Source organism: Streptomyces sp. NPDC058701 (genome assembly GCF_042715295.1).
Classification (GTDB): Bacteria; Actinomycetota; Actinomycetes; order Streptomycetales; family Streptomycetaceae; genus Streptomyces.
The window spans coordinates 1-57,671 of the sequence record NZ_JBHXSY010000004.1 but is presented as its reverse complement, the minus strand read 5'-3'; the positions used below and the strand labels follow the sequence as shown (position 1 = coordinate 57,671).

The following is a 57,671-nucleotide window of genomic DNA, read 5'->3' as shown; positions in this document are numbered from 1 at the left end:
TGCCAGTCCTCCCAGAGCCAGTCCTTGTCGAGACCGGAGTCGAGGTGGTCCCAGGGCAGGACCTCCTCGTACGTGCGCTCGCGGGTCGTGTACCAGGCGACGTCCACGCCGTACGCGGGCAGCGCCTTCTCGGCCGCCTCCATCCAGCGGTCGTAGCTGAAGTGCTCGCGCCAGCCGTCGAAGCGGCCGCCCGACTCGTACACGGCGCGGATGACGTCGCCGACGCGGCGGTCGCCGCGCGAGAGCAGGCCCTCGACGACGCCCGGCTTGCCGTCGTGGTAGCGGAAGCCGATGGAACGGCCGTACTTCTTGTCTCCGCGGAGCTTGTCCCGGAGCTTGCCCAGACGGGCGTCCGTCTCCTCCGCCGACAACTGCGGAGCCCACTGGAACGGGGTGTGGGGCTTCGGCACGAACCCGCCGATCGACACCGTGCAGCGGATGTCGTTCTGGCCGGAGACCTCGCGGCCCTTGGCGATGACGTTGACCGCCATGTCGCCGATCTGGAGCACGTCCTCGTCGGTCTCGGTCGGCAGGCCGACCATGAAGTACAGCTTCACCTGGCGCCAGCCGTTGCCGTACGCCGTGGACACGGTCCGGATCAGGTCCTCTTCGGAGACCATCTTGTTGATGACCTTGCGCATGCGTTCGGAGCCCCCCTCGGGGGCGAACGTCAGGCCGGAGCGGCGCCCGTTGCGGGTGAGCTCGTTGGCCAGGTCCACGTTGAAGGCGTCCACGCGGGTCGACGGGAGGGACAGGCCCACCTTGTCGTCGGTGTAGCGGTCCGCGAGGCCCTTGGCGATGTCGGCGATCTCGGTGTGGTCCGCGGAGGACAGCGACAGCAGACCGACCTCCTCGAAGCCGGTGGCCTTCAGGCCCTTCTCCACCATCTCGCCGATGCCGGTGATGCTTCGCTCCCGCACGGGGCGCGTGATCATGCCGGCCTGGCAGAAGCGGCAGCCGCGGGTGCAGCCGCGGAAGATCTCCACGGACATCCGCTCGTGGACGGTCTCGGCGAGCGGGACCAGCGGCTGCTTCGGGTAGGGCCACTCGTCGAGGTCCATGACGGTGTGCTTGGACACGCGCCACGGCACGCCGGAGCGGTTCGGGACGACGCGGCCGATGCGGCCGTCGGGCAGGTACTCGACGTCGTAGAAGCCCGGGACGTACACGCCGCCGGTCTTCGCGAGGCGCAGCAGGACTTCCTCGCGTCCGCCCGGGCGGCCCTCGGCCTTCCAGGCGCGGATGATCTCGGTCATGTCGAGGACGGCCTGCTCGCCGTCACCGATGACCGCGCAGTCGATGAACTCCGCGATCGGCTCGGGGTTGAAGGCCGCGTGGCCGCCCGCGAGGACGATCGGGTGGTCGACGGTGCGGTTGCGGGCCTCCAGCGGGATGCCCGCGAGGTCCAGCGCCGTGAGCATGTTGGTGTAGCCGAGCTCGGTGGAGAAGGAGAGCCCGAAGACGTCGAACGCCGACACCGGGCGGTGCGAGTCGACGGTGAACTGCGGCACCCCGTGCTCGCGCATCAGTTCTTCGAGGTCCGGCCACACGCTGTAGGTGCGCTCGGCGAGGACGCCCTCGCGCTCGTTCAGCACTTCGTACAGGATCATGACGCCCTGGTTGGGCAGCCCGACCTCGTACGCGTCCGGGTACATGAGCGCCCAGCGGACGTCGCAGGTGTCCCAGTCCTTGACGGTGGAGTTCAGCTCTCCGCCGACGTACTGGATCGGCTTCTGTACGTGCGGAAGCAGGGCCTCGAGCTGTGGGAAGACCGACTCGGTCATCACGCGACTTTCGTGAAGCGGGCAGGGGACGACTGTCAAGCGTACCCCGGGGCACAGCCGCCCCTTCCCGCATGATCATTCCAGGGCGGCCCGCAGCGCCGGGTCGGCCGCCTTCGCCCACACGTCGGGGAGTTCGCGCTCGCGGTGCTCGGCCAGGGCCTCCTCGCGGCCGTACAGGACGCCCCAGGTGAAGCCCGGCTCCCCGGCTCCCTGCGCCTGGGCGGCGAGGCCGCGCAGGGCTTCGCGGGCCACCACGCCGTCCTGGTGGTCGCCGAGCAGGGACTGGACGGACTTGACGGCCTCGGCGAGCCGCTTGGCCGGTTTCCCCAGCGCGGGGACGGCCGCCTCGGCCGCGTACCGGGCGCGCTTGGCCGCCTTGCGGGCGTCGTGCAGGGCCAGGTCGCGGTCGTGGCCCGCCTCCATGGCCAGCGCGTCCCCGACGCGCCCGGCGAGGCGCTCGAAGTCGCGGAGCACGGCCGCGGGCAGCACCTCGTCCGAGGGCCGGGCGGCGGCGTCGCGCAGCGGTGGGTCGTCCAGCAGGGCGTCGAGGGAGTCGAGCAGGGCGATGTACCTCTTGCCGTCGAGCACGGCCAGGGCCCTGCGCCGGGATCCGGCGCGGCGGGTGGCGTTCCACGCGCGCAGGCGGCTGCGGACCGGGCCCGTGACCAGGGGGCGCGGGAGCTCGCCGAGGTGCGTCTGGATCCGCTCCAGGAGGACCTCCTGGTCGCGGTCGACGCCGAGTTCGGCGGCCAGCCAGCGCAGTTCCTCGCCGACCGCGTCGGTGGCGTCGCGGTCGAGCACCTTGCGGTAGGTCTTGAAGGCGCTGCGCAGCCGGCGCGTGGCGACCCGCATCTGGTGGACGGAGTCCGGCAGGTTCCGGCGGACGGCCGGGTCCTGGGCGACGAGGGTGTCGCGCTGTGCGCGCAGGTACGCGAGTACGTGGGCGCCCGCCGTGTCGTCGGGGCCGTCGCCGCCGGGCCGGGCGGGGGGCTCGGCGCCGGTCTCGGCGAGGGCGCGGGCGAGCTTCGAGGGGGCGTCCGAGATCTTGAGCCCGGCCTTGCGGAAGGTCTTCTCGACCGCGTCGAGCAGCGCGGGGTCGACTCCGTCGGCGAGTTCCACCTCGACTTCGGTCCAGGCCGCGGCGGCGTCGCCCCGCTCTGCGCGGACCGCGTCGGTGGACAGCTCCGCGAGGAGGGCGCCGTCGGCGTCGAGGAGGTGGCTGACGCGGCGCGAGGACACCAGCCTGACCTGCGGGACCAGGCCGGCGCCCCGGACGCGGGAGCGGACCAGCGCGGCGAGGGAGTCGGGGAGGGCGTCGCCGAGCGGGGCCCCGATCTCGTCGCGGACACCCGGGGAGACGGGCAGTTTGAGGTGCCAGCCGGCGTCGGCGCCGCCGGTCCTGCGGCGCAGGGTGAGTCCGTCGGCGGCGAGCCGCCAGTCGGGGGTGTCGTAGTAGTCGGCGTCGAGTTCGACGGTGCCCCGGTCGGTCACGGCCGTGATGCCGGCCGTGCCCGTCAGGTCCGGCACCTCGCGCCGGGCCGGGCCGGAGCCCTTCCCGGCCCGCGTGAACTCGAATTTCCGCTCGATCTCGCGCTTCGTGTCCGCCATGGACCGAATTTAGTCCTGAACGGGGCACGGCTCCAGGGTGAACGGGGCATTAGGCCGACAACGGCCGCTGCACCTTGATCGACTGCAACAGCCCGACCGCCACCCAGACGGCGAACATCGAGGACCCTCCGTACGAGACGAAGGGCAGCGGGAGCCCGGCCACCGGCATGATCCCGAGGGTCATGCCGATGTTCTCGAAGGACTGGAACGCGAACCAGGCGATGATGCCGGCGCACACGATGGTCCCGTACAGCTCGGTGGTCTCGCGGGCGATCATGCACGCGCGCCACAGGATGATGCCGAGCAGGACGAGGATGAGCCCGGCCCCGATGAAACCGAGTTCCTCCCCCGCCACCGTGAAGACGAAGTCGGTCTGCTGCTCCGGTACGAACTGGCCGGTGGTCTGCGATCCCTTGAAGAGCCCGGAGCCGGTCAGGCCGCCCGAGCCGATCGCGATGCGGGCCTGGTTGGTGTTGTAGCCGACGCCCGCCGGGTCCAGTTCGGGGTTGGCGAAGGCGGCGAAGCGGTTGATCTGGTACTCGTCGAGGACGCCGAGCTGCCAGACCAGGACGGCGCCGCCGACGCCGGAGCCGAGCAGGCCGAGGACCCAGCGGTTGGAGGCGCCGGAGGCCAGCAGCACGCCGAGCACGATGACGACCATGACCATGACGGAGCCGAGGTCCGGCATCAGCATGACGATGCCCATGGGGGCGGCCGCCAGGCACAGGGCCTTGACGACCGTGCGGTGGTCGGGGTGGGCGAGGTCGCCCGCGTCCACCCGGGTGGCCAGCAGCATGGCCATGACCAGGATGATCGTGATCTTCACGAACTCGGAGGGCTGGAGGGAGAATCCGCCGCCGATCACGATCCACGCGTGGGCGCCGTTGATGGTGGCGCCGAGCGGGGTGAGGACGGCGAGGATCATCACCAGCGAGAGCCCGTAGAGCACGGGCACCGCGCCGCGCAGGGTGCGGTGGCCGAGCCAGACGGTGCCGATCATCAGGACGAGGCCGATGCCGGTGTTCAGCGCGTGCCGGAAGAGGAAGTAGTACGGATCGCCCTGGTTGAGCTGCGTCCGGTTGCGGGTCGCCGACCACACCAGCAGGGCGCCGATGAGGGACAGCGCGAGGGCGGACAGGAGTATCGGCCAGTCGAGCCGGCGCACGACCGAGTCGCGGGCGGTGATTCTGGCCATCGCCCCGCGCTGTTCGGGCGCGTACCGGGAGACGGAGAACTTGTTGGCGGTCTGCATGTCCTTCAGTCCTGCCGTGCGGGGGGTGGTCCGGCGAGTGCGGGCGGCGCGACATCCTCCGGGGACGGCGGCACGTACGGCTTGATGTCGGGGGCTTCGATGGAACCGTCGGGCAGGATCCGGGGCAGTTTCGCCTCCGGCTTGGGCAGCAGGGCCTTCTTCGGGTCCTGGTTGCCCTCCATGTCGAGGCCGTAGATGGCGTTGTAGATGCTGCGGACGGCGGGGCCCGAGGCTCCGGAACCGGTACCGCCCTGGGAGATGGTCATGACGATGGCGAAGTCGTCGGTGTACGTCGCCAGCCACGAGGTGGTCTGCTTGCCGTAGACCTGGGCGGTGCCGGTCTTGGCCCGCATCGGGATCTTGTCCAGCGGCCAGCCGCCGAACCGCCAAGCGGCGGTGCCGCCGGGCGCGACGACGGAGCGCAGGCCCTTGTCGAGGTCCCTGACGGTCCGGGCGTCGATCGGCAGCCTGCCGTGGGCCTGGGGCTTGATCATCTCGACGTGCTTGCCGTCGGGGCTGATCACGGCCTTGCCGACGGTGGGGTTGTAGAGGGTGCCGCCGTTGCTGATGGCCGAGTAGGCGGTGGCCATCTGGATGGGGGTGACGAGGACGTCGCCCTGGCCGATGGCGAAGTTGATGCTGTCGAACGCCTTGAGCTGGTTGCCTTCGAGGCAGCTCTCGTAGGCGATCTGCTCGACGTAGGTGCCGCCCTTCTTGCCCTGCTTGCACCAGGCGTTCTTGTTGGCCTCCCAGAAGTTCTTCTTCCAGCGCCGGTCGGGGATGCGGCCGGTGACCTCGTTCGGCAGGTCGATCTGCGTCTCGGACCCGAGCCCGAACTCGCGGGCGGTCCGGTAGAACCAGTCGTGGGCGTCCTTCTTGGGCTGGAGACCGCCGTCGTGCTGCCACTCCTTGTGGCCGAGGGCGTAGAAGACGGTGTTGCAGGAGAACTTGAGCGCGTCGCCGAGGGTGATGGGGCCGTGCCCCTTGGACTCGAAGTTCGCGAAGCTGCGGCCGCCGAGGCTGTACGAGCTGCTGCAGTTGTACTTGTCGTCGAAGGCGTAGCCGGCCCGCACGGCCGCGCTGGCCGACACCACCTTGAAGATGGAACCCGCGGGGGCCTGGCCCTGGATGGCCCGGTTGAGCAGCGGGTAGTTGGACTTCTTGCTGGTGAGCCGGGCGTAGTCGGTGGCCGAGATCCCGCCGACCCAGGCGTTGGGGTCGTAGTCGGGCTGGGAGGCCATCGCGACGACCCGTCCGGTCTTGACCTCCATGACGACGACGGCGCCCGAGTCGGCTTCGTACTTGCGGCCCGTGATCTTGTCGGTCTCGTTGCGGACCGTCTTCATCGCCTGCTGGAGCTCGTACTCGGCGACGGCCTGGACCCGGGCGTCGATGCTGGTGACGAGGGTGGACCCGGACACGCCCGGGTCGGACTTGGTCTGGCCCATGACCCGCCCGAGGTTGTCGACCTCGTACGAGGTGACCTGCGCCTTCCCCCGCAACTCCTTGTCATAGGTGCGTTCGAGTCCGGAGCGGCCCACCTGGTCCGAGCGCAGGTGCGGCGAGTCGGTGTTCTTGGCCTTCTGGATCTCGTCGTCGGTGACCGGCGAGAGGTAGCCGAGCACCTGCGCGGTCCGGGTCCCGCCGGGCGCCGGGTAGCGGCGGACGGCGGTGGGCTCCGCCGTGATGCCGGGGAACTCCTCGGGGCGTTCGCGCAGCTGCAGCGCCTGCTGCGTGGTGGCTTCGAGCGTGACCGGAATCGGCTGGTACGGGGAGCCGTTCCAGCAGGGCGCGGGGGTCCGGGAATCGCAGAGGCGGACCTTGTCCATGACCTCTCGGGGGCTCATGTCCAGGACGCCGGCGAGGCGGGTCATGACGCCCTTGCCCTTGTCGGGCATCTTCATCAGGGCGGTACGGCTGGCGGACACGACGAGGCGGGTCTCGTTGTCGGCGAGCGCGACCCCGCGGGCGTCGAGGATCGAGCCGCGCACGGCCGGCTGGACGACTTGCTGGACGTGGTTGCTCTTGGCCTCGTCGTAGTACTCCTGCCCGTTGCGTACCTGGAGGTACCACAGGCGCCCGGCGAGGGTGAGGAACATCGAGAGGACCAGCACCTGGATCATGACAAGCCTGATGCGCACCCGGGAGGTGCGGCCGGTTTCCGGAGAGTTGGTCACCGCTGCTCCCTCGTCACAGTTTCTTGACGCTCTTCACGCTCTTCACGACCTTGACGCCCTTTATGCGGCCGGCCCGGTTGGCGCGCCCGCGGGCGGACTTCATGCGCAGGCCGCCGCGCTGGCTGCCGATGCGCAGGCCGGTGCCGCCGGCCAGCCAGCCGGAGGAGACGTCCTTGCTCTGGGCGGGGCCGCCTCCGGCCTCGACGGCCATGGGGTCGCTCTCGGCCCGCCGGGCCAGCGCCATGATGAACGGCACGGTGAAGGGCGCGAGGAGCAGGTCGTACAGCGTGGCGGTGAACAGCAGGCCGGTCAGGCCCACGTGGCGGGCGGCGGTGTCGCCCACGAGGGCGCCCACTCCCGCGTACAGCAGGGTGGAGGCGACCGCGGCGCCGACCACGGTCAGCATCGGGCCCCAGGCGGAGCGGAACCGCCCGCTGTCGGGGCGGACCAGGCCCGCCACGTAGCCGATGAGGCAGAGCACGAGCGCGTACCGCCCGGCGGCGTGGTCGGCGGGCGGGGCCAGGTCGGTGAGGAGGCCGGCGGCGAAGCCGATGAGGGCGCCGGTGACGTGCCCGTACACGAGTGCGAGGGCCACGACCGTGAGCAGGACCAGGTCGGGTACCGCGCCGGGCAGTTGGAGCCGGCCCAGGACGGTGACCTGGACGACGAGGGCCACCACCACGAGGGTGGCCGAGAGCAGGATCCGGTTGAAGCGCATGGGCGGTCTGCTCCTACTCGTCGGCCGGCTTGCCGGCCACACCGGCCGACGCGGACGGGGTGACCGTCACGGTGACGGTCGGGGTGGGCTTGGGGGCCTCGGGCTTGGGAGGCAGGACGGCGTCGCGCGGGTCCTCGCGCGGCGGCATGACGACGACGCCGACGATGTCCAGCCGCGAGAACGCGACGGCCGGCTTCACCCATACGGTGCGGGTGAGGTCGCCGCGCGAGGGGTCGACCTTGACCACCTCGCCGATCGGCACGCCGGGCACGAAGGGCTTGTTGCCGCGCGAGCCGAAGGTCACGAGGCGGTCGCCGGGGTTGATCCTGGCTTTGCCGTTGAGCATCTGGACGGACATCGCGCGGTCGCCCTGGCCGGTGGCGAAGCCGAGTTCGCCGCTCTTCTCCAGCCGGGTGCCGACGGTGAAGTCGGGGTCGTTGGCGAGGACGACGGTGGCCGTGTCGGGGCCCACGGTGGAGACCCGGCCGACGAGTCCGTCCCCGTTGAGGACGGTCATGTCGCGCTCGATGCCGTCCTTGCTGCCGGCGTCGATGGTGACGGTCCAGGAGAAGCCCTGGGCCGCTCCTATGGCGATGACCTCGGCGCCCTTGATGCCGTACTGTCCGGCGCCGGCCCGCTTGAGCATCTCGTCCAGCTCGCGGACCCTGCTGCGGTTCTGGTCCTCGCTGCCCAGCGTGGCCTTGAGGCGGGCGTTCTCACGCTCCAGGACGGCGATGCGGTTGTGGCGCTCGCCGGAGTCCCGTACCGCCCCTATGGCGTTGGCGACCGGGTCGACGGCGGTCGACACGCCCTCCTCGACCGGGCCGAAGACCGTTGCGGCGGCTTGCCGGGCACCGTCGACCGGAGACTCCTCGCCGGCCCTGATGTCCACCGTGATCAATGCGAACGCGATGGCGATCAGAAGCACCAGGAGCAGCCGGCTTTCTCGTGTGTCCCTCACGTGCGGCGGCGTGCCTTCCTCGTAGAGATGTGCGAGCGGCGCGGAGCCGCTCCCGGGGGGCCGGTGCTGTCATCGGGGCGGTGGCTCCGCTCCGTCGGAGCCGGGGCTCGCACAGGTCTTTTGCCTGTATATCAACGATCCGCCGCACGGGCTCGGCAGCACCCGTACGGCGGATTCTTGTGTTCCGCGCGGTCCCCGGCCCCGGGGGTCCGCATCAGCGGCGGGGCTGGGCGTCCAGGACCTGCTGGAGCGCCTCGAACTCCTCGACGCACTTGCCGGAGCCGAGCGCGACCGAGTCGAGAGGATCCTCGGCGATGTGGATCGGCATGCCCGTCTCGCGGCGCAGCCGCTCGTCGAGGCCGCGCAGCAGGGCGCCGCCTCCGGTGAGGACGATGCCGCGGTCCATGATGTCGCCGGAGAGCTCCGGGGGGCACTTGTCGAGCGTCGTCTTGACCGCGTCGACGATGGCGTTGACGGGCTCCTCGATGGCCTTGCGGACCTCGGCGGCCGAGATGACCACGGTCTTGGGCAGGCCCGAGACGAGGTCGCGGCCGCGGATCTCGGTGTGCTCGTCCTTGTCGAGGTCGTACGCCGAACCGATGGTGATCTTGATCTGCTCGGCCGTGCGCTCACCGAGGAGGAGCGAGTACTCCTTCTTGATGTGCTGGATGATCGCGTTGTCGAGCTCGTCGCCGGCCACCCGGATGGACTGTGCCGTGACGATTCCGCCGAGGGAGATGACGGCGACCTCGGTGGTGCCGCCGCCGATGTCCACGACCATGTTGCCGGTGGCCTCGTGGACGGGCAGGCCCGCGCCGATGGCGGCGGCCATGGGCTCTTCGATGATGTGCACCTGGCGGGCGCCGGCCTGCGTGGACGCCTCGATGACGGCGCGGCGCTCCACTCCGGTGATGCCGGAGGGCACGCAGACCACGACGCGCGGGCGGGCCAGGTAGCGGCGCTTGTGGATCTTGAGGATGAAGTACCGGAGCATACGCTCGGTGATCTCGAAGTCGGCGATCACGCCGTCCTTGAGGGGCCGCACGGCGACGATGTTGCCGGGCGTGCGCCCGATCATCTTCTTCGCCTCGGTGCCGACCGCCAGGATGCCGCCGGTGTTCGTGTTGATGGCGACCACGGACGGCTCGTTCAGGACGATCCCCCGTCCCCGCACGTACACCAGCGTGTTGGCGGTCCCGAGGTCGATCGCCATGTCACGGCCGATGAACGACATGTAGTTCCCCTTGTTCCCCATGAGGAGCGTCTGGCCTTCCAGTTGATAGCTGCTGCTGTCAGGTCGGCGAGGTGGGTGTGTGGGTGGAGGCCCCATCGTAGTGCCGGGAGTACGGACACCGCGCGACGGGACTCCGGCAATCCCGCCGGAGCGGATACCCGCCCCCTTAGTGGTGACGTCGTGTTCTGCCCAGTCGTTCCCGGTCGCCGCCGGAAATACCGGAGGGCGACCGAAATTACTTCGGTCGCCCCAGGTCATGAGCGCTATTTGGCTGATGTCACGTCAGTGGGTGCGTGCTCACAGAGCGGGGAAGAACAGCTTCAGCTCGCGTGCGGCGGACTCCTCGGAGTCGGACGCGTGGATCAGGTTCTCGCGGGTGATGGTGCCGAAGTCGCCCCGGATGGAGCCGGGCGCCGCGGCGATCGGGTCGGTGGGTCCGGCCAGCTGGCGGACACCCTCGATCACGCGTTCCCCTTCCACCACCAGGGCGACGACGGGACCGCTCGACATGAAGCCCATGAGGGGCTCGTAGAACGGCTTGCCCTTGTGCTCGCCGTAGTGCGCCTCCAGGGTTTCCTGGTCCAGCGTGCGCAGCTCCAGCGCGGGCACGGTCCAGCCGGCCTTCCGCTCGATACGGCCGATGATCTCGCCGATCAGGCCGCGCCGGACGGCGTCGGGCTTGAGCAGGACGAGGGTGCGCTGGGTCATGGTGCGGCTCCTTGCGGCATACGGGTGCGGTGGGACGAATCTACAGGGCCGAAACGGTGAACCGTCACGCAGCGTCAGGAGCCGCGGGCGACTCCTGCGCGGCCGACCAGCGGGCCTTGATCGCGTCGATCCTGCGCCCGTAGTGCACCGAGCACCACCACAGGCCGGCGAACACGGCGCCGAGGAAGAACATCGTCGGGACGACGAACCCGCTCGCGATCAGCCCGATCTGCAGGACCCAGCCCAGCTGCACCGCCCCGGGCCGCGAGAGCATCCCGCAGAGCAGCACCGACAGCAGCATCGTGACGCCGCAGACCGTCCAGACCGCCGTCTGGGTCAGGTCCGGGTTCTTCATGGCCACCAGGCCCGCGAACCCGATCACGAAGAACTCGCCGATCAGCGTGCTCGCACACAGCGTGCGCATCCTCAGCCCCTCTTCAGCAGCAGGCGGGCCTCGCCCACCGTGATCACGGACCCGGTCACCAGGACCCCGGCCCCTCCGTACTCGGCCTCTTCCTCCGCCAGGGTGATCGCCGCCTCCAGGGCGTCGTCGAGCCGCGGCTCGACCTGCACCCGGTCCGCGCCGAAGACCTCGACCGCGACGCCCGCCAGCTCGTCCGCGCCCATGGCCCGGTGACTGGAGTTCTCCGTCACCACCACCTCCGCGAAGATCGGCTCGAAGGCCTCCAGCACCCCGCGGACGTCCTTGCCCTCGCTCGCGGCCACGACGCCGACCAGCCGGCTGAAGCCGAACGACTCGGTGACCGCCTCCGCGGTGGCCGCCGCGCCCGCCGGGTTGTGCGCCGCGTCGAGGACCACCGTGGGACTGCGCCGTACGACCTCCATCCGGCCCGGCGACGTCACCGAGGCGAAGGCCTTCCGTACGGTCTCCACGTCCAGCACCCGCGCGTGCTCCTGGCCGACGCCGAAGAAGGCCTCGACCGCGGCCAGCGCCACCGCCGCGTTGCGCGCCATGTGGGCGCCGTACATCGGCAGGAAGATCCCGTCGTACTCGCCGCCCACGCCGCGCAGCGTCAGCTGCTGCCCGCCGACCGCGACCTCGCGCGCGACGACGCCGAACTCCATGCCCTCGCGGGCCACCGTCGCGTCGACCTCGACGGCCCTCTTCAGCAGCACCTGCGCCGCGTCCACCGGCTGCTGCGCCAGGATGACGGTGGCGCCCTGCTTGATGACGCCGCCCTTCTCCCGGGCGATCTCGCCGGGGGTGGAGCCGAGCCGGTCGGTGTGGTCCAGGCTGATCGGGGTGACCACCGCGACCGAACCGTCGATGACGTTGGTCGCGTCCCAGGTGCCGCCCATGCCGACCTCGACGACCGCCGCGTCGACCGGGGCGTCCGCGAAGGCCGCGTACGCCATCCCGGTGAGCACCTCGAAGAACGACAGCCGGTACTCCTGCGCAGCGTCGGTCATCTCTACGTACGGCTTGATGTCGTGGTACGTCTCCACGAACCGTTCGGCGGTGATCGGCGCCCCGTCGAGGCTGATCCGCTCGGTGACCGACTGGACGTGCGGGCTGGTGTAGCGGCCGGTGCGCAGCTCGAAGGCGTTCAGCAGGCACTCGATCATGCGGGCGGTGCTGGTCTTGCCGTTGGTGCCGGTCACGTGGATCGAGGGGTACGCGCGCTGCGGCTCGCCCAGCAGGTCCATCAGCGCCGCGATGCGCGTCACGGAGGGCTCCAGCTTGGTCTCGCCCCAGCGCGTGGCGAGCTCCTGCTCCACCTCCTGGAGCGCCTTCGCCGTCTCCGGGTCGGTGGGGTGGGCGGGTACCGGGTCCCCCTGTGGCGGTCCGGCCTGGGCCCGCAGGGTGCGGCTCCCGGCCTCGATCACCGCCAGGTCGGGATCGCGGTCGGACTCTTCCGCCACGATCCGGTCGAACTCGTCGGGGAGGTGGTCAAGATCGTCGGGGCCGTGGCTCTCGGGCTGCTGCTCACTCACGGGCCCAGTCTACGGACGGCGGCCCGCAGGACCTTCGGCCCGGTCGCTTCGTGACCTTCGGAGGGAAGGGCGACCAGATCGTTATGCAAGCCTTGCGAGCAGGAGATGGGGGAACACATGCCGCAGGCGCGCAGTGAGAAGACGGGGCCCGACAAGGCGGCTTCCAGCCGCGACATCGGAATCGACCTGGGGACCGCCAACACCCTCGTCTACGCCCGGGGCACGGAATCGTCCTCGACGAGCCGTCGGTCGTCGCCGTCAGGGCCGGTACGACCACCGCGCTGGCCGTCGGCGCGGAGGCCAAGGAGACCATCGGCCGCACTCCCGGCTCCATCACCGCGATCCGCCCCCTCAAGGACGGCGTCATCTGCGACCACGAGGCCGCCGAGGAGATGATCCGGCACTTCGTCCGCAAGGCGGTCCCCGGCCGGCGGACCCGCACCCGGATGGTGATCTGCGTGCCCTCCGGCGTCACTCCGGTCGAACGGCGGGCCATCGTCCACGCCTCCACCCGGGCCGGCGCCAAGACCGTGCACCTGATCGAGGAGCCGATGGCCGCGGCGATCGGCGCCGGGCTGCCGGTGGCCGAGGCGCGCGGCTCGATGGTGGTGGACATCGGCGGCGGCACCTGCGAGGTCGCCGTCATCTCGCTGGGCGGCATCGTCACCTCGCGCTCGCTCCGGGTCGGCGGCGACCGGCTCGACGCGGCGGTCATCGACCACGTGCGCAGGGAACACGGGCTGCTCCTGGGCGAGCGCACCGCCGAGGACGCCAAGGTGGCCATCGGATCGGCGTGGCCCGTACCCGACCGGCCCGAGCTGGAGACCCGGACCTTCACCGTGCGCGGCCGCGAGAGGGTCGGCGGCATGCCCCGGACCCTCCGGCTGACCGCCACCGACGTACGGGCGGCGCTCGACGAGCCCGTGGAGGCGATCATCGCGGCCGTCCGCGCCACCCTGGAGGAGTGCCCGCCGGAGCTGTCCGGCGACGTGATGGAGCACGGCATCGTCCTGACGGGCGGCGGCGCGCTGCTGCCGGGCCTGGACCTGCGGCTGGCCTCCGCGACCGGCATCCCCGTCTTCGTCGCGGACGACCCGCTGGACTGCGTGGCCCTGGGCTGCGGCACGTGCGTCGAGGACCTGGACACCCTGGAAGGGGCCCGGTTCGCCTCCGGGGTGCTGCGGGCCTGACCCGTACGGCCTTCAGCCCCGCGGGAGGGTCGCGACCACCAGGTACGACGCCTCCGCGCGGGTGGCGGTCAGGGTGCCGCCCAGGCTCCGGACGCGCTCCGCCATGCTCGCCGTGCCCGAGCCCGCCGAGACGGGGGCGCGGCCGGGGGTCCGGTCGGGCAGCCCATTGCTCACGGCGATCCGCACGTGCGGTCCGTCCGCGGCGACCGACACCTCGATGGTCTCCCCGCGCGCGTGCTTGGCCGCGTTGGTCAGGCACTCCTGGACCACCCGGTAGACCGCCGCCTGGCGCAGCGGCGACAGCGCGTGCGCGTCCGGGTCCAGGACGAGCCGTACGGGTGACCCGGCCCGCTCGCTCTCCTCGGCGAGGGCCGGCAGCCCGTCGACACCCGGGGTCGCGGCCCGCTCCCCGCGCTGCACGATGATGTCGTTGAGCACCAGATGGGCTCGGCGCGCGGTGTCGGCCAGCTCCTCGAAGTCCTTGGCGTACGCCGTCCGGCGCGCCCGTACCGACAGCACCTCGGAGCGTACGGTCAGCAGGGTCAGCTCCCGTCCGACGAAGTCGTGGACGTCGCGGGCCACGGAGGTGCGCTCCTGCTGGACGGCCTGGAGCACGGCGGACTCGGCCCGCCGGGCGGTGAGCTCGGCCACCAGGTCGTGGCGGTAGGCGGCGATCCCGACGGCCGAGGCGAGCACCCCGATGGGCACGACCAGGCTGAGGAAGGCGCTGAGGGTCTCGACCCGCGGCTCGGGCCAGCCCGGCAGCAGGAACATCACCAGCGCGAAGGCCACGTAGGCCAGGGTGGCCAGGATCCCGGCCCGGCGCCCGCGGTAGCGGCCCACCGAGTACAGCGCGAACTGGATCAGGGTCAGCTCGTGCAGCCAGCCGAGGAACAGGAGCGCGGCGAGGAAGGACAGCCAGGGCATCCGGCGCCGCAGCAGCAGGGTCGAGCAGCCCGCGGCGAGGACACAGGCGGCGAGCGGGCCGCTGAGGGAGTTGTCCGCGGCGGCCAGGCCCGGCAGGTCCAGCGACATCAGGCCCAGGCAGCCGAGCGCGATGAGCACGTCCAGCGCCTTCGGAGAACCCGCCCAGCACGCGGCGAGCCGACGGCCGGTGGCCACGGCCCAGGGGAGCGCCGAGGCGACGGGCTTGACGTGCATGCCCTCCATCATCCGTGGTCGGCCGGGCGGATCGGATCCGGCCGGACCGGATAAAAAGTGATATGAGGCACTCCGGACGGGCCGGCTTCGCCGCCCTCGCGGGCCCGGGCCCGGCCCTGGTCGCCGGGGCGGTCCTCCCGCGCCGGTTCTGGCTGGGCCTGTGGGCCGCGATCGCCGCGGGCTTCGCCTTCACGGTGTGGCTGATCGGGCAGTGCCGGTACGTCATCGGAGCGCTGTGCCCGTGGTGCACGGCCGTCTGGGCGGTGATGATCCCGCTGTCCTGGTACGTCACCCGGCGCCTGGCGAAGCCCGGCTCCGTGCTGGGGGCGGTTCCGCACTGGCCGGTACCTCCGGCCCGGTATGGGGTGCTGTCCGTGCTGATCGCGGCGGAGTTCGGCGGCCGCCTCCTGTAACGCCCGCTCCACACGGGGCGGCACGCGGCGAAGGCCCCCGCACCGACCGACGGTGCGGGGGCCTTCGCCGTACCACCTGGGCCTACGCGGGCGGCAGCGCGTCCAGCTGGGCCTGGATCCGGACGATGTCCGCCCCGGCCTTGGCCAGCCGGCCCTTGATCTTGTCCACGACGTTGTCGGGGGCCTTGGCCAGGAAGGCCTCGTTCCCGAGCTTCGCCTCGGCCTGCTGCTTCTCCTTCTCGGCGGCGCCGAGGTCCTTGGAGAGCCGCTTGCGCTCGGCCGCGACGTCGATGGTGCCGGACAGGTCGAGCGCGACGGTGGCGCCGCCGACCGGGAGGGTCGCCGTGGCGCTGAACTCCTCACCCTCGGGCTGGAGGCGCAGCAGCTGGCGGATCGCCGGCTCGTGCGCGGCCAGCGCCGTACCGGCCAGGTCCAGGCGGGCCGGGACCTTCTGGCCGGGCTGGAGGCCCTGGTCGGCGCGGAAGCGGCGGACCTCGGTGACGACGGCCTGGAGGTTCTCGATCTCGGCCTCGGCGGCCTCGTCGCGGAAGCCGCTGTCCTCGGGCCAGTCCGCGATGACGAGGGACTCCCCGCCGGTCAGGGTGGTCCACAGGGTCTCGGTGACGAACGGGACCACCGGGTGCAGCAGGCGCAGGGTGGTGTCCAGAACCTCGCCGAGGACGCGGCCGGAGACCTCGGCGCCCTCGCCGCCCGCGAAGAAGGTCGTCTTCGACAGCTCGACGTACCAGTCGAAGACCTCGTCCCACGCGAAGTGGTAGAGGGCCTCGCTGAGCTTGGAGAACTGGTAGTCGTCGTAGTACGCGTCCACCTGGGCGACCGTCTTGTTCAGACGGGACAGGATCCAGCGGTCGGTCGCCGACATCTTCTCGACCGGCGGCAGCTCGCCCTCGATCGTCGCGCCGTTCATCAGCGCGAAGCGCGTGGCGTTCCAGATCTTGTTGGCGAAGTTGCGGGAGGCCTGGACCCAGTCCTCGCCGATCGGGACGTCGGTGCCGGGGTTGGCGCCCTTGGCCAGGGTGAAGCGGACGGCGTCGGAGCCGTACTTGTCCATCCAGTCCAGCGGGTCGACGACGTTGCCGAAGGACTTCGACATCTTCTTGCCGCGCTCGTCGCGGACCAGGCCGGTCAGCGCGATCGTCTTGAAGGGGACCTCGCCGTCCATGGCGTACAGGCCGAACATCATCATCCGGGCGACCCAGAAGAAGATGATGTCGTGGCCGGTGACCAGGACGTCGGTGGAGTAGAACTTCTCCAGGTCCGGGGTCTTCTCCGGCCAGCCCAGCGTGGAGAACGGCCACAGGCCGGAGGAGAACCAGGTGTCGAGGACGTCGGTGTCCTGCGTCCAGCCCTCACCGGTCGGGATCGCGTCGTCCGGTCCGACGCAGACGATCTGACCCTCCGGGCCGTACCAGATCGGGATCCGGTGGCCCCACCACAGCTGGCGCGAGATGCACCAGTCGTTGAGGTTGTCGACCCAGTCGAAGTACCGCTTCTCCATCTCCTGCGGGTGGATCGTGACACGGCCGTCGCGGACGGCGTCGCCCGCCGCCTTGGCGAGCGGCTTGACGCCGACCCACCACTGGAGGGACAGCCGCGGCTCGACCGTGGTGCGGCAGCGCGAGCAGTGCCCGACGGAGTGCTGGTACGGGCGCTTCTCCGCGACGATGCGGCCCTGCTCGCGCAGGGCGCCGACGATCGCGGACCGCGCCTCGAAGCGGTCCAGGCCGAGGAAGGGGCCGTGGACGGTGATGACGCCGTGCTCGTCCATGACCGTCATGTTGGCCAGGCCGTGCCGCTGCCCGATCGCGAAGTCGTTCGGGTCGTGCGCCGGGGTCACCTTGACCGCGCCGGTGCCGAACTCCGGGTCGACGTGCGTGTCGGCGACGACGGGGATGGTCCGGTCGGTCAGCGGCAGCTTGATCTGCTTGCCGACCAGGTGCGCGTAGCGCTCGTCGTCCGGGTGGACGGCGACGGCCGTGTCACCGAGCATCGTCTCGGCACGGGTCGTGGCGACGACCAGGGACTCCTCGCCCTCGCCGTACCGGATCGAGACGAGCTCGCCCGCGTCGTCCTGGTACTCCACCTCGATGTCGGAGATGGCGGTCAGACAGCGGGGACACCAGTTGATGATGCGCTCGGCCCGGTAGATCAGGCCGTCGTCGTAGAGCTTCTTGAAGATCGTCTGGACGGCCTTGGAGAGCCCCTCGTCCATGGTGAAGCGCTCGCGCGACCAGTCGACGCCGTCACCGAGGCGCCGCATCTGGCCGAGGATCTTGCCGCCGTACTCTTCCTTCCACTGCCAGACGCGGTCGACGAACTCCTCGCGGCCCAGGTCGTGGCGGGACTTGCCCTCCTCGGCGAGCTGCTGCTCGACCTTGTTCTGAGTGGCGATGCCGGCGTGGTCCATGCCCGGCAGCCACAGCGCCTCGTACCCCTGCATCCGCTTGCGGCGGGTCAGGGCGTCCATGAGCGTGTGCTGGAAGGCGTGCCCCAGGTGCAGGGAGCCGGTGACGTTCGGGGGCGGGATGACGATGGTGTACGGCGGCTTCTCGCTCGCGGGGTCGGCCGTGAAGTACCCACGCTCCACCCAGCGCTCGTAGAGCTTCCCCTCTACCTCGGCCGGCGCGTACTGGGTCGGCAGTTCGGAGTCGGGGGCGCTGGGTGTCTGCGTGTTCTCGGTCACGGGGCACAGTTTAGAGCGGTAACAGTCCAGTCATGAAACCGGTAATCCAGGGGCCCGCCGCCCTGCCCGCTCCCGGCTTCCGTCAGGATGTGAGGGACGTATAAACAACCTCAGTGGGGGACGCCGGATGAGCTACAACCAGCCAGGACCGTACGGACAGCAGCCGCAGCAGCCGCAGCAGCCCGGTCCGTACGGGCAACAGCCCCCGGCCCCCGGCCCGTACGGCCAGGGCGCGCCCCAGCCCGGGTACGGCTACCCGCAGCAGCCGGGCGTCCCCCCGCAGGGCTACCCCCAGCAGCCGGGGCACCCGCAGCAGGCCCCGCAGCCGGGCTACGGCTACCCGCAGCAGCCGGGCGTACCGCCGCAGGCCCCGTACGGCGGGATGCCTCCGCAGCAGGCCCCGAAGAAGTCCAAGACCCTGGTCATCGTCGCCGCGGTCGTCGCGGTCGCGGTGATCGCGGGCGGTGGCTGGTACTTCCTGAAGGGCGGCGGCTCGGACGGCGCCGTCGCGGCCGACACCAAGGGCTACAAGCTGGTCGCCCCGGCCGCGGTCGACGACTTCAAGCAGGACCCGAACTACGGGAAGAGCAAGAACGAGTTCACCGAGACGGAGAAGAAGGAAGCCGAAGCGGCGGGCATCAAGAACCCGGTCCAGGTGGGCATGAACTACCAGGCCGGCGACCCGAAGAACCCGCTGTCGGCCAAGATCCTCAACTTCCAGGGCCTCTACGGTGAGCTCGCCGACCCGGAGAAGAGCGTCGACGGCTACTTCGCCATGGCCAAGATGAACATCGCCAAGGAGGACAAGGACACCGAGATCGAACTCATCGGCAGTCCCCAGGCGATGACCCCGGCCGGCTTCAAGGGCGCCGTGATGAAGTGCCAGAACTTCAAGTTCAAGGCGAAGAAGGCCAGCACGAAGGGCCCTCAGGAAGCCACGCTCCCGATCTGCATCTGGGGTGACTTCAGCACCCTGAGCGTGGTCACCGCCACGGACGCCGCGTCCGTGCTCGCCGGCAAGGCGGGCTACACCCTGGAGCAGACCGCGGAACTCACCGCGAAGCTCTACAACACCTCACGCGTCAAGGTCTGACCCGGCGCAACGCGAGAGGGGCGCCCCCGGCCGGGGGCGCCCCTCTCGCGTACTTCCGTGCGGCTAGGCCGACTTCTCGTGCGGGCCTTGGTCCTTCGGGACGATCCGCGGGACCAGCGTCGGGTTGACGTTGGAGCGGACGACGTCCGAGGTGATGACCACGCGGGCCACGTCCTTGCGGGACGGGACCTCGTACATCACCGACATCAGGACCTCTTCCATGATGGCGCGCAGGCCGCGCGCGCCGGTCTGGCGCAGGATCGCCTGGTCCGCGATGGCCTCCAGCGCCTCGCGCTCGAAGTCCAGCTCCACCCCGTCGAGTTCGAACAGGCGCTGGTACTGCTTCACCAGTGCGTTGCGCGGCTCGATCAGGATCTGGAGCAGGGCCTCGCGGTCCAGGTTGTGCACGGAGGTCAGGACGGGAAGGCGGCCGATGAACTCGGGGATCATCCCGAACTTCACCAGGTCCTCCGGCATGACCTCGTGGAACTGGTCGCTGGCCTCGATCTCGCGCTTCGAGCGGATCGTCGCCCCGAACCCGATGCCCTTGGCTCCCGCACGCGACTCGATGATCTTCTCCAGGCCGGAGAACGCGCCGCCCACGATGAAGAGCACGTTCGTGGTGTCGATCTGGATGAACTCCTGGTGCGGGTGCTTCCGGCCGCCCTGCGGCGGGACGGAGGCGGTCGTGCCCTCCAGGATCTTCAGCAGGGCCTGCTGGACGCCCTCGCCGCTCACGTCGCGGGTGATCGACGGGTTCTCGCTCTTGCGGGCGACCTTGTCGATCTCGTCGATGTAGATGATCCCGGTCTCGGCCTTCTTGACGTCGTAGTCGGCCGCCTGGATCAGCTTGAGCAGGATGTTCTCGACGTCCTCGCCGACGTACCCGGCCTCCGTCAGCGCCGTCGCGTCCGCGATGGCGAACGGGACGTTCAGCATGCGCGCGAGGGTCTGGGCCAGCAGGGTCTTGCCCGAACCGGTCGGACCCAGCAGCAGGATATTGGACTTCGCGAGCTCGATCGCGTCGTCCCGGCCCTGCGCGCCGCCGTTCTCGCCGGCCTGGACCCGCTTGTAGTGGTTGTAGACCGCCACGGAGAGCGCCTTCTTCGCCGGCTCCTGGCCGACGACGTAGCTCTCCAGGAACTCGTAGATCTCACGGGGCTTGGGGAGTTCCTCCCACCGGACCTCCGAGGTCTCCGCGAGTTCCTCTTCGATGATCTCGTTGCAGAGGTCGATGCACTCGTCGCAGATGTACACACCGGGTCCTGCGATGAGCTTCTTCACCTGCTTCTGGCTCTTTCCGCAGAACGAGCACTTGAGCAGGTCGCCGCCGTCACCGATGCGTGCCACGAGGTGCTTCCCCTTCGCCTGGGAGACGCCTGGTTCAGCGCTCCTGGTGCCTCATATCCGACGGTACCTTGCCGGGGGCCCCGTGCGGGGCCCCCTTGACGTGGTTCACATCGCCGAATGCGGCAACGCGCCCACGCCAACTGACGGCAAGGATCAGGCCGAGCTCTTGCGGGTGGAGATGATCTGGTCGATCAGGCCGTACTCCAGCGCGCCCTCGGCCGTGAGGATCTTGTCGCGCTCGATGTCGTCGCGGATCTTCTCGATCGGCGTCGTCGAGTGCTTGGCCAGCATGGTCTCCAGCTGGTCGCGCATGCGCAGGATCTCGTTGGCCGCGATCTCCAGGTCGGAGAGCTGCTCGCGACCGGTGCCGCCGGAGGGCTGGTGGATCAGCACGCGGGCGTTCGGCAGGGCCATGCGCTTGCCGGGGGTGCCGGCGGCGAGCAGGACCGCGGCGGCGGAGGCCGCCTGGCCCATGCAGACCGTCTGGATGTCCGGCTTCACGAACTGCATCGTGTCGTAGATCGCCGTCAGCGCGGTGAAGGAGCCGCCGGGGCTGTTGATGTAGATCGAGATGTCGCGGTCCGGGTCCATCGACTCCAGGCACAGCAGCTGCGCCATGACGTCGTTGGCGGAGGCGTCGTCGATCTGCACGCCGAGGAAGATCACGCGCTCCTCGAAGAGCTTCGCGTACGGGTCGTACTCGCGCACGCCCTGCGAGGTGCGCTCGACGAAGCGCGGGATGACGTAGCGGTTGTCCACCTGCGGACCGGTGTGGAGGCCGCTCGCGGGAGAGAGGTTGTTCATGTACATCGAGGTGTTCACCATCCTGGTGGCGTTCTGCGGGCTGTCGGCTGCCGGGTACTGACGGGTGGTGCCGGGGATCAGGCCCCGGTGCCGCCGCCGCCCGGAACGTTGGACGCGGCAGAGATGATCTCGTCGATGAGGCCGTACTCCTTGGCCTCCTCGGAGGTGAACCAACGGTCGCGGTCACCGTCGCGGATGATCGCCTCGACAGTCTGGCCCGAGTGGAACGCGGTGATCTCGGCCATGCGCTGCTTGGTGCGCAGCAGGTACTGGGCCTGGATCTTGATGTCCGACGCGGTGCCCCCGATGCCGGCGGAGCCCTGGTGCATCAGGATGTCGGTGTTCGGCAGGGCGAAGCGCTTGCCCTTGGCGCCGCCGGTGAGCAGGAACTGGCCCATGGAGGCCGCCATGCCCATACCGATGGTGACGACGTCGTTCGGGATGTACTGCATGGTGTCGTAGACCGCCATGCCGGCCGTCACGGAGCCACCGGGGCTGTTGATGTACAGGAAGATGTCCTTCTCCGGCTCGGCGGCCAGGAGGAGGAGCTGCGCCGTGATCTTGTTCGCGATGTCGTCGTCGACCTGCTGGCCGAGGAAGATGATGCGCTCGCCGAGCAGCCGGTTGTAGACATGGTCGCCGAGGCCGCCGCCGATGGACGGCTCACCCGCGGCGTAAGGCTTCAGATTCGTCACGTATCCACCTGCTCGTCTCCGACGGCCATGTGCCGTCTCAGCGTCTCGTTCTGGGGCGCGGCCCGACCGGTGCGGACAAGTCCGCCGGCTCCGGGTACTCCCGTGCCCTCGTATTCATGGACCCTAACGCGCAGGTAGGACAACGCCATCCCGCTTCCCGAACTGTTCGCTCGGAGCGCAAGGTGCGCGGGCCTTTCGGAGGCCGTGCAGAAGGGCCCGGACGCGTCGGCGTCCGGGCCCTTGGAGGCACTGCTCAGCGGGCTGCGCCCGGGGTGTTACTTGGCCTCGTCGGCCTTGTCCTCGTCGGCCTTGGCCTCGTCGGAGTCGGCGGCGGCCGTCTCGACCTCGGCGACCGCCTCGGCACCGTCCTCGTCGTCTTCGTCGGAGAGGTCGACGACCTCACCCTTCGTGTCGACGACCTTGGCGGACTCGACGACGACCGCGAGGGCCTTGCCGCGGGCGACCTCGCCGACCAGCATCGGAACCTGGCCGCCTTCGACGACGGCCTGGGCGAACTGGTCGGGGGACATGCCGGAGGACTGCGCACGCCGCATGAGGTGCTCGGTGAGCTCCTCCTGGTTGACGCCCAGCTTCTCCTTGTTGACCAGCGCGTCGAGGACGAACTGGGTCTTGATGCCCTTGACGGCCTGCTCGGAGGTCTCGGCGTCGAACTCCTCGACCGTCTTGCCCTGGAACTCCAGGTACTTCTCGATGGTCAGACCCATCTGGCCGAGCTGGTGGTGCTCGAGGTTGTGCTTGCGGGTCTGGACCTCGTCCGCGAGGAGCTTCTCGGGGATCGGGACCTCGACGAGCTCCAGCAGCTTCTCCAGGACGCGCTCCTGGGCCTGCGTGGCCTGGTCGAACTGCTTCTGGTTCTCGAGGCGCTTGCGGCTGTCGGCCTTGAGGTCCTCGAGGGTGTCGAACTCGCTCGCCATCTGCGCGAACTCGTCGTCCAGCTCCGGCAGCTCACGGGCGGAGACCTTGGTGACCTTGACGGTGACCTCGGCGTCCTTGCCCTCGGCGGAGCCGCCCTTCAGCTGGGAGGTGAAGGTGGCCTCGCCACCGGCCTCCAGACCCTTGACGGCCTCGTCGATGCCCTCGAGGAGCTCGCCCGAGCCGATGGTGTAGGACACGTCGGACGCGACGCCGTCCTCCAGCACCTCGCCGTCGACCTTGGCCTCGAGGTCGAGCGTGACGACGTCGCCGTCCTCAGCCGCGCGCTCGACGTCCTTGGTGGACGCGAAGCGGCCGCGGAGCTGCTCCACGGCCTTCTCGATGTCCTCGTCGGAGACCTCGACGGCGTCGACCTCGACCTCGATGCCGGAGTAGTCCGGGATCTCGATCTCGGGCCGGACGTCGACCTCGGCGGTGAAGGCCAGCAGTTCGCCGTCCTTCAGCTCCGTGATGTCCACCTCGGGCTGGCCCAGCGGGTTCAGGTCGGCCTCGTTGACCGCCTCGGTGTAGAACTTCGGGAGGGCGTCGTTGACGGCCTCCTCCAGCACCGCACCGCGGCCGAAGCGCTGGTCGATGACGCGGGCGGGGATCTTGCCCTTGCGGAAGCCCTTCACCGTGACCTGCTGGTTGATCTTCTTGTAGGCCGCGTCGAGGCTGTCCTTGAGCTCCTCGAAGGGCACCTCAACAGTGAGCCGAACCCGAGTCGGGTTCAGGGTCTCCACGGCGCTCTTCACGGTTCGGTCTCCTTGTGGCTGACTGCTGGGGGTTCTGCCTTCGCGCTGCGATTCAGCGGTTCCGGCGGACTTCGGCCCGGTACATCAGACACACGGGCACGCAGCTTGCATAGTAACCGCAAGCGGCAATCAGCCCACAACGTGATCTTGTGGCGGCCCTCTGTGGATCTGAGGAGACGCTGCCGGTGGTCGGGGTGGCCGGATTCGAACCGACGACCTTCCGCTCCCAAAGCGGACGCGCTACCAAGCTGCGCCACACCCCGTCGGTGCGACACGTAGGGTACATGCCCGGAGACCCTCCGATGCACGGTATTGCGGACGCCCTCACGGCACGTGCCGCCACGACCGCGCAATCCGGTGTGCGTTTGCCCGGCGCGACCCGCTAGGATGCTGTCCGTGCCACGGTCTCAAGACCTGTGTGCGCGCGTTGCGGGTGTAGCTCAATGGTAGAGCACTAGTCTTCCAAACTAGCTACGCGGGTTCGATTCCCGTCACCCGCTCTGAAGCGAAAAGGGCCAGGTCAGAGGACGTTTCCTCGACCTGGCCCTTCGCCGTTCCCGGGGGCGGCCACGCGGTGCGATCGACGCGCATCGGGTGGGGGGATGGCATGAGCGCGGGCATGGCGCGCTCCCCGGCAGTGGCGACAGGGAATGGATCATCCGCGACGCCGAGGGGCGGAAGTAAGAGGTTGCAGCCGGTGGCGATCCGGAGGCGGAAGGGCCGGGCCGAGGGGTTCGGCCCCGGCCCGGCCCGCCTCGCGCCCGGGGCGGGCGGTCAGAGCTTGATGTTCGCGATCATCGACGCGAGCGAGTTCAGGAAGCGGTTCACGTCGTCCGCGATCGAGCTGGACGCCAGGAAGAAGCCGAAGAGGGCCGCGACGATGGCGGGGCCCGCCTTGATGTGGTTGCCGCGGATCAGCACCACCAGGATGACCGCCAACAGAACCACCACTGACAGCGAAATGGCCACTACTGATCACACCTTCGGTCGTCCCCTGGTCGGCCCGGGGCGCACGGCCGCGCACGCCCCCACGCACCATCCTCCCACCAACAGGCCCCGGCTATCCGCCCCGTGGGGAATCACCACTGTTCCGTTTCCGTCAACCGCGTGCGCGTTACGTACATTTCGGGCAGGCAGTGGTCGTTAAGGGGCGGTGAGGCCGAGCAGGGCGCGGACGTGGGCGTACTTCGCGGTCAGTCGCTCGCGGGTGGGGGCGTCCAGTACGGAGAGCCGCACGGGGTCGGCGTTGTGCGCGAGGTCGGACTCCTTCACCAGGAGGGCGCCCGGGGTCGCCAGGATGCGGGCCGCGTACGTCTCCAGCGGTTCGCCGGGGCGCTTGGTGACCGCGAGGACCATCTCCTTGACCGGCTGCGGCAGGGCGGCCGCGTCCAGCCAGGTGAGGCTGAGGGCCTCGTCCTCGATCGCGTCGTGGAGCCAGGCCGCCGCCTGCTGTTCCGGGGTGCCGCCGCGCAGCCGGACGCCTTCGGCCACGGCTGCGAGGTGCTCGGCGTAGGGGCGGCCCGACTTGTCGGTCTGGCCCTCGTGCGCGGCGCGGGCCAGGGCCTCGACCTCGATGAGGGTGAGGGTCTGCTGCGTCATGCGGTCTCCCTTGCTGCCGTACGGAGCGCCTCGGCGGCCCGGTGCGCATCCGCCTGCGTGGTACGCCAGTTGGAGAACGCCGCGCGCAGGGCCGGGGTTCCCGCGTAGTGGGTGGGCGTGACGAAGACCTCCGCCGAGGCGGCCTCCCGGAGCGCGGCGAGCCGGGCGGGGGTGGGGTCTTCGGCGAGGGTGAAGCAGACCACGTTCAGGCGGACGGGGGCCAGGAGGCGGAAGGCCGGGTCGGCGGTCAGGCGCTCGCCGAGGACGCGGGCGCAGGCGATGTCGCGCTCGACGATCTCCCGGTGGCCTTCGCGGCCGTACGCGCGGAGCGTGAACCAGGCGGCGAGGGCGCGCAGCCGGTGGGAGTTCTCCGGGGTGAGGTGGACCAGGTCGGGATGGTCGCCGAGGGGGCCGAGGTAGGCGGCGGAGTTCTGGAAGACGCGGGCTTGGAGGTCCTGTCTGCGGGTGAACTGGACGGCGCTGTCGTAGGGGACGTTCAGCCACTTGTGGAGGTCGACGCACAGGGAGTCGGAGGCGTCGAGGCCGGCGGCGAGGTGGGCGTGGGCCGGGGAGAGGGCGGCGAAGGCGCCGAAGGCCGCGTCGGTGTGCAGCCAGAAGTCGTGCCGGGCCTTGAGGGCGGCGACGGCCGGGAGGTCGTCGAAGTCGACCGTGTTGACGGTGCCCGCGTTGGCGACGACCACGGCCGGGCCGGGCGTGTCGGCGAGGGCCCGGTCGAGGGCGGCCGGGTCGACGGCCTCGCGGCCGGGCAGGGTGGGGACGCGTACGAGGGAGTTGCGGCCGAGGCCGAGGACCGAGAGGGCCTTGGCGATCGAGGAGTGCGGGGCGGCGGAGAGGATGCGGACGGGGCCGAGGGCGGCCACCCCGTCCTCGGCCGGGGAGACGCCGGCCCGTTCGCCCAGCCATTCGCGGGCGATCGCGAGGCCGGTGGTGTTGGACATCGTGGCGCCGCTGACGAACGTGCCGGTGTGGGCGGCCGAGAGGCCGAACAGGTCACGGAGCCAGCCGACGGTCTCACGTTCGAGGTCCTGGCCCCCGCCGTCGAGGGCGGAGTTGGAGTTCTGGTCGTGGGCGGCGGTGAGCCAGTCCCCGGCGAGGGCGGCGGGGGTGGCCCCTCCAGTGACGAAGCCGAGGTAGCGGGGGCCGGCCGAGGCCGACAGGCGCGGCGTCCAGCGTTCCTGGAAGGCGGCGAGGGCGGCGGCCGCGCCGGTGCCGTGCTCCGGGAGGGGCTCGGGGTCGTGCGGGGCCGCGGGGGCGGTGGCCGCCGGTACGACGGGGCGCGCGTCCAGCGTCTCCAGCGCGGCGGTGGCGGCGCGGCGGGTGGCGTCGAGGAGGTCGGGGAGCCGGGCGAGGTCGGCGGCGAGCGTACGGTCCATGGGGGCACGGTAGGGCCCCGCCGGGCGGCGGGGGCGGGCCAATCCGGGCCGAGTGGCCCACGGCGGCCCCCGGGGGCGTTCGCGGCCCCGGCCCGGAGTGCGCCGATCGCCTCCGGCGGCGGGGTGCGCACACCCCGCTGCGGGGTACCCGCCCCGGCCGGCCGCGCGACGTGCCGCGCCGGGCTGCCCGACGGCCCGGGAACCGGCCCGACCGGCGACGCCCCGTCGCCCGAGGTCAGGCGGCCGGGCAGCTCGGTGGGCGGGCGAACGGTGAGGCGGAGTGGTAGCGCGACCGCGGGCGAGCCGGGCCGGCAGCCAGGTGACGGTGCGACACGGGTGAGGCAGCCAGGGAAGGGACGGCTCGGGCCGCGCGCGTACGCAGACCTATAGGCAACCGGACGGACTGACGCGGAGGGCAGGGTAAGCGGGCTGGGTGACAGGGCAGCCGCCCAGCGGCCGGGACCAGGCTGCCCGGCCCGCCGCGGCAACCGGGGCGGGCGGGGCAAAGGTCAGGCAAGTAGGCGGAGTGCCGGCCAGGCGGCCGCGTCCGGATCAGGGCTGGGCAGCCGGGCAGAGCCACGCATGACGGGCGGCCGCCGGGCGGGCGCAGCAGTGGTCCGGCACAGCCGCAGGGCAGGTCGGCAACCTGAGCAGCGGCGGAGCGGGTGGGCGTACGACCGGGAAGCCGCATGGCGGGCGCAGCCGCAGGGCAGGTCGGCAACCTGAGCAGCGGCGGAGCGGGTGGGCGTGCGACCGGGAAGCCGCATGGCGGGCGAAGCGGCGCGGCCCCAGAAGCCGCAGGGCGGGCGGCGGCGCGCGTCCGGAGCAACCGCAGAACGAGCGGAACAGCGCGGCCCCAGCGGCCGCAGCATCCCCAGTACGAGCGGAGCAGCGCGGCCCCAGCGGCCGCGGCATCCCCAACACCCGCAGAACGGGCGCAGCAGCACGCCCCCAGCAGCCGCAGGGCGGAGGGGTGGTGGGTGGGGTGGGTCAGGCGGAGCGGCGGATGAGGAGGAGGGCTCGGTCGTCGTTGACGTCCTTGGCGACCTTCTCGATCAGGTGCCAGGCCGCGCCGTCCCAGCCGGCGGCGACGTACCGGTCGGCCTCGCCGGTGAGGCGGTCGATGCCCTCGCTGATGTCGCGGTCGGAGGTCTCTACGAGCCCGTCGGTGAAGAGCATCAGGACGTCGCCGCGCCGCAGGTTGCCGCGGGCCGGGGTGAACTCGGCCCCGTCGTAGACGCCGAGCAGGGGGCCCTCGCCGGTCTTCTCCTGCCAGCGGCCGGTTCCGGCGGAGAGCTGGAGGGCGGGGAGGTGGCCGGCGGAGAGGAGTTCGTAGTCGCCGGTCTCCAGGTCCAGGACCAGGTGGATGGAGGTGGCGAAGCCCTCGTCCCAGTCCTGGCGGAGCAGGTAGCCGTTGGCGGCGGGCAGGAAGCCGTGCGGCGGCAGGGCGCCCAGGAGTCCGCCGAAGGCGCCGGAGAGGAGCAGGGCGCGGGAGCCCGCTTCCATGCCCTTGCCGGAGACGTCGGTCAGGACGATCTCCAGGGTCCGGCCGCCGTTGGTGCGGGCGGCGACGACGAAGTCGCCGGAGAAGGACTGCCCGCCGGCCGGGCGCAGGGCCATCTCGCGGTGCCAGCCGCGCGGCAGGGCGGGCAGCTTGCTCTGGACCCTGATGCGTTCGCGCAGGTCGAAGAGCATGGTGCCGCCGCGTCTCCAGGGCACGCCGACGCGGCTGCGGAACTGGGCGATGACGAGACCGAAGAACCCGCAGGCGGCGACGACCAGCACGGTGCCGGGGGTGACCCGCGCCGGGCCCTGGGCGTAGGGGCCGAGGACGAGGGCCTCGACGATCAGCGCGGCCGCGGAGGCGGCGTACAGGGCGAGCAGGCTGGCGGGCCGCAGCAGCAGGCCGCCCGCGACGATCGGCAGGACGAGCGCGGAGGGCGAGAACCAGATCGGCAGCATGAGCGTGCCGCACGCGATCGCGGGAATGGTGAGGAGGAGACCGACGAACGCCAGCCAGTCGGAGGCGTCGCCGCGGAAGTAGTCGACGGCGGATTTGCGCAGTGCGGTGCGTGCCCGGTGCCACAGCATGCGCATCCGGGCCGTGAGGGTCTCGACATGTGCTCCGGCCATTGCTTCGGGACCCTATCCATCCTGGCTGTGGATGCGCAGGGGTACCCCCGGACCTGAGGCCCTGCCGGCGGTTGCCAGGCGCCCGAAAAGCCGTCGACTGCGGCGGAATGCCCTGATAGGGATGGGCACATGACCCTTGAGATGCGCGTATTGCAGTCCGATGAGTGGGATGTCTGGTACGACCAGCTGGAACTGGCGTTCGGTGGTGTGCCGGAGTCCCCGCAGGAGCGGAAGCTCTACGCGGCGCTGACGGAGGCGGAACGTTCGCTCGGCGTCTGGGACGGCGGGACGTGCGTGGGTTCGGCGGGCGCCTTCTCCTTCCGCCTCTCGGTTCCGGGCGGCACGCTGGTCCCGGCGGCCGGGGTCACGATGGTGGGCGTCTCCCCCACCCACCGCCGGCGCGGGGTGCTCACCTCCCTGATGCGGCGCCAGCTGGACGACGTCCGGGCGGCCGGCGAGCCGCTCGCCGTGCTGACGGCGTCGGATCCGGCGATCTACGGACGCTTCGGCTACGGCACCGCGGCGTACTCCCTCTCCGTGGACATCGACACGAGCCGGGTCGACATAGTCGTGCCGCCGGGCACGGACGCGGTGCGGCTGCGCCTGGTCGACCCCGAGGAGGCGCTGGCCGCCTGCGAGCGGGTGTACGCGGCGCTGGTCCCGGGGCGGCCCGGGATGACCGCCCGGCAGCCGGGCTGGGAGCGGCAGGCGCTGCTGGACGCCCCCGCGATGCGCGGCGGCGGGTCTCCGCTGAAGTGCGTGGTCGCCGAGGGGCCGGACGGAGCGGTGGCCGGGTACGCCCGCTACCGGGTCACTCCCGAATGGGACCTGGCCGGGTCCCGGGGGCGGGTGGACGTCAACGACCTGGACGCGCTGGACCCGGCGGCGTACGCGGCGCTGTGGCGCTACCTCTTCGGGATCGACCTGACCTGGTCGGTACGGGCGAACCGGCGGCCGGTGGACGATCCGCTGCTCCACCTGGTCAGCGATGTCCGCCGGTCGCAGCCGCGTTTCCGCGACTCCCTGCACCTGCGGCCGGTGGACCTGGCTGCGGCGCTGGAGGCCCGGACGTACGAGTCTCCGCTGGACGTGGTGCTGGAGGTGGAGGACGCCTTCTGCCCCTGGAACGCGGGGCGGTGGCGTCTGACCGCCGACGCGAAGGGCGGTGCGCGGTGCGCCCGGTCCGAGGATCCGGCGGAGCTGGCGCTGTCGGTGCGGGAGCTGGGTTCGGCGTACCTGGGCGGCATCACGCTCGCCTCGCTCGGGGCGGCGGGCCGGGTGCGCGAACTGCGTCCGGGCGCCCTGGCGGAGGCGTCCCGCGCGTTCGCGGGGAACGTGGCCCCCTGGCTCCCGCACGGGTTCTGACCCGCGGGGCGGGCGCCCGCCCCGGTCCCGCCCAGGCCGTCCCTCTCGGATGGTGCCGGGTCCGTGTCGTCCGGCAGAGACGGCCTAGCGGGACTGGCAGGCGGGGCACCAGAAGAGGTTGCGGGCGGCGAGGTCGGCGGTGCGGATCTCGCCGCCGCAGATGTGGCAGGGCAGGTTCGCCCTGCGGTAGACGTACACCTCGCCGCCGTGGTCGTCGACCCTCGGTGGGCGCCCCATGGCCTCGGGCAGGTGCTCGTCGCGGACGGTGTCGATCCGGTTGTTCCGCACGCCTTCGCGCATCAGCACGACGAGGTCGGCCCACAGCGCGTCCCACTCGGCCCGGCGCAGGTCGCGGCCCTGGCGGTACGGGTCGATGCCGTGCCGGAAGAGGACCTCGGCGCGGTAGACGTTGCCGACGCCCGCGACGACCTTCTGGTCCATCAGCAGGCCGGCGATGGTGCTGCGGGAGCGCGAGATCCGGGCCCAGGCCCGGTCCGGGTCGTCGGCCGGCCGCAGCGGGTCGGGGCCGAGCCGGTCGTGTATGTCCTTCTTCTCGCCCTCGCCGATCAGCGCGCAGGCCGTCGGGCCGCGCAGGTCGGCGTAGTGCTCGTCGCCCAGCAGCCGCAGCCGGACCGTGTCGGTCGCGGGCGGCGCCGGGGCGGGGCCGAAGCCGAGCTTGCCGAAGAGGCCGAGGTGGATGTGGACCCAGGCGTCGCCCAGTTCCAGGAAGAGGTGCTTGCCGTGCGCCTCGGCGCCGTCCAGCACCCGCCCGTCGAGCAGGGCAGCGCTCTGTGCGAACCGCCCCTGGGGGCTGCTGACCCGGACCGGGCGGGCGGCGAACCGCTCGATGTGGTCCTGGGCGAGGCGGTGGATCGTATGCCCCTCGGGCACGGCTGGGCTCCTCGGACGCGGGACGGCGCGTGGACGCGGGACGGCATGACAACGGCCGTGCCGCCCCGGGGGCGGCACGGCCGGAGAGCGGGATCAGCCCTGCGGGTGGTGGGCCGGGATCGGGGGGAGCTCGCCGGTCTGCTCGTAGGCGGTGAGCATCTCGATGCGCCGGGTGTGGCGCTCCTCGTCCGAGTACGGGGTCGCCAGGAAGGCCTCGATGAAGCTGACGGCCTCGTCCTGGGTGTGCATCCGGCCGCCGACGGAGATCACGTTGGCGTTGTTGTGCTCGCGGCCGAGCTTGGCGGTCTCGACGCTCCACGCCAGGACGGCGCGGACACCCTTGACCTTGTTCGCGGCGATCTGCTCGCCGTTGCCGGAGCCGCCGATCACGATGCCGAGGCCGTCCGCGTCGGCGGCGGTCTTCTCCGCGGCGCGCAGGCAGAACGGCGGGTAGTCGTCCACCGCGTCGTAGATGTGGGGCCCGCAGTCGACGGGCTCGTGGCCGTTGTTCTTGAGCCAGTCCACCAGGTGGTTCTTGAGCTCAAAGCCGGCATGGTCGGATCCGAGGTACACGCGCATGGGACGAGTGTGGCACGAGCGGGCCCGACGGCAGGCAGCGGGTGTCGCGTAAATCACTTCTAAAGCTCAAGTAAACCCAAAGAACGCAGATGGGACACGGCAGGACGGAGATCCCGGACGTTCGCCCCCGCGCAACGATCCGGATTGAGGTCTTCCGTCCCGCGTTCATCTCAGGTTTGAATGCCGGGGCTCGCAACCCGAGAACCTAAGGAACCGTCCATGAGCTCCACGACGACCCTTCAGAAGGCAGGCGACTCCCCCGGTGACCCCGGTGCCGCCCAGCCGTCAGACGGTCTGAAGGCCGGTCTCAAGAACCGCCACCTGTCCATGATCGCCATCGGCGGTGTCATCGGCGCCGGACTCTTCGTCGGCTCCAGCGGCGGCATCGCCAAGGCCGGCCCCGCCATCCTGATCTCCTACGCGCTGGTCGGCGCGATGGTGGTCTTCGTGATGCGGATGCTGGGCGAGATGGCCGCCGCCAGCCCGAACTCGGGCTCCTTCTCCGCGTACGCAGACCGGGCGCTCGGCCGCTGGGCCGGCTTCTCCATCGGCTGGCTGTACTGGTTCTTCTGGGTCGTGGTGCTGGCCGTCGAGGCCACCGCCGGAGCGGTGATCCTCGAAAGCTGGATCCCGGCCGTCCCGCAGTGGGCCTGGGCCCTGATCGTGATGGCGGTGCTGACCGTCACCAACCTGGGCTCGGTCGCCTCGTACGGCGAGTTCGAGTTCTGGTTCGCGGGCATCAAGGTCGTCGCCATCGGCGGCTTCGTGATCGTCGGCCTGCTGGCCGTCTTCGGCGTCCTGCCGGGCTCGGACAACCCGGGCGCGGGCTTCGCCCACCTCACCGACGCCGGCGGGTTCATGCCCAACGGCTGGGGCGCGATCCTCACCGGTGTGCTGATGGTCGTCTTCTCCTTCATGGGCAGCGAGATCGTCACCCTCGCCGCCGGCGAGTCCGAGGACCCGCGCCGCGCGGTCACCAAGGCCACCAACTCGGTGATCTGGCGCATCGGCGTCTTCTACCTGGGTTCGATCTTCGTCGTCATCACCCTGCTGCCGTGGAACGACAAGTCGATCCTGGAGAAGGGCTCGTACGTCGCCGCCCTCGACTCCATCGGCATCGCGCACGCGGGGCAGATCATGAACGTGATCGTCCTGACGGCCGTGCTGTCCTGCCTGAACTCGGGCCTCTACACCGCCTCCCGCATGGCGTTCTCGCTGGGCGAGCGCGGTGACGCCCCGAAGGCGTTCGCGAAGGTCAACAAGCGGGGCGTGCCCGTCGCCGCGATCCTGGGCTCCGTCGTGTTCGGCTTCGTCGCCGTCTACTTCAACTACGCCTTCAAGGACACGGTCTTCAACTTCCTGCTGAACTCCTCGGGCGCGGTCGCCCTCTTCGTGTGGCTGGTGATCTGTCTGACGCAGCTGCGGATGCGCAAGATCCTGGTCCGCGAGGCGCCGGAGAAGCTGACCGTCAAGATGTGGCTCTTCCCGTACCTCACCTACGCCACCGCCGCGATGATCGTCTTCGTCCTGGGCTACATGCTCTTCGACGACGCCAACCGCCAGGTCGTCCTGCTGTCGCTGCTGGTCGCGGCTGTGGTGCTGGCCATCGGCGTGGCCCGCGACATGCGCCGCAAGGCCGCCGAGCGCGCCTCGGTCTGATCGGACCGGGCGGCCCCCGCGCCGCCTCCCCGGACACACGGCAGCCCCGGACCGCGCTCGCGGTCCGGGGCTGTCGCACAGGGGGACGGGCGGCTCAGCCGCGGCGGCCCACCAGCTTCCAGGCGGCGGGCAGGGCGCCCATCGCCAGCGCCGCCTTGAGCGCGTCGCCGATCAGGAACGGGGTCAGGCCCGCCGCGACGGCCGCGGTCAGGGACATCCCGGCCGAGGCCATCAGGTAGGGCACGCCGACCGCGTAGATCACAGCGGAACCGAGCACCATCGTGCCCGCGGTACGCAGGACCGAGCGGTCCGCGCCGTGCCGCGCGAGGGCGCCGACGACGGTGGCGGCCAGCAGCATGCCGAGCACGTAGCCGAAGGAGGCCCCGCCGGCCCCGGAGGTGCCGTTCGCGAACCACGGCACCCCGGCCGCGCCGACGAGGGCGTACAGGGCGAGTGCGAGGAAGCCGCGGCGGGCGCCGAAGGCGGCGCCGACGAGCAGCGCGGCGAAGGTCTGCCCGGTGACGGGGACCGGGGAACCGGGAACCGGCACGGCGATCTGCGCGGCGATCCCGGTGAGCGCGGCTCCGCCGACGACGAGCGCGATGTCGCGGACGCGGCTCGCGGGCAGCAGGTCGGCGAGGACGGCGCCGGGCCGGAAGACGGCGGGCGAGGCGGAAGCGGTGCTCATCGTGGCTCCGAGGGTGAGGGTTTCGACCGGGACACCGTGACGCTAACCCCGGCCCCCGTGCGGCCCCACCGTCGCCCGGCACAAAGCGATGATCCCCGCAGTGGTGGGGTGTTCACAAAAAACCTCTACCCACAGGTAACCCGAGCGTCCGAAGTGATGCGGATCACCCCTGCGATAAGCGCGTGAGGTCCGTTTTGCGTCGCCGCTCCTGACTCGGAGACACTGTCGGAATGTCACAAGCACCTTTGGTGGACCTCCCAGCGGAGCCCTTGAGCCACGGCCTCAAGCAGCGCCACCTGACCATGCTGGGCCTCGGCGGCGTGATCGGCGCCGGGCTCTTCGTCGGCTCCGGCGCGGGCATCGGGATCGCCGGTCCGGCGATCATCTGCTCCTACCTGCTCGCGGGCGTCCTGGCGATGCTGGTGATGCGTGCGCTCGGCGAGATGTCCGCCGCCATGCCCGCCTCGGGCTCCTTCTCCGTGTACGCGGAGAAGGCACTGGGCCGCTGGGCCGGCTTCTCGGCGGGCTGGCTCTACTGGTTCCTGCTGGTCGTGGTGCTGGCCGTGGAGGCGACCGGCGCCGCGAAGATCGCGAACGGCTGGCTGCCGTCGGTGGACCAGTGGGTCTGGGTGCTGATCTTCATGGTGGTCTTCACCGTGAGCAATCTGGCCGCCGTGAAGAACTTCGGCGAGTTCGAGTTCTGGTTCGCCGCCCTCAAGGTCGGCGCGATCGTGCTCTTCCTGATCCTCGGCACCCTGGCGATCTTCGGCCTGCTCCCCGACACCGACCCGGTCGGCATGGCGAACCTGACCGGCCAGGGCGGGTTCTTCCCCGCCGGCATGGGCGGGGTGGTCGCCGGCATGCTCGCCGTCGTGTTCGCCTTCGGCGGCCTGGAGGTCGTCACGATCGCCGCCGCCGAATCGCAGGACCCCGCCCGCTCCGTGGCCCGCGCGGTGCGCAGCGCGGTGTGGCGCATCCTCTTCTTCTACGTCGGCTCGATGCTGGTCATCGTGACCCTGCTGCCGTGGGACTCGCTGCGGCCCGGCGAGAGCCCGTACGTCGCCGCGCTGGACTCCATCGGCATCCCGGCGGCCGGCCAGATCATGAACATCGTGGTGTTCGTGGCCCTGCTGTCGGCGCTGAACGCGAACCTGTACGGGTCCTCTCGCATGGTGTTCTCGCTGGCCGAGCGGGGCGAGGCGCCGACGTCGCTGCTGAAGGTCTCGGGCGGCGGGGTGCCGCGCCGGGCGGTCTTCGCCTCGGTGGCCTTCGGTTTCGTGTCGGTCGTGCTGAACCTGCTGTGGCCGGAGACGATCTTCCTCTACATGCTCAACGCGGTCGGCGCGGTGCTGCTGTTCGTGTGGGCGCTGATCGCGGTCTCGCAGCTGAAGCTGCGCCGCGTCATCGAGCGGGACATGCCGGAGCGGCTCACGCTGCCGATGTGGCTGTTCCCGTACCTGACGTGGGCCGCGCTGGCCGGCATGGCGGCGGTGCTGGTGCTGATGCTGTTCGACGACTCGGCCCGGCCGCAGCTGCTGTGGTCGACCGGGGCCGCCGGCCTCGTCCTGCTGGTGGCGTGGGTGCGGGAGATCCGCGAGCGCCGGGCCGGCTGACGCACCGCCAGGCGCCGCGGGTGCCCGGGGCCTCCTGGTCCCGGGCACCCGCGCGTCGTACGGGGAGGATCACGGCCGGTGAACCAGGTGTCCGGATGATGGACGCGAGACGTCCGATTATCGGACGATCGGCACACTGGGCGCATGAGTCAGCGCACGATCACGCAACCCGAGCAGCCGGCGCCGCCACAGGCCGACGCCGGCTCCCCCCTCGGCAACGGACTGAAGCAGCGCCACCTTTCGATGATCGCCCTCGGCGGTGTCATCGGCGCCGGCCTCTTCGTCGGCTCCGGCGCCGGCATCGCGGCCGCCGGTCCCTCGATCGTGCTGGCGTACGCCGCGTCCGGCGTGCTGGTGATGTTCGTGATGCGGATGCTCGGCGAGATGTCCGCCGCCGATCCCGCCTCCGGCTCCTTCTCGGTGCACGCGGAGCGGGCGGTCGGCCCCTGGGCCGGGTTCACCGCGGGGTGGATGTTCTGGACGCTGCTGTGCGTGGGCGTGGCCATCGAGGCCATCGGCGCGGCGCACATCATGACCGGCTGGTTCCCGGGGACCCCCTCGTGGATGTGGGTGCTGGTCTTCATGGCCGTCTTCTGCGGGTCCAACCTGGCCGCCGTCTCGAACTTCGGCGAGTTCGAGTTCTGGTTCGCCGCCCTGAAGATCGGGGCGATCGCCCTCTTCCTGGGCCTGGGCGTGCTCGCCGTCCTGGACCTCCTGCCCGGCTCGGACGCCCCCGGCACCGCCAACCTCCTGCACGACGGCGGCTTCCTGCCCAACGGCGTGGACGGCCTGCTGGTCGGCCTGCTCGCCTCGGTCGTCGCGTACGGCGGCCTGGAAACCGTGACCATCGCGGCCGCCGAGTCCGAGAACCCGGTCAAGGGCGTCGCCCGGGCCGTGCGGACCACGATGTGGCGGATCGGACTCGTCTACGTCGGCTCGATGCTGGTCATCGTGACCCTGCTGCCGTGGAACGACCCGGCGGTGACGCAGGACGGACCGTACGCGGCCACCCTGGACCGCCTGGGCATCCCCGCGGCCGGCGAGATCATGAACGTGGTCATCCTGATCGCGCTGCTGTCCGCGATGAACGCCAACATCTACGGCTCCTCCCGCATGGCCTACTCCCTCGTCTCCCGCGGCCAGGGCCCGAAGGCGCTGGGCAAGGTCACCCGCCGGGTGCCGCGCCGCGCGGTGCTCGCCTCCTCCGGCTTCGGATTCGTCACCGTGCTCCTCTCCTACTGGTACCCGGACACCCTGTTCGCCTGGCTGCTGAACATGGTCGGCGGGGTCATCCTCGTCGTCTGGGGGTTCATCGCCGTCTCCCAGCTCGTGCTGCGCCGCCGGCTCGAGCGCGAGGCCCCCGAGAAGCTGGTCGTGCGGATGTGGGGCTTCCCGTACCTGACGTGGGTGGCGCTCGCCGGAGTGGCCGGAGTCCTGGTGCTGATGGCCCTGGACGCGGACACCCGGGTGCAGGTCGTCTTCACCGGCGGGCTGACCGTCGCCCTCGCGGCGACCGGCTGGATCCTGCAGCGCCGGTCGGCCGCCCGCACCGCGGGATGAGGCTCCCGTCCGGCGCGACACCCCCGCCGGACGGCAGGTCGGAGGCCGGGCCCGTGCGATCGCACGGGCCCGGCCTCCGGCGTTCCGGAGGACGCGGGAGAGAGGTAAGCCTTACGTGTCGTACGGAATAGATACTGCTAGCGTGCAGTTGCGCATTGATTGCAATAAGCAGTTGGCACGCCGAGGGGACCGGATACACGCATGGCCATTTACACGCTTCCTGAGCTTCCTTACGACTACGCGGCGCTGGAGCCGGTGATCAACCCGCAGATCATCGAACTGCACCACGACAAGCACCACGCGGCCTACGTCGCGGGCGCCAACACCACGCTGGAACAGCTGGAGGAGGCGCGCGACAAGGAGAACTGGGCCGCGCTGAACGGCCTGGAGAAGAACCTCGCGTTCCACCTCTCCGGCCACATCCTGCACAGCATCTACTGGCACAACATGGCCAGCCCCAAGACGGGTGACGGCGGCGGCGTCCCGGACGAGAAGGACGGCCTCGGCGACCTGCCGGCCGCCATCACGGAGTCCTTCGGCTCCTTCGCCGCCTTCCGCAAGCAGCTGACCTTCGCGTCCTCCGCGACGCAGGGCTCCGGCTGGGGCGTGCTCGCGTACGAGCCCATCAGCGGCCGCCTGATCGTCGAGCAGATCTACGACCACCAGGGCAACGTGGGCCAGGCCTCCGTGCCGATCCTGGTGTTCGACGCCTGGGAGCACGCCTTCTACCTTCAGTACAAGAACCAGAAGGTGGACTTCATCGAGGCCATGTGGAACGTCGTCAACTGGCAGGACGTGGCCAAGCGCTACGCCGACGCCAAGGCGAACACCCCGCTGCTGATCCCGGCCGGAAAGGCCTGATCGGCACCACCCGCCCGTCCGCCTCGTGATCGTCTTCTCACCCTTCACCGGCGGGCGTGTCCACAGGAAGGCCCCCGCGAGGACATGACTCGCGGGGGCCTTCTGCGTGCTCGGCGGAAGCCGCCGTCGTGCCGTCGGACGTCCGGGCGAACGGACGCCCGGGTGGGCTACTCGAAGGAGGGGGCCTGGGTGCGGGTGCGCTTGATCTCGTAGAAGCCCGGCGTGGACGCGACGAGCAGGGTGCCGTCCCACAGGCGGGCGGCGGCCTCGCCGCGCGGGATCGGGGTGACGACCGGGCCGAAGAAGGCGACGTCGTCGCCGTCGGCGCCGGGGACGGAGATCACCGGGGTGCCGACCTCCTGGCCGACGCGGTCGATGCCGTTGTTGTGGGAGTCCCGCAGCACCTCGTCGTACTCGTCGGAGTCGGCGTAGGCGAGCAGTTCGGCCGGCAGGCCGACCTCGTCGAGCGCCGCGGCGATGACCTCGCGGGTCGGACCCTGGCCCTCGTTGTGGATCTTGGTGCCGAGGGCGGTGTAGAGCTTGCCCGTGACCTCGGCGCCGTGCTTCTGCTGTGCCGCTATGACCACGCGCACCGGAGCCCAGCCCTTGGGGCCGAGCAGCTCGCGGTAGGTCTCGGGGAGCTCGTCGAGCTTGTTCTCGTTCAGGACGGCCAGGCTCATCACGTGCCAGCGGACCTCGACGTCGCGGACCTTCTCGACCTCGACCATCCAGCGCGACGTCATCCAGGCCCAAGGGCAGAGCGGGTCGAACCAGAAGTCGACCGGGGTCTTCTCGCGCACCTGGGTGTCGGTCATGTCTCTCCTCGAGTCAGACAAAGGCATCACTGGGGACCACGTCCTCCGTCGCCAACCAGGCCGGGGCCCCGCGCATTCCCCCGTGCGAGGATTCGAGGGAAGAACGCGATCACGCACGAAGGAGTGCAGGTGCCCGGAGAGAATCTGTCCCGCGACGAGGCCCGTGGGCGGGCCGAGCTGCTGTCCGTCGACGCCTACGAGGTGGTCCTCGACGTCCGGTCCGCCGTCGGGGAGGCCGAGCCGGCCGAGGGTCCCCGGACCTTCCGCTCCGTGACGACGGTCCGCTTCCGGGCCGCGGCCCCGGGCACCGCCACCTTCGCGGACCTGATCGCCCCCTCGGTGAACTCCGTGACCCTCAACGGGCGCGCCCTGGACCCCTCGGCCGTCTTCGACGGGTCGCGGATCGCCCTCGACGGCCTGGAAGCCGAGAACGTCCTGGTGGTGGACGCGAACTGCGCGTACAGCCGGACCGGGGAGGGCCTCCACCGGTTCGTGGACCCGGAGGACGGCGAGGTCTACCTCTACACCCAGTACGAGCCGGCGGACGCCCGGCGGGTGTACGCCAACTTCGAGCAGCCCGACCTGAAGGCGCCGTACCGCTTCGAGGTGACCGCCCCGGCGCAGTGGCAGGTGTGGAGCAACGGCGCCGAGGAATCCCGGGAGGGCGGGGTCTGGCGGTTCGCCGAGACCGCGCCGATCTCCACGTACATCACGTGCGTGGTCGCGGGCCCGTACCACTACGTCACGGACTCCTACACGCGCGGGGACCTGACGATCCCGCTGGGCGCGATGTGCCGCAAGGGGCTGGCGAAGCACTTCGACGCGGACGACGTCTTCCTCGTGACGAAGCAGGGCTTCGACCTCTTCCACGAGATCTTCGACTACCCGTACCCCTTCGGGAAGTACGACCAGGCCTTCGTGCCCGAGTACAACCTGGGCGCGATGGAGAATCCGGGGATGGTGACCTTCCGCGAGGAGTACATCTTCCGCGGGAAGGTCACGCAGGCCGCGTACGAGCGCCGTGCGAACACGATCCTGCACGAGATGGCGCACATGTGGTTCGGCGACCTGGTCACCATGAAGTGGTGGGACGACCTGTGGCTGAAGGAGTCCTTCGCGGACTTCATGGGCTCCTTCGGGCTGGTCGAGGCCACCCGCTTCGACCAGGCGTGGGTGACGTTCGCCAACAGCCGCAAGGCGTGGGCCTACCGGGCCGACCAGCTGCCCTCCACGCACCCGGTCACGGCCGACATCCGTGACCTGGAGGACGCGAAGCTGAACTTCGACGGGATCACGTACGCCAAGGGCGCCGCGGTGCTCAAGCAGCTGGTCGCGTACGTGGGTCGGGACGCCTTCCTGGAGGGCGCGCGCCGCTACTTCCGGGCCCACGCGTACGGGAACACCACCCTGGACGACCTGCTGTCGGTACTGGCGGAGGTGTCCGGGCGGGACATGGCCGAGTGGTCCAGGGCCTGGCTGCAGACCGCGGGCGTGAACGCGCTGACCCCGGTGGTGACGTGCGACGCGGGCGGGCGCGTGACCGAGCTGGCGGTGCTCCAGGAGGGCGCGGAGCTCCGGCCGCACCGGGTCGCGGTCGGTCTGTACCGGCTGGAGCCGGACGGCACCCTGGTGCGGTACGCGCGGGCCGGGGTGGACGTGGTCGGCGTGCGGACCGCGGTGGCGGAGCTGGCCGGGAGCCGGCGGCCCGACCTGGTCCTGGTCAACGACGAGGACCTCACCTACTGCAAGATCCGCTTCGACGAGCGCTCGCTCGCCACGCTGCGCGCGCACCTGGGCGACCTCACGGACCCGCTCGCGCGGGCGCTGTGCTGGTCCGCGCTGTGGAACCTGACGCGCGACGGGCTGATGCCGGCCCGGGACTTCATCGCGCTGGTGCTGGCGCACGCGGGCCGCGAGAGCGATGTCGGCGTCCTGCAGATGGTGCACGCGCAGGCACTGACCGCGGTCACGCACTACGCGGCGCCGCGGTGGCGCGAGCAGGGCGGCCGGGAGGTGGCGGCCGGCGCGCTGCACGAACTGCGGCTGGCCGAGCCCGGGTCGGAGCACCAGCTCACCTGGGCCCGGTTCTTCGCGGCGGGCGCCACGACCGAGGGCGACTTCCAGCTGCTCCTGGGGCTGCTCGACGGTTCGGCGCGGATCGACGGTCTGGACGTGGACCAGGAGCTGCGGTGGGACTTCCTGCTGCCGCTGGCCGCGCACGGGGCGGTGGACGAGGGCGTGCTCACCGCCGAACTGGCCCGGGACGACACCGCTTCGGGCAAGCGGCACCAGGTGCGCTGCCTGGCCGCGCGGCCGTCGCAGGCGGTCAAGGACCAGGCGTGGGCGGCGGTCGTCGAGTCGGACGGCCTGTCGAACGCGCTGGCGGAGGCGACGATCGCGGGCATGCAGCAGCCCTCCCAGCGCGGTCTGCTGGCCGCCTGCACCGGGCGGTACTTCGAGGTCCTGGAACGGGTGTGGGCCGAGCGCTCGATCCAGATCGCGATGGACGTGGTGAAGGGGCTCTACCCGTCGCTCCAGGACTCCGCGGAGACGGTCGGCGCCACGGACGCCTGGCTGGCCTCCCACCCGTCGGCCCCGCCGGCCCTGCGGCGCCTCGTCCTGGAGTCCCGCGACGACCTGGCCCGCGCCCTGCGCGCCCAGAGCTGCGACGCGGCCGCCTCGGCCTGACGTGCGACGAGGGGGGGCCCGGGGGGGGGGAACCCCCGGGCCCCGGCCCCGGGACCTGCTCGTTCGCGGCGGGGAGCGGGCACCCCATCGGCAGTCGAACGCCCGTACTTTAGCCCCGCCTTGTCCCGGTTTGTCGACGGACGTGTAACAGGGGTTAGCAAGGCCATGGCCTGAGGGAACCTCAGCGTCATGAACCACAACGCGCCCCTCCCCCTCGCCCACCTCACCGGCACCCGCCCCCGCGTGCTGACCCTCGCCCAGCTGCGCGAGCACGGCGTCTCCGCCTCCGACGCCGCCGGGCGGCCCTGGCGGCAGATCCTGCCGGGGGTCTTCCTGCTCCACCCCGGGCCGGCCACGAGCGAGGAGCGGCTGCACGCCGCCCTGCTGTACGCCGAGCGCCGGGGCAACGGCGAGGCCATGATCACCGGACTGGCCGCGCTCGCGCTGTACCGGTTCTCCTCGGTGCCCGGGCTGCTGGGGCTCTCCCACATCGACGTGCTCGTCCCCGGCACCCGCCGGCTCCGCTCCACGGGCGACGTCCGGATCGTGCGCGCGCACGTCCCGCCCCGGTCGCAGGAGGTGACCGGGCTGCCGGTGGCCCCGGTCGCGCGGGCCGTGGCCGATGCCGTCGCGCAGCTCGCGGACGCCGGCACCGTACGCCGCCTGCTGAGCGAGGCCGTGCGCGGCGGGCACTGCGAACCGGCGGCCGTCGTACGGGAGCTGACGGTGGCCCGGCTGCTGAACCGGCCGCACGTGGTCGACGCGGTCGAGTCCCTCCTCGCCGAGGGGCGCGCCCTCGCCGAGGACCGGCTGTACCGGATCGTACGGGGCTTCGAGCTCCCCGAGCCGGTCTGGAACGTGGACCTGCGGCTGCCGGGGGGTCCGCACCTCGGCGGGGTGGACGCGTTCTGGCCCGAGCAGGGCGTGGCGCTGGAGATCGACACCCGGGCCCCGCGCCAGGGCGAGGACGACCAGTGGTCGGAGTCCGTCCGCAAGCGCGAGACCCTGGAGCGGCTCGGGATCACCGTCCTGCACGTCACCCCGCGCAAGCTACGCGACTGGCCCGAACAGCAGGCCGCGGTCATCCGTACCGCCCTGACGGCGGCCGCCGACGACGAGCCCGCCGCGTACCTGGTGGTGCTCCCCCGGTGAGCCGCCGGAGGCGGACGGGCCGGGGCCCGCTCGGAGCACCCCGCCGTGACCGCCCGCACAGGCCGGCCCCGTACCCTTGGAGGGTTGACCGGACGGGACGAAGGGGCAGGACATGACGGCGGCGGACCCGCGACCCCTGACCGGGGAACCGGTCGCCCTCGACCTGCTGAACACCCGCTGGACCGTGGACGGCACCCCGCTGGACCTCTTCGCGGGAGCCGCCGGACTGACCCGCGTCGAGGGAGTCGCCGTCTGGCTGGAGAGCGCCGGCCTGGCCGACCGCTTCCGCGCCGGCGCCCCGGCCCTGGTGCACCTGCTGACCGCCCGCGAGGCCCTGTCCCGGGCGGTGGCCGACCCGGCCGACGCGAGCGCGCGCGCCCTGCTCGACGCGGTCCTGGACCACGGCCGCGTACGCCTCACCCTGACCCCCGAAGGCCCGGGTGAGCGGGCCGAGTTCGCCGATCCGGCCTGGGGACCCGCCTGGACGGCGGTGCGCGCCTACCTGGAACTGCTGGGCTCCGCACCCGGCCGCGTCCGCACCTGCGCGTCCGGGGACTGCGGGCTGCGCTTCCACGACACCTCGCCCGACGGCACCCGGCTCCGGTGCGGGTCGGCCGCCTGCCACGACCGGGCCTAGGGCGCCTCTTTCGGAGCGTGCCGGGCCGCGCCGGCCCCCGTTCCCGTTTTCCCGCGCGCGCGTGCGCTGGACGGACGGAATGTGTCACACCCGAGCGGGAAGTCGACCGTGCACCGATACCGGGGCGCGGTCGTAAAGTCTACAAATCCACTCCACACGGCCGTCGTTTCCCCCTGATGCGCCCCGGTACGGGGTCACTGGCGCATACCGCTCCGTGGCGGGAAGCCGCCATGACAGGTCTCGGTCAATGACATCCCTCCCCAAAGAGCGGTCACGTGCGCAAGGCTGACCGGTCATCCGGCACCGAAATCCGGACCGTAACTTTCACAAACCAGGGATGCTGATGACCCTCGAATCCCCCAGCTCCATATCCGGGCCCAGACGAGCGGCCCGAATAGCCGCCGCCGCGGGCCTCGTGGCCGCGCTCTGCGCGACCGGAGCCATGCCCGCCTTCGCGGCGGGAACCGTCGACGGGCCGCGCGCCACACCGCCGGTGAAGTCCGCGGACCAGAAGCTCGGCTCCGCCGATGCCGAGCTCCTGCAGGAGGCCAAGTCCAAGGGTGACAAGACCGTCACCGTCATGGTCGCGACCGCCCCCGGCCAGACGAAGCAGGTCGCCCAGCAGCTCGGCGCCGTCGAGGGTGCCTCGGTGGGCCGTACGTACGACGACCTCGGCTACGTGCGCGCCACGCTGCCCACCGGGAAGGCGGACGCCGCCCTGAAGGCGGCCGTCAAGCTGAACTCGGTGCACGGCATCGACCTGCGCCACGAGATCCAGCTGCCGGACCCGCGCCCCGACGCGGACCGCGAGGGCGGCACGGCCAAGAAGACCGCGGCCGAGGCCTATCCCGCGCCGGACGCCAACACCCCGGCGAAGAACCCGTACAACCCGTCCTTCGAGACCGGTGCGGTGGACTTCGTCGCGAAGAACCCCCAGGCCGACGGCCGCGGCGTGACCATCGGCATCATGGACTCGGGCGTCGACCTCGGCCACCCCGCGCTGCAGACGACCACGACCGGCGAGCGCAAGATCGTCGACTGGGTCACGGCGACCGACCCGATCACGGACAACGACGGCACCTGGCGGGCGCAGATCACCCCGGTCACCGGCGCCTCGTTCGCCGCGGGCGGTTCGACCTGGAAGGCGCCCGAGGGCGCGTTCCAGTGGAGCCGCTTCACCGAGTCGATCACCGCGAACGGCGACATGGCCGGTGACGTCAACCGCGACGGCGACACCACCGACCGGTTCGGCATGCTGTACGACCCGGCGACCGGCACCGTGCGCGTGGACACCGACCAGGACCTCGACTTCACGAACAACGAGCCGATGAAGCCGTACAAGGACGGCTACCAGGTCGGCTACTTCGGGACGGACAACCCGGCGACCCCCGTCGTCGAGCGCATCCCGTTCGTGATCGAGATCCGCAAGGACGTCCCGATGGACCCGCTCGGCGGGGACTGGGTCGGCAAGAAGGCCGACTTCGTCAACATCGGCATCATCGAGGGCACGCACGGCACGCACGTCGCCGGCATCACCGCCGCCAACAGCCTCTTCGGCGGCAAGATGAACGGCGCCGCCCCCGGCGCCAAGCTCGTCTCCTCGCGCGCCTGCACCTGGTCGGGCGGCTGCACCAACATCGCGCTGACCGAGGGCATGATCGACCTCGTCGTCAACCGCGGCGTGGACATCGTCAACATGTCCATCGGCGGCCTGCCGGCGCTCAACGACGGCAACAACGCCCGCTCGGAGCTCTACTCCAACCTGATCGACAAGTACGGCGTCCAGCTCGTCATCTCGGCGGGCAACGAGGGCCCCGGCGTCAACACGATCGGCGACCCCGCCCTGGCGGACAAGGTCCTCTCCGTGGGCGCGGCGGTCTCCAAGGAGACGTGGGCCGCCAACTACGGCTCGGGCGTGGCCAAGAAGTACAACATGTTCAACTTCTCCTCGCGCGGCCCGCGTGAGGACGGCGGCTTCACGCCGACCATCAGCGCCCCCGGCGCCGCCATCAACACCGCGCAGACCTGGATCCCGGGCTCGCCGGTGAAGGAGGCGGGCTACGCGCTGCCGCCCGGCTACGCGATGCTCCAGGGCACCTCGATGTCGTCGCCGCAGGCGGCGGGCGCGAGCGCGCTGCTGATCTCGGCCGCCAAGCAGGCCGGCATCGCGCTGAAGCCGGCCGGTCTGCGCGTCGCGCTCACCAGCACGGCGAAGAAGATCGCCGACGTTCCGGCGCACGCCCAGGGCGCGGGACTGATCGACGTCGTCGGTGCGTGGGAGTCCATCCAGGGTGACGCCAAGGCCAACGACTTCACCGTCAAGGCGCCGGTCGACACCGCGATCGACCAGTTCCTGAAGACCCCGGGCTTCGGCACCGGCGTCTACGACCGCGAGGGCGGCCTCAAGGTCGGCCAGAAGAAGGTCTACAACGTCGTCGTCACCCGCACCACGGGTGTCAAGTACGGCACCCGCCACGACCTGACCTGGCGCAACAACGACGGGACCTTCAAGGTCATCGGCGGCTACGACTACGTCACGCTGCCGCTGAACAAGCCCGTCACCATCAAGGTCGAGGCCAAGGCCACGTCGGCCGGCGTGCACAGCGGCATCCTGCAGCTGGACGACGCGACGACCGAGGGCATCGACAAGCAGATCCTGACGACGGTCGTCGCCTCGACCCCGCTGGCGAAGCCGTCGTTCAAGCTGTCGGACACCTCGTCCGTGCAGCGCAACAGCCACAAGTCGTACTTCGTCACCGTCCCGCCGGGCGCCAAGACCCTGGAGGTCGCCCTCGGCGGTCTGCAGCCGGGCAGCCAGACGCGCTTCATCTCGATCCACCCGTACGGTCTGGGCGTCGAGGACAGCGCGACCACCCAGTGCTACCCGAACTACGACAACCCGGCGAACACCTGCCGCCCCGACCTGCGTTCCTACACCGACCCGCAGCCGGGCGTCTGGGAGATCGAGGTCGAGTCGCGCCGTACGTCGCCGCTGCTGGACAACCCGTACAAGCTGGACGTCTCCGTGCTCGGCGCGGCCTTCGACCCGGCGGTCAAGGTCCTGCCCGAGGTCAAGCTGGGTACCCCGGCGCCGGTCCAGTGGACCGTCAAGAACGAGGCCGCGGCCATCGCCGGCGGCAAGCTCAAGGGCGGCCCGCTCGGCTCCGCGAAGGTCGCCAAGCCGACCATCGCCACCGGTGAGACGCAGACCACCGAGGTGACGATCGGCGCGGGCGTGTCCCGCCTCGACATCGCGATCGGCAAGACGTCCGACACGGGCGCCGACCTCGACCTCGACGTGTACAAGGACGGCGTCAAGGTCGGCAGCTCCGCCGACGGAGACTCCGAGGAGGCCGTGAGCCTGGTCAACCCGGCCGCGGGCACCTACACCATCGAGGTGCTGGGCTACGCGATCCCGTCCGGCTCCACCACGTACGACTACCGCGACGTGTTCTTCTCGGCCGGTCTGGGCTCCGTCCAGGTCGACGAGGGCGCCGCGGTGAACCTCGCCACCGGCGCCACCGCGCAGGTCTCGGCGAACGTCCTGGTCAGCAGCGCGGCACCCGAGGGCCGTCAGTTCTTCGGCCAGGTCCAGCTGCTCAACGCCGGGGGCACCGCCGCCGGCACCGGCAGCGTGCAGATCGAGAAGGTCCTCCCGTAACCCGGTAGGCACCCGACAGGCCCGAGGGGGCGGCGCTCCGACGAGCGCCGCCCCCTCGTGTTTCCGCTCCGACCAGGCAGAACGGCCGATCGGAGGGCGCGCGACAGGGCCGCCGCAAAGACGTCACACGGGTTCACATTCCGGACACCGTCCGTTCCTCGGACAATGGATTGGACAAGGCTCGTGGGGTCGAACGCATGATGGCTCCACGCGCGCCCGCGTCGTACGTACCAGAGGAGTCACCGTGAGGGTCGGAATCGTCGGAGCCACCGGACAGGTCGGCGGAGTCATGCGCGGCATCCTCGCCGAGCGGAAGTTCCCGGTGGACGAGCTGCGGCTGTTCGCGTCGGCCCGCTCCGCGGGCTCCGTCCTGGAGTGGGAGGGCCGGGAGATCACCATCGAGGACGCGTCCACCGCCGACTACTCCGGCCTGGACATCGTGCTGTTCTCCGCCGGCGGCGCCACCTCCAAGGCCCTCGCCGAGAAGGTCGCCTCGCAGGGCGCCGTCGTGATCGACAACTCCTCGGCCTGGCGCAAGGACCCCGAGGTCCCCCTCGTCGTCTCCGAGGTCAACCCGCACGCGATCAAGAACCGCCCCAAGGGCATCATCGCGAACCCGAACTGCACCACCATGGCCGCGATGCCGGTGCTGCGCCCGCTGCACGACGAGGCCGGCCTGACCGCGCTGATCGCCACCACCTACCAGGCCGTGTCCGGCTCGGGCGTGGCCGGCGTCGCCGAGCTCGACGGCCAGGTCAAGGCCGTGGCGGGCGAGGCCACCGCGCTGGTGCACGACGGTGAGGCCGTGGTCTTCCCCGAGCCGGGCGTCTACAAGCGGCCCATCGCCTTCAACGTGCTCCCGCTCGCGGGCTCGATCGTGGACGACGGCTCCTTCGAGACCGACGAGGAGCAGAAGCTCCGCAACGAGTCCCGCAAGATCCTGGAGATCCCGGAGCTCAAGGTCTCCGGCACCTGCGTGCGCGTGCCGGTCTTCTCCGGCCACTCGCTCCAGGTCAACGTCCGCTTCGAGCGCCCGCTCGGCGTCGAGCGCGCCTACGAGCTGCTGAAGGACGCCCCGGGCGTCGAGCTCTCGGAGATCCCGACCCCGCTCCAGGCGGCCGGCAAGGACGCCTCGTACGTGGGCCGCATCCGGCTGGACGAGACGGCGGAGAACGGCCTCGCGCTGTTCCTCTCGAACGACAACCTGCGCAAGGGCGCGGCCCTGAACGCGGTGCAGATCGCCGAGCTGGTGGCCGAGGAGCTGCGCGGCTGATCCCGCGGCGGACACGGAGGGGGCGGGTGCCGGACGGCGCCCGCCCCCTCCCCCGTCTCACGGGCGGCGGGGCTCGTGGCGGTCCCCGCGGCGCACCTCGTAGAGGAAGCAGCCGTACTCCGCCGCCCGGACGTGCACGAGGGCGACCTCCGGGTCGGCGAACGCCTCGGCCAGCGCCCGCGCCACGACCCCGTCGGGCTCCTCCCCGAGGGCCAGTACCCGGCCGCCGAGGATCCGCCCGCCCGCGTCGTAGCGCCGGGCGACCCGCAGCGCGCCCGGCGTCCCGAACGGCAGCTCGCCGTCCCGCCCGGGGCCCGCGCACACGTCGGCGTGTACGAACACGGGCCCCTGCTCGTCGTACGCCCCCGGGTCCGCACCGGACCGCGCCGCCCAGCGGCGCAGCGGCGCGTACGCGACCAGGGCGACGCGCTCGCCGGCGCGGCTGCGGCGCAGGCAGCAGCGGAGCGGGGCGCCGCCCTCGGGGTCCTCGTACGGCAGGCACGGGCGGCCGGCGTCGTCGCCGCGGCGCAGTTCGGCCAGGGCGGACGGGGCGATGGGGAGCGCGGCGGGGCGGTTCGTCGGGGTCACGGGGTCGATCCTCCCGGTCCGGACCGGCCGGAGCTGGCGGAAATCGGACGTCGCGTTCGCCCGTGGATTACTCGGGAGCTCCGGGCGGGGCTCCCGTGGAAGGATGGCCGCGACGTCACCATCGAAGGAGATGAACGCGTGCCAGGCACGAACCTCACCCGTGAAGAAGCCCAGCGGCGGGCCCAGCTGCTCACCGTCGACTCCTACGAGATCGAGCTCGATCTCGGCGGTGCGCAGGAGGGCGGCACCTTCCGGTCCGTGACCACGGTGCGCTTCGACGCCGCCGAGGCCGGCGCCGAGACCTTCATCGACCTGGTCGCCCCGGCCGTCCACGAGGCCGTCCTCAACGGCGAGTCCCTCGACGTCGCCGCCGTCTTCCGGGATTCCCGGATCGCCCTGAAGCACCTGGCGGCGGGGACCAACGAGCTCCGTGTCGTCGCGGACTGCGCGTACACGAACACCGGCGAGGGCCTGCACCGCTTCGTCGACCCGGTCGACCAGCAGGCCTACCTGTACACCCAGTTCGAGGTGCCGGACGCTCGGCGGGTCTTCGCCAGCTTCGAGCAGCCCGACCTGAAGGCGACGTTCCGGTTCACCGTGACGGCTCCCGAGGGCTGGACGGTCATCTCGAACTCCCCACGGGACACCTCCCGGGGGACGGGGCCGGGGGACCGGGTGTGGGCCTTCGAGCCGACCCCGCGGATCTCCTCGTACATCACCGCGCTGATCGTGGGCCCGTACCACGCGGTGCACAGCTCGTACGAGGGCAAGGACGGCCAGTCCGTACCGCTCGGCATCTACTGCCGGCCCTCGCTCGCCGAGTTCCTCGACGCGGACGCGATCTTCGACGTGACCCGGCAGGGCTTCGACTGGTTCCAGGAGAAGTTCGCCTACGACTACCCGTTCGCCAAGTACGACCAGCTCTTCGTCCCGGAGTTCAACGCGGGCGCCATGGAGAACGCGGGCGCGGTCACCATCCGCGACCAGTACGTCTTCCGCTCGAAGGTGACGGACGCGGCGTACGAGGTGCGCGCCGAGACGATCCTGCACGAGCTCGCCCACATGTGGTTCGGCGACCTCGTCACCATGGAGTGGTGGAACGACCTCTGGCTGAACGAGTCGTTCGCCACGTACACCTCCATCGCCTGCCAGGCCTACGCCGAGGGCTCGAAGTGGCCGCACGCGTGGACGACGTTCGCCAACTCGATGAAGACCTGGGCGTACCGGCAGGACCAGCTGCCGTCGACGCACCCGATCATGGCGGACATCCGCGACCTGGACGACGTCCTGGTCAACTTCGACGGCATCACGTACGCCAAGGGCGCCTCGGTGCTCAAGCAGCTCGTGGCCTACGTCGGCATGGACGCCTTCTTCAAGGGCGTGCAGGGCTACTTCAAGGCGCACGCGTTCGGCAACACGCGCCTGTCCGACCTGCTGGGCTTCCTGGAGGAGACCTCGGGCCGCGACCTGACCGCCTGGTCGAAGGCGTGGCTGGAGACGGCCGGCATCAACGTCCTGCGCCCCGAGGTGGAGACGGACGAGCAGGGCGTCATCACCGCGTTCGCCGTGCGCCAGGAGGCCCCCGCACTGCCCGCGGGCGCGAAGGGCGAGCCGGTCCTGCGTCCGCACCGGATCGCGGTCGGCCTGTACGAGCTCCTGGACGGCCGCCTCGTGCGCACCGACCGGATCGAGCTGGACATCGACGGTCCGCTGACGGTGGTGCCGGAGCTGGTCGGCCGCGCCCGCCCGACGGTCGTGCTCCTGAACGACGACGACCTGTCGTACGCCAAGGTCCGTCTGGACGAGATCTCCCTCGCCAACGTCACCGCGCACCTCGGCGACTTCACCGAGTCGCTGCCGCGCGCGCTGTGCTGGGCCTCGGCCTGGGACATGACGCGCGACGGCGAGCTCGCCACCCGCGACTACCTCGCGCTGGTCCTCTCGGGCATCGGCAAGGAGTCGGACATCGGCGTCGTCCAGTCCCTGCACCGGCAGGTGAAGCTGGCCGTCGACCTGTACGCCGACCCGGCGTGGCGCGCGGAGGGCCTGGCGACCTGGACCGAGGCCACCCTGGAGCACCTGCGGGCGGCCGAGCCGGGCAGCGACCACCAGCTGGCGTGGGCCAGGGCCTTCGCGGCCACGGCCCGGACCGAGGGGCAGCTGACGTACCTGTCGGCCCTGCTGGACGGCGCGGCGGAGATCGAAGGCCTGGCCGTCGACACCGAGCTGCGCTGGGCTTTCCTGGAGCGCCTGGTCGCCACCGGTGTCGCGGACGAGCACGCCATCGCGGCGGAGCTGGAGCGGGACGCGACGGCGGCCGGCGAGCGCCATGCGGCGACCGCCCGGGCCGCGCGCCCGACGGCGGAGGCCAAGGCCGCGGCGTGGGCCTCGGTGGTGGAGTCCGGTGACCTGCCGAACGCGGTGCAGGAGGCCGTGATCGGCGGCTTCGTCCAGACCGACCAGCGCGAGCTGCTGGCCCCGTACGCGGAGAAGTTCTTCGCCGCGGTGAAGGAGGTATGGGACACCCGCAGCCACGAGATCGCGCAGCAGATCGCGGTGGGGCTGTACCCGTCCCTCCAGGTCACGCAGGAGACCCTGGACGCGACGGACGCCTGGCTGGCCGCCGCCGAGCCGAACGCGGCCCTGCGCCGCCTGGTGTCGGAGTCGCGCGCGGGCGTCGAGCGGGCCCTGCGGGCCCAGGCGGCCGACGCCGCCGCTGCCGCCCGGCTGTAACGCCTGACGCCGGCGGGCCGGGAGCCCCCCGCCCGCCGGCGCAGCGGCCGGCCCCCGGCTACGGCTGCTCGGCGGCGGCCCGCCGCAGGGCGGCCAGGACGTGGGCGACGGCGGGGGCCGCTTCGGAGCCCCGCCGGACGGCGGCGATCACGTGCCGGGCCGGCCGCTCGCGCGTCAGCACCCGCACCACGGGCCCCGACGCGCGGCCCGACACCATGCGGGGGACCAGGGCCACCCCCATGCCGGCGCCGACCATCGCCAGGATCGCCGTCCAGCCCGACGCGGAGTGCGCCTGCTCCGGGACGAAGCCGGCCGCCTCGCACGCGTTGCGGGTGATCTCCGACCAGGGGCCGCTGCCCCCGTAGATCCACGGGTCGCCGGACAGGTCCGCCAGCCGCAGGTCGGCCGCGTCCGCCAGCGGGTGGTCCGGCGGGAGCGCCACGTCGAGCGGGTCCTCCAGCAGGGTCAGCCGGGTGAAGCGGCCGTCGCGCGCGGTCGGCGCGTGGGCCGCCAGGGACAGGGCGAGGTCCACCGCTCCGGCGGACAGCAGCGCGTAGGACTCGGCGGCCTCCGCCTCCCGCACCCGGAGCTCGATCGCGGGGTGGGTGCGCCGCAGCGCCGCCACGGCCGGGACCACCAGCGCCGGCACGGCGGTGGAGAAGGCTCCGATCCGCACCTCGCCCGCGTCCCCGGCGAGGTACCCCGACAGCTCCGCCTCGGCCCGCTCCAGCTGGGCGAACACCGCCTCCGTGTGCCGCAGTACGAGGTGCGCCGCGTCGGTGAGCCGGACCCGCCGGCCCTGGGCCTCCAGCAGGGTCACCCCCAGCTGCCGGGCGAGGTTCGTCAGCTGCTGCGAAACGGCCGAGGGCGTCATGTGCAGCGCCTCGGCCGTCGCGGTCACGGTCCCCTGTTCGGCCAGGGTCCGCAGGATCCGCAGCTTCTTGATGTCCCACTCGGTCATGGGGCCGAACCTACCGCCGGGCACCCGCGGCGCTCCCCAGTCCCACACCGCCGAGGATCAGCGCCATGCACAGCAGTTGCGCCGGGCCGGTCCGCTCGCCCAGCAGCAGCAGGCCGAGCCCCGCCACGCACACGGGCTGGAGGTAGTACACGATTCCGGCGCGGGCGGCGCCGATGGCCGCGACCGCCCGGTTCCAGGCGAAGAAGGCGACGGCGGAGGAGAACACCCCGACGTACAGCAGGGGCCCGACCGATCCGGGGGTGAGCGCGAAGCCACCCTGGAGGGTGAGCGAGACGGCGTAGGCGGGGGCCAGCATCAGCGCGCCGAGCGCGAAGGTGGTGATCAGGAAGGCGAGTCCGCCGAGTTCGGCGGGCCTCCGCTTGAGCAGGGCGCTGTACGTGGAGAAGGAGAGGGCGGCGCCGAACATCCACAGGTCGCCGGCGCCGACGTCGAAGCCGAGGGAGCCGTCCCCCACCAGCAGCAGCACCCCGAGGGCGGCCACCAGCATCCCGACGGTGCGCCGGGGGCCGAGCCGTTCGCCGCCGAGGCGGGCGTAGCAGGCCATGATGACGGGTGAGGCCGCCATGATCATGCCCATGTTGGAGGCGGAGGTGGTCAGCCCGGCCTGGTGCACGAGGGTGTTGTAGAGGGCGACGCCGAACAGGGTGGCGAGGGCAATGTAGCCGAAGTGCTGCCGGATCAGGGCCCGTTGTCGCCAGGCCTGCCGGGCGGCGAAGGGTGCGACGGCGATCAGCGCGATGATCCAGCGCCAGAAGACGGCCTGGACGGGCGGGACGGTGTCGGCCATCCCCCGGGTGGCGACGAAGCTGCCGGACCAGACGACCGTCGCGAGCAGGGCCAGCGCCACGCCGGCGCCGAGTCCGGCGGTGGCGCCGTTCCTCCCCGTGCTGTGGGGCTGCTGCTCGGTGTGCGGGACGGTGCGGGCGCGGTCCGTGACGGCCACTGGTTGTCTCCCCCTCGGGGTTCGGTGTCGTAGGGCGTGGGACTACCGTCGCACCGGCCCATCGATCAGGTCCATCGAAATGTTTCGATCGGTCTTTTCAGGAGAACTGAACGATCGGGCGGGGGGTGCGACGGCGAGCTGGCCGGCGACGGTGGCGCCGAAGGCGATCGCCATGCCCGCGAGCTGTACGGGCGACAGCGACTGCCCGAGAGCCGCCCAGCCGATCACCGCGGCGGTGAGCGGGGAGAGCGGGCCCAGCAGGGTGACCGAGGTGACGGAGAGCCGCCCGATGCCGCGGAACCAGATCCAGTACGCGATGCCGGTGTTGATCAGCATCATGTAGCCGTAGCCGAGGAGGGCGCCGCCGTCGAGGGCGGGCGGGGCGCCTTCGACGAGGACGGCGACGGGGATGATGACGAGTCCGCCGGCGGTGAGCTGCCAGCCGGTCACCGCCAGGGGGCCGACACCCTCGGGGCGGCCCCAGCGCTTGGTCATGACGGTGCCCGCGGCCATGGAGACGGAGGAGACCACCCCGGCGATCACGCCGACCGGGTCGAGCCCGGCCTCGGCGGTGAGCACCACCATGCTCACGCCGAAGGCGCCCACGACGGCGGCGATCACGGTGCGCACCCGGGCCCGTTCCCCCAGCAGCAGCGCCGCGAGCCCGACGACGAACAGCGGTCCGGCGGCGCCGAGCACGGCCGCGACCCCGCCGGGGAGCCGGTAGGCGGAGAGGAACAGCAGCGGGAAGAAGGCGCCGATGTTGAGCGTGCCGAGCACGGCCGACTTCCACCACCACGCGCCCTTGGGCAGGGTGCGGGCCAGCGCCGTGAGCAGCAGTCCGGCGGGCAGGGCCCGCATCACCCCGGTGAACAGGGGCCGGTCGGGCGGCAGCAGCTCGGTGGCGACGGCGTACGTGGAACCCCAGGACACGGGGGCGAGGGCGGTCAGGGCGACGGTGGCGAAGCGCTTCACGGGGACGACTCCTCGAACGAGTAGGTCACTTGAAAGTAGCTTACTCCTAAGCTACTTTCCGTCAAGCAACTTTCTTGCGGACGAGCGAGGGAACGTCGGATACTGCGCTCATGACCGAGGCCAAGAAGGACGCCGTCGACGCGATCGCCGCCCAGTGGTACGCGGTGCGACCCGACCTGGACACCGCACCCATGGCCGTCTTCGGCCGCATCTACCGGATCGCCAGGGCCATGGGCGACGCGACGGAGCGGACCTACAACCGCTACGGCATCTCCCGCGGCGAGTTCGACGTCGTCGCCACCCTGCGCCGGTCCGGGAGCCCCTACACGCTCTCGCCGCGCCAGCTGTCGGCAACGCTGATGCTCACCACCGGCGGCATGACCGGGCGCCTGGACAAGCTGGAGAAGGCCGGGCTGCTCTGCCGCACGCCCGACCCGCACGACCGCCGCGGCCTCCAGGTGACGATCACCGACCGCGGTCTCGCCCTCATCGACGAGGCCGTGTCCGCCGGGCTGGAGGTGCAGGCCGCCGCCCTGACCGGGCTGGAGCCCGAGGAGGTCGAGCTGCTCACGGGCCTGCTCCGCAAGCTGCTGGCCGGGGTCGCGTGAGCACGACGGGGCGCCGGGGGTCCGCACCGGCGGCTTGACGCACCGGCTCCGCGGACCCCCGGCGCCCCGGAGGTCTTCTGTGCGCCGCCCCCGCGGGGGCGGCCTGGGTTCAGCTCTGGTTCTGCGGCTTGCGCGACTTGTCGCCGACCATCACGAGGCCCGCGATCACCAGGAACAGGATGATCGGCGTGGCCACGAACAGGCCCAGCGTCTGGGCAATGCTCAGGCCCGGGGCCGGGTCGTCACCGTCGTCGCGGGTCAGCGCGAGGGCGGGAGACGTCATCAGCAGCATCATCAGCGTCGTTCCGGCCGTGACGGCGCCGGCGCGCAGAGCGTTCTTCTTGTCCACGGTGCAAACGTAGCGAACACCTAAACGGCCCGCGCGCCCGGGGGTGCCGTACGGGGCGCACCGCCCTCCCGCACCGCGCTCAGCAGGGCGTTCGCCCGGGGCGACGCGGCCAGGTCCTCCAGGGTCAGCGGCCGCCCGGCGGCATCGGCGACCGGCAGCCGCCAATTGGGGTACTGGTCCCAGGTCCCCGGCAGGTTCTGCGGCCGCCGGTCCCCCACCGCGTCCGGCAGCCAGACCCCGACCATCCGGGCCGGGGTGCGCAGCAGGAAGGCGTACAGGGCCTGCACGGCGGCCTCCTCGTCCTTCGTCTCCAGGCCGAGGCCGTCCAGCAGCTCCAGCCACTCGGCGGTGTCGGCGGCGTCCTCGGCCCGCTCCAGCGCCACCGGGCGGGTGAGCAGGCCCAGCCGGTCGCGCAGTTCCACGTGGGCCCCGGCCAGCTTCGCGGCGGAGGGCGGCAGGTCGTGCGTGGTGGCGGTGGCCAGGCAGTCGGCCCGCCAGGCCCCGGGGGCCAGCGGTTCGCCCGTGCCCGCCCAGTCCCGCTCGAACCAGAGCACCGAGGTGCCCAGCACCCCGCGCCGGGCCAACGCGCGGCGGACCCCCGGCTCCACCGTCCCGAGGTCCTCGCCGATGACCAGCGCCCCGGCCCGGTGGGCCTCCAAAACGAGGACGGCGAGCATGGCTTCGCCGTCGTACGTGACGTACGTGCCCTCGGCGGCCGGGCTGCCCTCCGGGATCCACCAGAGCCGGAACAGCCCCATCACGTGGTCGATGCGCAGGGCGCCCGCGTACCGGAAGACCCCGCGCAGCAGCTGCCGCAGCGGCGCGAACCCGGCCTCGGCCAGCCGGTCGGGGCGCCACGGCGGCAGCCCCCAGTCCTGGCCGCGCGCGTTGAAGGCGTCCGGCGGGGCCCCCACCGAGACGTGCCGGGCGTGGAAGGGCCCCGTGAGCGCGTCCGAGCCGTCGGGGTGGACCCCCACCGCGAGGTCGTGCACGATGCCGACGGACATGCCGGCCGCGCGGGCGGCCTCTTGGGCGGCGGCGAGCTGGGTGTCCGTCAGCCACACCAGCCAGCGGTGGAAGTCCCCGCGCACGCGGGGCTCCTCACCGGCCACGGAGGCGCACCAGGCGGCGTGCCGGTCCAGCGCGGGCCCCTGCTCGGCACGGAACCGGGCATAGGCGGCGGCGCGTTCCGGGGTGCGCGGGACGGCGTACAGCAGCTCCAGGGCCCGGCGCTTGAGCGCCCAGACGGCGTCCCGGTCGATCAGCGCGCCCTTCTCCAGCACCTGGCGGCGCAGCTCCCCGCCCCGGGCGGCGAGTTCGGCGAGTTCGTCGAGGGCTTCGCGGCCGGTGCAGTCGGCGTACTCGGGGACGTCCTCGATCCGCAGGTGGACCGGGTCGGGGAAGCGGCGCGACGACGGGCGGTACGGGGAGGGGTCGGTCGGGGTGCCGGGGACGGCCGCGTGCAGCGGGTTGACCTGGATGAATCCGGCGCCGTGCGTCTCGGCGGCCCAGCGGGCCAGCGCGGCGAGGTCGCCGAGGTCGCCCATGCCCCAGGACCGTTCGGAGAGCAGCGAGTAGAGCTGGACGAGGAGCCCGTGGGTCCGCTCGGGCGGCGCCGGGGCCCGGGCGGGCGCCAGGATCAGGGTGGCTTCGGCGGTGCGGCCGTCCGGCAGGGTGGCGGTGATGCGGTGGACGCCCAGCGGCAGCCCGCCGGGCAGTGCCCGGCCGGACCCGGTCTCCCAGACGACGGGCGCGGGGCCCTCCCCGGCCCCCTCCGCCGCCCCCTCGGCGGCACCTTCCGCGGCGCCCTCCCCGCGGCCCGCCCCGGTGGTGTCCGCCGTGCCCTCCGCGTCCGCGTCCGCGTCCAGCCTGATGCGGGTGCCCGGCGGCAGGGCGGCCAGCGCGGGCGGCGGGGGATCCCCCGCCCAGCCGACCAGGACGGGCGGCAACAGCCGCGCCGCGCGCAGCCCTTCGGCCCGCGCCAGCTCCGCCCGGACCTCGTCCGGGGTGTCGGTGCGCACCCCGGTCAGTCCGAGCACCGCGGCCACCGTGGCCGGCGGGACCACGACCGTGGTGTCCGCGGCGGGCTGGTAGGTGGTGGCGATGCCGTGCAGGTCCGCGAGCCGGGACAGGTCGTCCATCTACGGGCACTCCTTCGTGCGTGAGGGCGGGTCAGAAGGGTGGGGCAGAAGGCGCCGAAAAGGTGGGGGCATCGCCGGGGAACACCGCAGCCATACCCATTCGAAGGCGTCGCATTCGTGGCGTATCCCGGTCAGACCGCCCCCGTGCATTGACACTCCGCCCGCACGGGTGGTGGGCTCGGGCGCGTTCGTACGAGCGGGGGACGTCTGGGCCGTGTCTTTCGGATCGGGGTGGATCGGCCCGGGGTGTCCGGTGCCGTGCGTCGCAAGGCCGAGGAGGGAGCCGAC

Annotated in this window: 44 protein-coding genes, 2 tRNA genes and 1 pseudogene (1 of these 47 running past the window's edge); 16 read left to right on the top strand and 31 right to left on the bottom strand. The window is 71.6% G+C overall.

All coding sequences use genetic code 11. From position 1 onward, the window contains the following. The 10 genes from ACFWW8_RS05175 to ACFWW8_RS05130 all read right to left on the bottom strand — a co-directional run. Positions 1–1,787, bottom strand: partial view of a TIGR03960 family B12-binding radical SAM protein gene (locus ACFWW8_RS05175; RefSeq protein WP_386523855.1) — the 5' portion only. Its footprint begins 139 nt before the window's first position; 1,787 of the gene's 1,926 nt are visible here — the first part of the coding sequence; it begins with the start codon at positions 1,785–1,787; the stop codon falls past the left edge of the window. Between the two features lie 72 nt (positions 1,788–1,859). Next, a complete protein-coding gene (locus ACFWW8_RS05170; RefSeq protein ID WP_386523854.1) occupies positions 1,860–3,392 on the bottom strand; it encodes a CHAD domain-containing protein in 1,533 nt (510 codons plus the stop codon). Between the two features lie 49 nt (positions 3,393–3,441). Continuing rightward, positions 3,442–4,644 (bottom strand): rod shape-determining protein RodA, encoded by a 1,203-nt coding sequence (gene rodA / locus ACFWW8_RS05165; protein ID WP_386523851.1) that lies wholly within the window; start codon positions 4,642–4,644, stop codon positions 3,442–3,444. Positions 4,645–4,649: 5 nt separating this feature from the next. Further along, on the bottom strand, positions 4,650–6,821 hold the full coding sequence (gene mrdA, locus ACFWW8_RS05160) for a penicillin-binding protein 2 (RefSeq protein ID WP_386523848.1): 2,172 nt from the start codon (positions 6,819–6,821) through the stop codon (positions 4,650–4,652). A 13-nt stretch (positions 6,822–6,834) separates the two neighbouring features. Continuing rightward, positions 6,835–7,539 (bottom strand): rod shape-determining protein MreD, encoded by a 705-nt coding sequence (gene mreD, locus ACFWW8_RS05155; RefSeq protein WP_386523846.1) that lies wholly within the window; start codon positions 7,537–7,539, stop codon positions 6,835–6,837. A gap of 13 nt (positions 7,540–7,552) precedes the next feature. Beyond that, positions 7,553–8,500, bottom strand: a complete 948-nt coding sequence (gene mreC / locus ACFWW8_RS05150; protein ID WP_386523841.1) for a rod shape-determining protein MreC — start codon at positions 8,498–8,500, stop codon at positions 7,553–7,555. Positions 8,501–8,714: 214 nt separating this feature from the next. Continuing rightward, complete coding sequence (locus ACFWW8_RS05145) at positions 8,715–9,734, bottom strand: rod shape-determining protein (RefSeq protein WP_112453164.1); 1,020 nt, start codon at positions 9,732–9,734, stop codon at positions 8,715–8,717. A 297-nt stretch (positions 9,735–10,031) separates the two neighbouring features. After that, complete coding sequence (gene ndk, locus ACFWW8_RS05140) at positions 10,032–10,442, bottom strand: nucleoside-diphosphate kinase (RefSeq protein WP_351280554.1); 411 nt, start codon at positions 10,440–10,442, stop codon at positions 10,032–10,034. A gap of 64 nt (positions 10,443–10,506) precedes the next feature. After that, the gene (locus tag ACFWW8_RS05135) at positions 10,507–10,866 is read right to left on the bottom strand and encodes a DUF4233 domain-containing protein (RefSeq protein ID WP_386523838.1); all 360 of its coding nucleotides are present in this window, start codon (positions 10,864–10,866) and stop codon (positions 10,507–10,509) included. 2 nt (positions 10,867–10,868) lie between these two features. After that, a complete protein-coding gene (locus ACFWW8_RS05130) occupies positions 10,869–12,398 on the bottom strand; it encodes a bifunctional folylpolyglutamate synthase/dihydrofolate synthase (protein WP_386523835.1) in 1,530 nt (509 codons plus the stop codon). 117 nt (positions 12,399–12,515) lie between these two features. On the opposite strand from ACFWW8_RS05130, the pseudogene ACFWW8_RS05125 reads away from it, so the two are divergent. Continuing rightward, positions 12,516–13,588: pseudogene (locus tag ACFWW8_RS05125) on the top strand (rod shape-determining protein). 12 nt (positions 13,589–13,600) lie between these two features. On the opposite strand, the gene ACFWW8_RS05120 reads toward ACFWW8_RS05125, so the two are convergent. Beyond that, a complete protein-coding gene (locus ACFWW8_RS05120) occupies positions 13,601–14,749 on the bottom strand; it encodes a sensor histidine kinase (RefSeq protein ID WP_386523832.1) in 1,149 nt (382 codons plus the stop codon). A gap of 62 nt (positions 14,750–14,811) precedes the next feature. Here ACFWW8_RS05120 and ACFWW8_RS05115 point away from each other — a divergent pair, with 62 nt between their 5' ends. Continuing rightward, positions 14,812–15,162 carry a vitamin K epoxide reductase family protein gene (locus ACFWW8_RS05115; RefSeq protein WP_386523829.1) on the top strand — a complete coding sequence of 117 codons (351 nt, stop codon included), beginning with the start codon at positions 14,812–14,814 and terminating at the stop codon, positions 15,160–15,162. Between the two features lie 82 nt (positions 15,163–15,244). Here ACFWW8_RS05115 and ACFWW8_RS05110 read toward each other — a convergent pair whose 3' ends face one another. Next, a complete protein-coding gene (locus tag ACFWW8_RS05110; RefSeq protein WP_386523826.1) occupies positions 15,245–17,866 on the bottom strand; it encodes a valine--tRNA ligase in 2,622 nt (873 codons plus the stop codon). Positions 17,867–17,993: 127 nt separating this feature from the next. On the opposite strand from ACFWW8_RS05110, the gene ACFWW8_RS05105 reads away from it, so the two are divergent. Beyond that, positions 17,994–18,959 (top strand): hypothetical protein, encoded by a 966-nt coding sequence (locus ACFWW8_RS05105; protein ID WP_386523824.1) that lies wholly within the window; start codon positions 17,994–17,996, stop codon positions 18,957–18,959. A 63-nt stretch (positions 18,960–19,022) separates the two neighbouring features. On the opposite strand, the gene clpX is transcribed toward ACFWW8_RS05105, so the two are convergent. From clpX to ACFWW8_RS05080, 5 genes are all read right to left on the bottom strand, one after another. Next, positions 19,023–20,309: an ATP-dependent Clp protease ATP-binding subunit ClpX gene (gene clpX, locus ACFWW8_RS05100; RefSeq protein WP_351597473.1), complete on the bottom strand. Its 1,287-nt coding sequence runs from the start codon at positions 20,307–20,309 to the stop codon at positions 19,023–19,025. Between the two features lie 153 nt (positions 20,310–20,462). After that, entirely contained in the window at positions 20,463–21,134 is a 672-nt protein-coding gene (locus tag ACFWW8_RS05095) for an ATP-dependent Clp protease proteolytic subunit (protein ID WP_269287547.1), read from the bottom strand. A 56-nt stretch (positions 21,135–21,190) separates the two neighbouring features. Then, positions 21,191–21,808 (bottom strand): ATP-dependent Clp protease proteolytic subunit, encoded by a 618-nt coding sequence (locus tag ACFWW8_RS05090; protein ID WP_053674923.1) that lies wholly within the window; start codon positions 21,806–21,808, stop codon positions 21,191–21,193. 275 nt (positions 21,809–22,083) lie between these two features. Next, entirely contained in the window at positions 22,084–23,496 is a 1,413-nt protein-coding gene (tig, locus tag ACFWW8_RS05085; RefSeq protein WP_386523818.1) for a trigger factor, read from the bottom strand. Between the two features lie 186 nt (positions 23,497–23,682). Then, positions 23,683–23,759, bottom strand: a tRNA-Pro gene (locus ACFWW8_RS05080). A 166-nt stretch (positions 23,760–23,925) separates the two neighbouring features. Here ACFWW8_RS05080 and ACFWW8_RS05075 point away from each other — a divergent pair. Then, a tRNA-Gly gene (locus tag ACFWW8_RS05075) sits at positions 23,926–23,996 on the top strand. A gap of 274 nt (positions 23,997–24,270) precedes the next feature. On the opposite strand, the gene ACFWW8_RS05070 is transcribed toward ACFWW8_RS05075, so the two are convergent. The 4 genes from ACFWW8_RS05070 to ACFWW8_RS05055 form a co-directional block, all read right to left on the bottom strand. Beyond that, positions 24,271–24,465 carry a hypothetical protein gene (locus tag ACFWW8_RS05070; RefSeq protein WP_351280718.1) on the bottom strand — a complete coding sequence of 65 codons (195 nt, stop codon included), beginning with the start codon at positions 24,463–24,465 and terminating at the stop codon, positions 24,271–24,273. A gap of 174 nt (positions 24,466–24,639) precedes the next feature. Beyond that, entirely contained in the window at positions 24,640–25,095 is a 456-nt protein-coding gene (locus ACFWW8_RS05065) for an HD domain-containing protein (RefSeq protein WP_386523814.1), read from the bottom strand. Continuing rightward, on the bottom strand, positions 25,092–26,489 hold the full coding sequence (locus ACFWW8_RS05060; protein WP_386523811.1) for a pyridoxal phosphate-dependent decarboxylase family protein: 1,398 nt from the start codon (positions 26,487–26,489) through the stop codon (positions 25,092–25,094). The genes ACFWW8_RS05065 and ACFWW8_RS05060 overlap by 4 nt, the downstream gene beginning before the upstream one ends. A 990-nt stretch (positions 26,490–27,479) precedes the next feature. Beyond that, positions 27,480–28,622 carry a PP2C family protein-serine/threonine phosphatase gene (locus ACFWW8_RS05055; RefSeq protein WP_386523808.1) on the bottom strand — a complete coding sequence of 381 codons (1,143 nt, stop codon included), beginning with the start codon at positions 28,620–28,622 and terminating at the stop codon, positions 27,480–27,482. Positions 28,623–28,751: 129 nt separating this feature from the next. Here ACFWW8_RS05055 and ACFWW8_RS05050 point away from each other — a divergent pair, with 129 nt between their 5' ends. Beyond that, the gene (locus tag ACFWW8_RS05050) at positions 28,752–29,987 is read left to right on the top strand and encodes a GNAT family N-acetyltransferase (protein WP_386523805.1); all 1,236 of its coding nucleotides are present in this window, start codon (positions 28,752–28,754) and stop codon (positions 29,985–29,987) included. Between the two features lie 84 nt (positions 29,988–30,071). Here ACFWW8_RS05050 and ACFWW8_RS05045 read toward each other — a convergent pair whose 3' ends face one another. Together ACFWW8_RS05045 and ACFWW8_RS05040 are read right to left on the bottom strand one after the other, a co-directional pair. Further along, positions 30,072–30,878, bottom strand: a complete 807-nt coding sequence (locus ACFWW8_RS05045; RefSeq protein ID WP_386523802.1) for an Fpg/Nei family DNA glycosylase — start codon at positions 30,876–30,878, stop codon at positions 30,072–30,074. Positions 30,879–30,971: 93 nt separating this feature from the next. Continuing rightward, on the bottom strand, positions 30,972–31,457 hold the full coding sequence (locus ACFWW8_RS05040; RefSeq protein ID WP_386523799.1) for a ribose-5-phosphate isomerase: 486 nt from the start codon (positions 31,455–31,457) through the stop codon (positions 30,972–30,974). A 219-nt stretch (positions 31,458–31,676) separates the two neighbouring features. Between ACFWW8_RS05040 and ACFWW8_RS05035 the strand changes: the two genes are divergently transcribed. Beyond that, entirely contained in the window at positions 31,677–33,116 is a 1,440-nt protein-coding gene (locus ACFWW8_RS05035; RefSeq protein WP_386523796.1) for an amino acid permease, read from the top strand. Between the two features lie 94 nt (positions 33,117–33,210). On the opposite strand, the gene ACFWW8_RS05030 is transcribed toward ACFWW8_RS05035, so the two are convergent. Continuing rightward, positions 33,211–33,804 carry a biotin transporter BioY gene (locus ACFWW8_RS05030; protein WP_386523793.1) on the bottom strand — a complete coding sequence of 198 codons (594 nt, stop codon included), beginning with the start codon at positions 33,802–33,804 and terminating at the stop codon, positions 33,211–33,213. Between the two features lie 230 nt (positions 33,805–34,034). Between ACFWW8_RS05030 and ACFWW8_RS05025 the strand changes: the two genes are divergently transcribed. The 3 genes from ACFWW8_RS05025 to ACFWW8_RS05015 all read left to right on the top strand — a co-directional run bounded on the left by ACFWW8_RS05025 (position 34,035) and on the right by ACFWW8_RS05015 (position 37,838). Next, complete coding sequence (locus ACFWW8_RS05025; protein WP_386523790.1) at positions 34,035–35,417, top strand: amino acid permease; 1,383 nt, start codon at positions 34,035–34,037, stop codon at positions 35,415–35,417. Between the two features lie 144 nt (positions 35,418–35,561). Continuing rightward, complete coding sequence (locus ACFWW8_RS05020) at positions 35,562–36,977, top strand: amino acid permease (RefSeq protein WP_386523787.1); 1,416 nt, start codon at positions 35,562–35,564, stop codon at positions 36,975–36,977. Between the two features lie 201 nt (positions 36,978–37,178). Beyond that, complete coding sequence (locus ACFWW8_RS05015) at positions 37,179–37,838, top strand: superoxide dismutase (RefSeq protein WP_386523784.1); 660 nt, start codon at positions 37,179–37,181, stop codon at positions 37,836–37,838. Between the two features lie 167 nt (positions 37,839–38,005). Here the strand turns inward: ACFWW8_RS05015 and ACFWW8_RS05010 are convergent, their stop codons facing one another. Continuing rightward, complete coding sequence (locus tag ACFWW8_RS05010) at positions 38,006–38,653, bottom strand: DsbA family protein (RefSeq protein ID WP_386523781.1); 648 nt, start codon at positions 38,651–38,653, stop codon at positions 38,006–38,008. Positions 38,654–38,782: 129 nt separating this feature from the next. On the opposite strand from ACFWW8_RS05010, the gene pepN (ACFWW8_RS05005) reads away from it, so the two are divergent. The 5 genes from pepN (ACFWW8_RS05005) (at position 38,783) to ACFWW8_RS04985 (ending at position 48,064) form a co-directional block, all read left to right on the top strand. Next, complete coding sequence (pepN, locus tag ACFWW8_RS05005) at positions 38,783–41,341, top strand: aminopeptidase N (RefSeq protein WP_386523778.1); 2,559 nt, start codon at positions 38,783–38,785, stop codon at positions 41,339–41,341. A gap of 189 nt (positions 41,342–41,530) precedes the next feature. After that, on the top strand, positions 41,531–42,493 hold the full coding sequence (locus tag ACFWW8_RS05000) for a hypothetical protein (RefSeq protein ID WP_386523775.1): 963 nt from the start codon (positions 41,531–41,533) through the stop codon (positions 42,491–42,493). A 112-nt stretch (positions 42,494–42,605) separates the two neighbouring features. Further along, the gene (locus tag ACFWW8_RS04995; protein WP_386523773.1) at positions 42,606–43,130 is read left to right on the top strand and encodes a CGNR zinc finger domain-containing protein; all 525 of its coding nucleotides are present in this window, start codon (positions 42,606–42,608) and stop codon (positions 43,128–43,130) included. Between the two features lie 337 nt (positions 43,131–43,467). Continuing rightward, positions 43,468–46,791, top strand: a complete 3,324-nt coding sequence (locus ACFWW8_RS04990) for a S8 family serine peptidase (protein ID WP_386523770.1) — start codon at positions 43,468–43,470, stop codon at positions 46,789–46,791. Positions 46,792–47,035: 244 nt separating this feature from the next. Then, entirely contained in the window at positions 47,036–48,064 is a 1,029-nt protein-coding gene (locus tag ACFWW8_RS04985) for an aspartate-semialdehyde dehydrogenase (protein WP_386523768.1), read from the top strand. Between the two features lie 57 nt (positions 48,065–48,121). Here ACFWW8_RS04985 and ACFWW8_RS04980 read toward each other — a convergent pair whose 3' ends face one another. After that, a complete protein-coding gene (locus tag ACFWW8_RS04980) occupies positions 48,122–48,661 on the bottom strand; it encodes a DUF1203 domain-containing protein (RefSeq protein ID WP_386524359.1) in 540 nt (179 codons plus the stop codon). Positions 48,662–48,790: 129 nt separating this feature from the next. On the opposite strand from ACFWW8_RS04980, the gene pepN (ACFWW8_RS04975) reads away from it, so the two are divergent. Continuing rightward, entirely contained in the window at positions 48,791–51,385 is a 2,595-nt protein-coding gene (gene pepN / locus ACFWW8_RS04975) for an aminopeptidase N (protein WP_386523765.1), read from the top strand. A gap of 58 nt (positions 51,386–51,443) precedes the next feature. On the opposite strand, the gene ACFWW8_RS04970 is transcribed toward pepN (ACFWW8_RS04975), so the two are convergent. The 3 genes from ACFWW8_RS04970 to ACFWW8_RS04960 are packed head-to-tail and all read right to left on the bottom strand — an operon-like array spanning position 51,444 to position 54,285. Beyond that, a complete protein-coding gene (locus ACFWW8_RS04970) occupies positions 51,444–52,346 on the bottom strand; it encodes a LysR family transcriptional regulator (protein ID WP_386523762.1) in 903 nt (300 codons plus the stop codon). A gap of 10 nt (positions 52,347–52,356) precedes the next feature. After that, positions 52,357–53,310 carry a DMT family transporter gene (locus ACFWW8_RS04965; protein ID WP_386523759.1) on the bottom strand — a complete coding sequence of 318 codons (954 nt, stop codon included), beginning with the start codon at positions 53,308–53,310 and terminating at the stop codon, positions 52,357–52,359. A gap of 42 nt (positions 53,311–53,352) precedes the next feature. Next, entirely contained in the window at positions 53,353–54,285 is a 933-nt protein-coding gene (locus ACFWW8_RS04960; RefSeq protein ID WP_386523756.1) for an EamA family transporter, read from the bottom strand. Between the two features lie 110 nt (positions 54,286–54,395). On the opposite strand from ACFWW8_RS04960, the gene ACFWW8_RS04955 reads away from it, so the two are divergent. Continuing rightward, positions 54,396–54,893, top strand: coding sequence for a MarR family winged helix-turn-helix transcriptional regulator (locus tag ACFWW8_RS04955; protein ID WP_386523753.1), 498 nt, complete (start codon positions 54,396–54,398; stop codon positions 54,891–54,893). Between the two features lie 109 nt (positions 54,894–55,002). Here ACFWW8_RS04955 and ACFWW8_RS04950 read toward each other — a convergent pair whose 3' ends face one another. After that, positions 55,003–55,242: a hypothetical protein gene (locus ACFWW8_RS04950; protein ID WP_267718618.1), complete on the bottom strand. Its 240-nt coding sequence runs from the start codon at positions 55,240–55,242 to the stop codon at positions 55,003–55,005. Positions 55,243–55,262: 20 nt separating this feature from the next. After that, complete coding sequence (locus ACFWW8_RS04945) at positions 55,263–57,383, bottom strand: 4-alpha-glucanotransferase (protein WP_386523748.1); 2,121 nt, start codon at positions 57,381–57,383, stop codon at positions 55,263–55,265. Positions 57,384–57,671 lie beyond the last annotated feature (288 nt).

Coding starts and splice junctions, on each gene's coding strand:
- ACFWW8_RS05170 (WP_386523854.1), bottom strand. CDS start 3,392: ATGGCGGACACGAAGCGCGAGATCGAGCGGAAATTCGAGTTCACGCGG.
- rodA (WP_386523851.1), bottom strand. CDS start 4,644: ATGCAGACCGCCAACAAGTTCTCCGTCTCCCGGTACGCGCCCGAACAG.
- mreD (WP_386523846.1), bottom strand. CDS start 7,539: ATGCGCTTCAACCGGATCCTGCTCTCGGCCACCCTCGTGGTGGTGGCC.
- ACFWW8_RS05145 (WP_112453164.1), bottom strand. CDS start 9,734: ATGTCGTTCATCGGCCGTGACATGGCGATCGACCTCGGGACCGCCAAC.
- ndk (WP_351280554.1), bottom strand. CDS start 10,442: ATGACCCAGCGCACCCTCGTCCTGCTCAAGCCCGACGCCGTCCGGCGC.
- ACFWW8_RS05135 (WP_386523838.1), bottom strand. CDS start 10,866: ATGCGCACGCTGTGTGCGAGCACGCTGATCGGCGAGTTCTTCGTGATC.
- ACFWW8_RS05120 (WP_386523832.1), bottom strand. CDS start 14,749: ATGCACGTCAAGCCCGTCGCCTCGGCGCTCCCCTGGGCCGTGGCCACC.
- ACFWW8_RS05115 (WP_386523829.1), top strand. CDS start 14,812: ATGAGGCACTCCGGACGGGCCGGCTTCGCCGCCCTCGCGGGCCCGGGC.
- ACFWW8_RS05105 (WP_386523824.1), top strand. CDS start 17,994: ATGAGCTACAACCAGCCAGGACCGTACGGACAGCAGCCGCAGCAGCCG.
- ACFWW8_RS05095 (WP_269287547.1), bottom strand. CDS start 21,134: ATGGTGAACACCTCGATGTACATGAACAACCTCTCTCCCGCGAGCGGC.
- ACFWW8_RS05065 (WP_386523814.1), bottom strand. CDS start 25,095: ATGACGCAGCAGACCCTCACCCTCATCGAGGTCGAGGCCCTGGCCCGC.
- ACFWW8_RS05060 (WP_386523811.1), bottom strand. CDS start 26,489: ATGGACCGTACGCTCGCCGCCGACCTCGCCCGGCTCCCCGACCTCCTC.
- ACFWW8_RS05055 (WP_386523808.1), bottom strand. CDS start 28,622: ATGGCCGGAGCACATGTCGAGACCCTCACGGCCCGGATGCGCATGCTG.
- ACFWW8_RS05050 (WP_386523805.1), top strand. CDS start 28,752: ATGACCCTTGAGATGCGCGTATTGCAGTCCGATGAGTGGGATGTCTGG.
- ACFWW8_RS05040 (WP_386523799.1), bottom strand. CDS start 31,457: ATGCGCGTGTACCTCGGATCCGACCATGCCGGCTTTGAGCTCAAGAAC.
- ACFWW8_RS05035 (WP_386523796.1), top strand. CDS start 31,677: ATGAGCTCCACGACGACCCTTCAGAAGGCAGGCGACTCCCCCGGTGAC.
- ACFWW8_RS05030 (WP_386523793.1), bottom strand. CDS start 33,804: ATGAGCACCGCTTCCGCCTCGCCCGCCGTCTTCCGGCCCGGCGCCGTC.
- ACFWW8_RS05025 (WP_386523790.1), top strand. CDS start 34,035: ATGTCACAAGCACCTTTGGTGGACCTCCCAGCGGAGCCCTTGAGCCAC.
- ACFWW8_RS05020 (WP_386523787.1), top strand. CDS start 35,562: ATGAGTCAGCGCACGATCACGCAACCCGAGCAGCCGGCGCCGCCACAG.
- ACFWW8_RS05015 (WP_386523784.1), top strand. CDS start 37,179: ATGGCCATTTACACGCTTCCTGAGCTTCCTTACGACTACGCGGCGCTG.
- ACFWW8_RS05010 (WP_386523781.1), bottom strand. CDS start 38,653: ATGACCGACACCCAGGTGCGCGAGAAGACCCCGGTCGACTTCTGGTTC.
- ACFWW8_RS05000 (WP_386523775.1), top strand. CDS start 41,531: ATGAACCACAACGCGCCCCTCCCCCTCGCCCACCTCACCGGCACCCGC.
- ACFWW8_RS04995 (WP_386523773.1), top strand. CDS start 42,606: ATGACGGCGGCGGACCCGCGACCCCTGACCGGGGAACCGGTCGCCCTC.
- ACFWW8_RS04990 (WP_386523770.1), top strand. CDS start 43,468: ATGCTGATGACCCTCGAATCCCCCAGCTCCATATCCGGGCCCAGACGA.
- ACFWW8_RS04970 (WP_386523762.1), bottom strand. CDS start 52,346: ATGACCGAGTGGGACATCAAGAAGCTGCGGATCCTGCGGACCCTGGCC.
- ACFWW8_RS04955 (WP_386523753.1), top strand. CDS start 54,396: ATGACCGAGGCCAAGAAGGACGCCGTCGACGCGATCGCCGCCCAGTGG.
- ACFWW8_RS04945 (WP_386523748.1), bottom strand. CDS start 57,383: ATGGACGACCTGTCCCGGCTCGCGGACCTGCACGGCATCGCCACCACC.